Annotated in this window: 66 protein-coding genes and 3 riboswitches (1 of these 69 only partly in view); of the genes, 48 read left to right on the forward strand and 18 right to left on the reverse strand. The window is 40.1% G+C overall.

Annotated features, from left to right (window positions below; translation table 11 throughout):
- Positions 1-587 precede the first annotated feature (587 nt).
- Both B7E06_RS07910 and B7E06_RS07915 read right to left on the reverse strand, forming a co-directional pair.
- On the reverse strand, positions 588-902 hold the full coding sequence (locus tag B7E06_RS07910) for a DMT family transporter (RefSeq protein WP_082233462.1): 315 nt from the start codon (positions 900-902) through the stop codon (positions 588-590).
- Positions 899-1,243, reverse strand: coding sequence for a DMT family transporter (locus B7E06_RS07915; protein WP_082233463.1), 345 nt, complete (start codon positions 1,241-1,243; stop codon positions 899-901). Before B7E06_RS07915 ends, B7E06_RS07910 begins: the two co-directional genes overlap by 4 nt.
- A 49-nt stretch (positions 1,244-1,292) precedes the next feature.
- Positions 1,293-1,394: riboswitch (guanidine-I (ykkC/yxkD leader) on the reverse strand.
- A 77-nt stretch (positions 1,395-1,471) separates the two neighbouring features.
- Here B7E06_RS07915 and B7E06_RS07920 point away from each other — a divergent pair.
- The 7 genes from B7E06_RS07920 to B7E06_RS07950 all read left to right on the forward strand — a co-directional run bounded on the left by B7E06_RS07920 (position 1,472) and on the right by B7E06_RS07950 (position 5,336).
- The gene (locus tag B7E06_RS07920; protein WP_082233464.1) at positions 1,472-1,666 is read left to right on the forward strand and encodes a YfhD family protein; all 195 of its coding nucleotides are present in this window, start codon (positions 1,472-1,474) and stop codon (positions 1,664-1,666) included.
- Positions 1,667-1,882: 216 nt separating this feature from the next.
- Positions 1,883-2,689: a VLRF1 family aeRF1-type release factor gene (locus B7E06_RS07925; RefSeq protein WP_082233465.1), complete on the forward strand. Its 807-nt coding sequence runs from the start codon at positions 1,883-1,885 to the stop codon at positions 2,687-2,689.
- Between the two features lie 189 nt (positions 2,690-2,878).
- Positions 2,879-3,184: an antibiotic biosynthesis monooxygenase family protein gene (locus B7E06_RS07930; RefSeq protein WP_082233466.1), complete on the forward strand. Its 306-nt coding sequence runs from the start codon at positions 2,879-2,881 to the stop codon at positions 3,182-3,184.
- Positions 3,181-3,546: a hypothetical protein gene (locus tag B7E06_RS07935; RefSeq protein ID WP_082233467.1), complete on the forward strand. Its 366-nt coding sequence runs from the start codon at positions 3,181-3,183 to the stop codon at positions 3,544-3,546. Before B7E06_RS07930 ends, B7E06_RS07935 begins: the two co-directional genes overlap by 4 nt.
- 3 nt (positions 3,547-3,549) lie before the next feature.
- Positions 3,550-4,218: a cobalamin B12-binding domain-containing protein gene (locus B7E06_RS07940; protein ID WP_245807702.1), complete on the forward strand. Its 669-nt coding sequence runs from the start codon at positions 3,550-3,552 to the stop codon at positions 4,216-4,218.
- A complete protein-coding gene (locus tag B7E06_RS07945) occupies positions 4,205-4,969 on the forward strand; it encodes an STAS domain-containing protein (RefSeq protein ID WP_082233468.1) in 765 nt (254 codons plus the stop codon). Before B7E06_RS07940 ends, B7E06_RS07945 begins: the two co-directional genes overlap by 14 nt.
- Before the next feature lie 160 nt (positions 4,970-5,129).
- Positions 5,130-5,336 carry a heavy-metal-associated domain-containing protein gene (locus B7E06_RS07950; RefSeq protein WP_082233469.1) on the forward strand — a complete coding sequence of 69 codons (207 nt, stop codon included), beginning with the start codon at positions 5,130-5,132 and terminating at the stop codon, positions 5,334-5,336.
- Between the two features lie 39 nt (positions 5,337-5,375).
- Here B7E06_RS07950 and B7E06_RS07955 read toward each other — a convergent pair whose 3' ends face one another.
- Positions 5,376-5,714, reverse strand: a complete 339-nt coding sequence (locus tag B7E06_RS07955) for a spore coat protein (protein ID WP_082233470.1) — start codon at positions 5,712-5,714, stop codon at positions 5,376-5,378.
- A 13-nt stretch (positions 5,715-5,727) separates the two neighbouring features.
- Complete coding sequence (locus B7E06_RS07960; RefSeq protein WP_082233471.1) at positions 5,728-5,964, reverse strand: hypothetical protein; 237 nt, start codon at positions 5,962-5,964, stop codon at positions 5,728-5,730.
- 224 nt (positions 5,965-6,188) lie between these two features.
- Between B7E06_RS07960 and B7E06_RS07965 the strand changes: the two genes are divergently transcribed.
- From B7E06_RS07965 to B7E06_RS08000, 8 genes are all read left to right on the forward strand, one after another.
- Positions 6,189-7,106, forward strand: coding sequence for a proline dehydrogenase family protein (locus B7E06_RS07965; RefSeq protein WP_082233472.1), 918 nt, complete (start codon positions 6,189-6,191; stop codon positions 7,104-7,106).
- 229 nt (positions 7,107-7,335) lie between these two features.
- A complete protein-coding gene (locus B7E06_RS07970; RefSeq protein ID WP_082233473.1) occupies positions 7,336-9,735 on the forward strand; it encodes a 3-hydroxyacyl-CoA dehydrogenase/enoyl-CoA hydratase family protein in 2,400 nt (799 codons plus the stop codon).
- Positions 9,736-9,759: 24 nt separating this feature from the next.
- The gene (locus B7E06_RS07975; RefSeq protein WP_082233474.1) at positions 9,760-10,935 is read left to right on the forward strand and encodes an acetyl-CoA C-acetyltransferase; all 1,176 of its coding nucleotides are present in this window, start codon (positions 9,760-9,762) and stop codon (positions 10,933-10,935) included.
- A 15-nt stretch (positions 10,936-10,950) separates the two neighbouring features.
- Positions 10,951-12,732 (forward strand): acyl-CoA dehydrogenase family protein, encoded by a 1,782-nt coding sequence (locus B7E06_RS07980; RefSeq protein WP_082233475.1) that lies wholly within the window; start codon positions 10,951-10,953, stop codon positions 12,730-12,732.
- Positions 12,733-13,740: 1,008 nt separating this feature from the next.
- Positions 13,741-14,100: an arsenate reductase family protein gene (locus B7E06_RS07985; RefSeq protein WP_082233476.1), complete on the forward strand. Its 360-nt coding sequence runs from the start codon at positions 13,741-13,743 to the stop codon at positions 14,098-14,100.
- A gap of 84 nt (positions 14,101-14,184) precedes the next feature.
- Positions 14,185-14,568 (forward strand): glycine cleavage system protein GcvH, encoded by a 384-nt coding sequence (gcvH, locus tag B7E06_RS07990; RefSeq protein WP_082233477.1) that lies wholly within the window; start codon positions 14,185-14,187, stop codon positions 14,566-14,568.
- A 126-nt stretch (positions 14,569-14,694) separates the two neighbouring features.
- Complete coding sequence (locus B7E06_RS07995; RefSeq protein ID WP_082233478.1) at positions 14,695-15,042, forward strand: toprim domain-containing protein; 348 nt, start codon at positions 14,695-14,697, stop codon at positions 15,040-15,042.
- Positions 15,043-15,058: 16 nt separating this feature from the next.
- Positions 15,059-15,367, forward strand: a complete 309-nt coding sequence (locus B7E06_RS08000) for a thioredoxin family protein (protein WP_082233479.1) — start codon at positions 15,059-15,061, stop codon at positions 15,365-15,367.
- Between the two features lie 150 nt (positions 15,368-15,517).
- Here the strand turns inward: B7E06_RS08000 and B7E06_RS08005 are convergent, their stop codons facing one another.
- Positions 15,518-15,934: a TlpA family protein disulfide reductase gene (locus B7E06_RS08005; RefSeq protein WP_082233480.1), complete on the reverse strand. Its 417-nt coding sequence runs from the start codon at positions 15,932-15,934 to the stop codon at positions 15,518-15,520.
- Positions 15,935-16,123: 189 nt separating this feature from the next.
- A riboswitch (SAM riboswitch) is annotated at positions 16,124-16,243 on the forward strand.
- A gap of 71 nt (positions 16,244-16,314) precedes the next feature.
- On the opposite strand from B7E06_RS08005, the gene B7E06_RS08010 reads away from it, so the two are divergent.
- The 16 genes from B7E06_RS08010 to B7E06_RS08080 all read left to right on the forward strand — a co-directional run bounded on the left by B7E06_RS08010 (position 16,315) and on the right by B7E06_RS08080 (position 32,156).
- Positions 16,315-17,340 (forward strand): methionine ABC transporter ATP-binding protein, encoded by a 1,026-nt coding sequence (locus tag B7E06_RS08010; RefSeq protein WP_082235953.1) that lies wholly within the window; start codon positions 16,315-16,317, stop codon positions 17,338-17,340.
- Positions 17,333-18,001: a methionine ABC transporter permease gene (locus B7E06_RS08015; RefSeq protein WP_082233481.1), complete on the forward strand. Its 669-nt coding sequence runs from the start codon at positions 17,333-17,335 to the stop codon at positions 17,999-18,001. Before B7E06_RS08010 ends, B7E06_RS08015 begins: the two co-directional genes overlap by 8 nt.
- Before the next feature lie 27 nt (positions 18,002-18,028).
- Complete coding sequence (locus tag B7E06_RS08020; protein WP_082233482.1) at positions 18,029-18,859, forward strand: MetQ/NlpA family ABC transporter substrate-binding protein; 831 nt, start codon at positions 18,029-18,031, stop codon at positions 18,857-18,859.
- A 72-nt stretch (positions 18,860-18,931) separates the two neighbouring features.
- On the forward strand, positions 18,932-19,291 hold the full coding sequence (locus B7E06_RS08025) for a carboxymuconolactone decarboxylase family protein (RefSeq protein ID WP_082233483.1): 360 nt from the start codon (positions 18,932-18,934) through the stop codon (positions 19,289-19,291).
- Between the two features lie 225 nt (positions 19,292-19,516).
- Positions 19,517-19,657: a YuzK family famiily protein gene (locus tag B7E06_RS21835; protein ID WP_179133903.1), complete on the forward strand. Its 141-nt coding sequence runs from the start codon at positions 19,517-19,519 to the stop codon at positions 19,655-19,657.
- Positions 19,658-19,908: 251 nt separating this feature from the next.
- Entirely contained in the window at positions 19,909-20,694 is a 786-nt protein-coding gene (gene sufC, locus B7E06_RS08030; RefSeq protein ID WP_082233484.1) for a Fe-S cluster assembly ATPase SufC, read from the forward strand.
- Between the two features lie 18 nt (positions 20,695-20,712).
- Positions 20,713-22,020 (forward strand): Fe-S cluster assembly protein SufD, encoded by a 1,308-nt coding sequence (gene sufD, locus B7E06_RS08035; RefSeq protein WP_082233485.1) that lies wholly within the window; start codon positions 20,713-20,715, stop codon positions 22,018-22,020.
- The gene (locus B7E06_RS08040; protein ID WP_082233486.1) at positions 22,020-23,240 is read left to right on the forward strand and encodes a cysteine desulfurase; all 1,221 of its coding nucleotides are present in this window, start codon (positions 22,020-22,022) and stop codon (positions 23,238-23,240) included. Before sufD ends, B7E06_RS08040 begins: the two co-directional genes overlap by 1 nt.
- Positions 23,230-23,673: a Fe-S cluster assembly sulfur transfer protein SufU gene (sufU, locus tag B7E06_RS08045; RefSeq protein WP_082233487.1), complete on the forward strand. Its 444-nt coding sequence runs from the start codon at positions 23,230-23,232 to the stop codon at positions 23,671-23,673. The genes B7E06_RS08040 and sufU overlap by 11 nt, the downstream gene beginning before the upstream one ends.
- A gap of 36 nt (positions 23,674-23,709) precedes the next feature.
- Positions 23,710-25,107 carry a Fe-S cluster assembly protein SufB gene (gene sufB, locus B7E06_RS08050; protein WP_082233488.1) on the forward strand — a complete coding sequence of 466 codons (1,398 nt, stop codon included), beginning with the start codon at positions 23,710-23,712 and terminating at the stop codon, positions 25,105-25,107.
- Between the two features lie 120 nt (positions 25,108-25,227).
- Complete coding sequence (locus tag B7E06_RS08055; RefSeq protein WP_143414470.1) at positions 25,228-26,043, forward strand: sulfite exporter TauE/SafE family protein; 816 nt, start codon at positions 25,228-25,230, stop codon at positions 26,041-26,043.
- A gap of 15 nt (positions 26,044-26,058) precedes the next feature.
- Positions 26,059-27,456: a bifunctional metallophosphatase/5'-nucleotidase gene (locus tag B7E06_RS08060; RefSeq protein ID WP_082233489.1), complete on the forward strand. Its 1,398-nt coding sequence runs from the start codon at positions 26,059-26,061 to the stop codon at positions 27,454-27,456.
- Between the two features lie 114 nt (positions 27,457-27,570).
- Complete coding sequence (yunB, locus tag B7E06_RS08065) at positions 27,571-28,338, forward strand: sporulation protein YunB (RefSeq protein ID WP_082233490.1); 768 nt, start codon at positions 27,571-27,573, stop codon at positions 28,336-28,338.
- Positions 28,339-28,392: 54 nt separating this feature from the next.
- Positions 28,393-28,571, forward strand: a riboswitch (Lysine riboswitch).
- Between the two features lie 175 nt (positions 28,572-28,746).
- Positions 28,747-30,306 carry a Na+/H+ antiporter NhaC family protein gene (locus tag B7E06_RS08070; RefSeq protein WP_082233491.1) on the forward strand — a complete coding sequence of 520 codons (1,560 nt, stop codon included), beginning with the start codon at positions 28,747-28,749 and terminating at the stop codon, positions 30,304-30,306.
- A gap of 217 nt (positions 30,307-30,523) precedes the next feature.
- On the forward strand, positions 30,524-32,050 hold the full coding sequence (locus B7E06_RS08075; protein WP_082233492.1) for a sodium-dependent transporter: 1,527 nt from the start codon (positions 30,524-30,526) through the stop codon (positions 32,048-32,050).
- 1 nt (position 32,051) lies between these two features.
- Positions 32,052-32,156 (forward strand): methionine/alanine import family NSS transporter small subunit, encoded by a 105-nt coding sequence (locus B7E06_RS08080; RefSeq protein WP_082233493.1) that lies wholly within the window; start codon positions 32,052-32,054, stop codon positions 32,154-32,156.
- Between the two features lie 32 nt (positions 32,157-32,188).
- Here B7E06_RS08080 and B7E06_RS08085 read toward each other — a convergent pair whose 3' ends face one another.
- Positions 32,189-33,145, reverse strand: coding sequence for a M23 family metallopeptidase (locus tag B7E06_RS08085; protein ID WP_082233494.1), 957 nt, complete (start codon positions 33,143-33,145; stop codon positions 32,189-32,191).
- Positions 33,142-33,729: a YhcN/YlaJ family sporulation lipoprotein gene (locus B7E06_RS08090; protein WP_082233495.1), complete on the reverse strand. Its 588-nt coding sequence runs from the start codon at positions 33,727-33,729 to the stop codon at positions 33,142-33,144. The genes B7E06_RS08085 and B7E06_RS08090 overlap by 4 nt, the downstream gene beginning before the upstream one ends.
- Positions 33,730-33,861: 132 nt before the next feature.
- Here B7E06_RS08090 and B7E06_RS08095 point away from each other — a divergent pair, with 132 nt between their 5' ends.
- The 3 genes from B7E06_RS08095 to B7E06_RS08105 all read left to right on the forward strand — a co-directional run bounded on the left by B7E06_RS08095 (position 33,862) and on the right by B7E06_RS08105 (position 35,469).
- Complete coding sequence (locus B7E06_RS08095; protein ID WP_082233496.1) at positions 33,862-34,137, forward strand: YutD family protein; 276 nt, start codon at positions 33,862-33,864, stop codon at positions 34,135-34,137.
- A gap of 110 nt (positions 34,138-34,247) precedes the next feature.
- On the forward strand, positions 34,248-34,694 hold the full coding sequence (locus B7E06_RS08100; RefSeq protein WP_082233497.1) for a DUF86 domain-containing protein: 447 nt from the start codon (positions 34,248-34,250) through the stop codon (positions 34,692-34,694).
- Positions 34,695-34,704: 10 nt separating this feature from the next.
- A complete protein-coding gene (locus tag B7E06_RS08105) occupies positions 34,705-35,469 on the forward strand; it encodes a TIGR01457 family HAD-type hydrolase (protein ID WP_143414471.1) in 765 nt (254 codons plus the stop codon).
- 47 nt (positions 35,470-35,516) lie between these two features.
- Here B7E06_RS08105 and B7E06_RS08110 read toward each other — a convergent pair whose 3' ends face one another.
- Together B7E06_RS08110 and B7E06_RS08115 are read right to left on the reverse strand one after the other, a co-directional pair.
- A complete protein-coding gene (locus tag B7E06_RS08110; RefSeq protein WP_082233499.1) occupies positions 35,517-37,064 on the reverse strand; it encodes a hypothetical protein in 1,548 nt (515 codons plus the stop codon).
- 99 nt (positions 37,065-37,163) lie between these two features.
- The gene (locus B7E06_RS08115; protein WP_082233500.1) at positions 37,164-37,670 is read right to left on the reverse strand and encodes a phosphatidylglycerophosphatase A family protein; all 507 of its coding nucleotides are present in this window, start codon (positions 37,668-37,670) and stop codon (positions 37,164-37,166) included.
- A gap of 141 nt (positions 37,671-37,811) precedes the next feature.
- On the opposite strand from B7E06_RS08115, the gene B7E06_RS08120 reads away from it, so the two are divergent.
- Positions 37,812-38,777, forward strand: coding sequence for a 2-hydroxyacid dehydrogenase (locus tag B7E06_RS08120; RefSeq protein ID WP_082233501.1), 966 nt, complete (start codon positions 37,812-37,814; stop codon positions 38,775-38,777).
- 49 nt (positions 38,778-38,826) lie between these two features.
- Here the strand turns inward: B7E06_RS08120 and B7E06_RS08125 are convergent, their stop codons facing one another.
- On the reverse strand, positions 38,827-39,048 hold the full coding sequence (locus B7E06_RS08125; RefSeq protein WP_082233502.1) for a NifU family protein: 222 nt from the start codon (positions 39,046-39,048) through the stop codon (positions 38,827-38,829).
- Positions 39,049-39,210: 162 nt separating this feature from the next.
- On the opposite strand from B7E06_RS08125, the gene B7E06_RS08130 reads away from it, so the two are divergent.
- The 3 genes from B7E06_RS08130 (at position 39,211) to B7E06_RS08140 (ending at position 40,361) form a co-directional block, all read left to right on the forward strand.
- Positions 39,211-39,549: a YuzD family protein gene (locus tag B7E06_RS08130; protein ID WP_082233503.1), complete on the forward strand. Its 339-nt coding sequence runs from the start codon at positions 39,211-39,213 to the stop codon at positions 39,547-39,549.
- Between the two features lie 75 nt (positions 39,550-39,624).
- The gene (locus B7E06_RS08135) at positions 39,625-39,861 is read left to right on the forward strand and encodes a YuzB family protein (RefSeq protein WP_082233504.1); all 237 of its coding nucleotides are present in this window, start codon (positions 39,625-39,627) and stop codon (positions 39,859-39,861) included.
- Between the two features lie 137 nt (positions 39,862-39,998).
- The gene (locus tag B7E06_RS08140; protein ID WP_082233505.1) at positions 39,999-40,361 is read left to right on the forward strand and encodes a HesB/IscA family protein; all 363 of its coding nucleotides are present in this window, start codon (positions 39,999-40,001) and stop codon (positions 40,359-40,361) included.
- A gap of 96 nt (positions 40,362-40,457) precedes the next feature.
- Here B7E06_RS08140 and B7E06_RS08145 read toward each other — a convergent pair whose 3' ends face one another.
- Positions 40,458-41,444 carry an NAD(P)/FAD-dependent oxidoreductase gene (locus B7E06_RS08145; protein WP_082233506.1) on the reverse strand — a complete coding sequence of 329 codons (987 nt, stop codon included), beginning with the start codon at positions 41,442-41,444 and terminating at the stop codon, positions 40,458-40,460.
- A gap of 301 nt (positions 41,445-41,745) precedes the next feature.
- Here B7E06_RS08145 and B7E06_RS08150 point away from each other — a divergent pair, with 301 nt between their 5' ends.
- The 3 genes from B7E06_RS08150 to B7E06_RS08160 all read left to right on the forward strand — a co-directional run bounded on the left by B7E06_RS08150 (position 41,746) and on the right by B7E06_RS08160 (position 43,637).
- A complete protein-coding gene (locus B7E06_RS08150; RefSeq protein ID WP_082235955.1) occupies positions 41,746-42,966 on the forward strand; it encodes an NAD(P)/FAD-dependent oxidoreductase in 1,221 nt (406 codons plus the stop codon).
- Between the two features lie 65 nt (positions 42,967-43,031).
- A complete protein-coding gene (locus B7E06_RS08155) occupies positions 43,032-43,349 on the forward strand; it encodes a YuiB family protein (protein WP_245807703.1) in 318 nt (105 codons plus the stop codon).
- A 99-nt stretch (positions 43,350-43,448) separates the two neighbouring features.
- Positions 43,449-43,637, forward strand: a complete 189-nt coding sequence (locus B7E06_RS08160; RefSeq protein WP_082233507.1) for a hypothetical protein — start codon at positions 43,449-43,451, stop codon at positions 43,635-43,637.
- A gap of 254 nt (positions 43,638-43,891) precedes the next feature.
- On the opposite strand, the gene B7E06_RS08165 is transcribed toward B7E06_RS08160, so the two are convergent.
- Entirely contained in the window at positions 43,892-44,368 is a 477-nt protein-coding gene (locus tag B7E06_RS08165) for a divergent PAP2 family protein (protein ID WP_082233508.1), read from the reverse strand.
- Positions 44,369-44,527: 159 nt separating this feature from the next.
- Here B7E06_RS08165 and B7E06_RS08170 point away from each other — a divergent pair, with 159 nt between their 5' ends.
- On the forward strand, positions 44,528-46,003 hold the full coding sequence (locus B7E06_RS08170) for a leucyl aminopeptidase (protein ID WP_082233509.1): 1,476 nt from the start codon (positions 44,528-44,530) through the stop codon (positions 46,001-46,003).
- 40 nt (positions 46,004-46,043) lie between these two features.
- Here the strand turns inward: B7E06_RS08170 and deoD are convergent, their stop codons facing one another.
- Both deoD and kapB read right to left on the reverse strand, forming a co-directional pair.
- The gene (gene deoD / locus B7E06_RS08175; RefSeq protein ID WP_082233510.1) at positions 46,044-46,754 is read right to left on the reverse strand and encodes a purine-nucleoside phosphorylase; all 711 of its coding nucleotides are present in this window, start codon (positions 46,752-46,754) and stop codon (positions 46,044-46,046) included.
- A 62-nt stretch (positions 46,755-46,816) separates the two neighbouring features.
- Complete coding sequence (gene kapB, locus B7E06_RS08180; RefSeq protein WP_082233511.1) at positions 46,817-47,200, reverse strand: kinase-associated lipoprotein KapB; 384 nt, start codon at positions 47,198-47,200, stop codon at positions 46,817-46,819.
- Positions 47,201-47,325: 125 nt separating this feature from the next.
- Here kapB and B7E06_RS08185 point away from each other — a divergent pair, with 125 nt between their 5' ends.
- Together B7E06_RS08185 and B7E06_RS08190 are read left to right on the forward strand one after the other, a co-directional pair.
- Positions 47,326-47,511, forward strand: coding sequence for a hypothetical protein (locus B7E06_RS08185; protein WP_082233512.1), 186 nt, complete (start codon positions 47,326-47,328; stop codon positions 47,509-47,511).
- Positions 47,512-47,681: 170 nt separating this feature from the next.
- Positions 47,682-48,248, forward strand: coding sequence for a superoxide dismutase family protein (locus tag B7E06_RS08190; protein ID WP_082233513.1), 567 nt, complete (start codon positions 47,682-47,684; stop codon positions 48,246-48,248).
- 124 nt (positions 48,249-48,372) lie between these two features.
- Here B7E06_RS08190 and B7E06_RS08195 read toward each other — a convergent pair whose 3' ends face one another.
- Entirely contained in the window at positions 48,373-49,551 is a 1,179-nt protein-coding gene (locus tag B7E06_RS08195) for a MalY/PatB family protein (RefSeq protein ID WP_082233514.1), read from the reverse strand.
- Between the two features lie 186 nt (positions 49,552-49,737).
- Complete coding sequence (locus B7E06_RS08200; RefSeq protein ID WP_082233515.1) at positions 49,738-50,088, reverse strand: helix-turn-helix domain-containing protein; 351 nt, start codon at positions 50,086-50,088, stop codon at positions 49,738-49,740.
- Positions 50,089-50,248: 160 nt separating this feature from the next.
- On the opposite strand from B7E06_RS08200, the gene yugI reads away from it, so the two are divergent.
- Positions 50,249-50,638 carry a S1 domain-containing post-transcriptional regulator GSP13 gene (gene yugI / locus B7E06_RS08205; RefSeq protein WP_082233516.1) on the forward strand — a complete coding sequence of 130 codons (390 nt, stop codon included), beginning with the start codon at positions 50,249-50,251 and terminating at the stop codon, positions 50,636-50,638.
- A gap of 59 nt (positions 50,639-50,697) precedes the next feature.
- Here yugI and B7E06_RS08210 read toward each other — a convergent pair whose 3' ends face one another.
- On the reverse strand, positions 50,698-50,940 hold the full coding sequence (locus tag B7E06_RS08210) for a DUF378 domain-containing protein (protein ID WP_082233517.1): 243 nt from the start codon (positions 50,938-50,940) through the stop codon (positions 50,698-50,700).
- A gap of 139 nt (positions 50,941-51,079) precedes the next feature.
- Here B7E06_RS08210 and B7E06_RS08215 point away from each other — a divergent pair, with 139 nt between their 5' ends.
- The 3 genes from B7E06_RS08215 to B7E06_RS08225 all read left to right on the forward strand — a co-directional run bounded on the left by B7E06_RS08215 (position 51,080) and on the right by B7E06_RS08225 (position 54,304).
- Positions 51,080-52,246 carry an iron-containing alcohol dehydrogenase gene (locus B7E06_RS08215; RefSeq protein ID WP_082233518.1) on the forward strand — a complete coding sequence of 389 codons (1,167 nt, stop codon included), beginning with the start codon at positions 51,080-51,082 and terminating at the stop codon, positions 52,244-52,246.
- Positions 52,247-52,445: 199 nt separating this feature from the next.
- Positions 52,446-53,792, forward strand: a complete 1,347-nt coding sequence (locus tag B7E06_RS08220; RefSeq protein ID WP_082233519.1) for a glucose-6-phosphate isomerase — start codon at positions 52,446-52,448, stop codon at positions 53,790-53,792.
- A 92-nt stretch (positions 53,793-53,884) separates the two neighbouring features.
- Positions 53,885-54,304 carry a YugN-like family protein gene (locus tag B7E06_RS08225; RefSeq protein ID WP_082233520.1) on the forward strand — a complete coding sequence of 140 codons (420 nt, stop codon included), beginning with the start codon at positions 53,885-53,887 and terminating at the stop codon, positions 54,302-54,304.
- Here B7E06_RS08225 and B7E06_RS08230 read toward each other — a convergent pair.
- Positions 54,284-54,650 carry the 3' end of a potassium channel family protein gene (locus B7E06_RS08230; RefSeq protein ID WP_082233521.1) on the reverse strand. Its footprint extends 632 nt past the window's final position, so the window shows 367 of its 999 coding nt (coding positions 633-999); the start codon falls outside the window, past its right edge; it ends in the stop codon at positions 54,284-54,286. The genes B7E06_RS08225 and B7E06_RS08230 overlap by 21 nt on opposite strands.

A 54,650-nucleotide genomic window follows, 5' to 3' on the forward strand; every position in this document is an offset into this window, starting at 1 on the left:
TTCACTTGTTCCGTTTACATTGATAAAGAGAGGCGGGCCGGGGGAAACAACTCGCTTTCCATGGGCGAACGGTGAGCTTCCTCGGGCTTTTAGCCCCCCGGGATCTCCCCTGTTCTATCTTCCCATAGGAGTTTCACCATTTCCCCCGGCCCTTTATGTTCTTTAGGAGTAACGGAACAGTGGAATAGTGAGGACAGATACGATAGAAAGTTGAAGGGATTTCACTTTCCGTTTACATTGATAAAGAGAGGCGGGCCAGGGGAAACAACTCGCTTTCCATGGGCGAACGGTGAGCTTCCTCGGGCTTCTAGCCCTCCGGGATCTCCCCCTGTTCTATCCTCCCATAGGAGTCTCGCCGTTTCCCCCGGCCCTTTACGTTCTTTTGAGTAACGGAACATCTCTTTCTCTTTCACCATTGAGAAAAAATGAAGCAATGACCAGGCTCCTGAAGGGAGATAGAGCCAAGGGGAGATCCGCGAGTGTAACGAGCTAGCTCACCGGCTCTCCGCTTAAAAGCGAGCTATTACCCAGCCACTTTTCCTTACGCATGAAGCCCTTTTTTTCCCAATTTAGAAAAGAAAACTTCTTTAATCAATTAACTTTAACCCGACAGCAGCGGAGATAATCATCAAAATACATACGACCCGCCGCCATTCCTTCGGTTCTTCAAAAAAGACCATTCCCAGAAGTGCTCCCCCTGCTGCTCCAATACCTGTCCATATAGCATATGCCGTTCCCATTGCGATACTTTCCATTGCCAGTGATAAAAATACAAAGCTTAAACCGAAAGATGCGGCTAACCCGGCAGCCGTGTAAACTGATCTTCTTTTATGAAAAATATTAATCATCATGACACCAGACATTTCAAATAAACCAGCGGCGATTAAATAGATCCAGCTCATGCAGATCTTCCTTCCTTTTTAGACTCTGAGGGTGTTAACATTTTTAAACCGATTACTCCGGCCAGCAGAATTAAAATAAGTCCAACCTTGGAAAATAAAAGAGGTTCATTAAACATAAATATTTCTGCCATCACCGTTCCGGCAGTTCCAAGACCTGTGAAAACAGCGTATGCCGTACCGACAGGAAGTTTTTTTCCGGACTGTATAAGCAAATAAAAGCTAACAATAATGGCAAAAACCGTTCCGGCCCAATGCATAGGGTTTTCGGCGTGTTTTAATCCGACTACCCACCCAACTTCAAAGGCGGTAGCCACTACCAGCTTAATCCATTCTTTAATCACAATATTTCCCCCTCCATAAAAAAAGAGGTATCTGTAGATGTCATCAGATACCTCCCGGGCTTTTATCCCTCCGTGTTATAGCAGAAGTGCTATATGTTTTCTCTCGGTCCAGTCCCGTGTCCTTTACGGCGGAACCCTAGAAAACGATTATGAAATTACAGGTAGTATAGAATAAGAAATTTTAAATGGCAAACTATAAACTATCTGAAGCAAAAGGAGGTTTTTATTTTGGGTAGAGATGAACACAAGCATAATAACCCCAGGAAGAAAAACAAATTGTCCCAAACTCCTCAACTTGAGATAAGTGATGGGATCGATGTAGAATTTTCCCAGGATATGGCTGATCACGATGATATTGAAGCAATGAAAAGAGCTGAAGCAGCAGATCGCCGTGCTAATCACGAGAACAAGAGAAAGCGATAATTTGAAAAGCAGCCGATTACGGCTGCTTTTTTGTATGTACAGGACTTAGCTTCAAATGCAGTCTTTGATTTTCCGCTTTTTGATTTCATCCCGTAATATAGGATAAATTTAAATAATGTGCTATACGGTTTATGGCTTTCTAAATTGAAGTTTAACGACTTTCTTTTCCGGAAACATAATAATTAAGAAGAATTAGTAAAGGAGTAGATATAGCTTATGGATTTAAATAAAGAACTAAAGAAACTAGATAACATCCACTTAGAAAAACCTCAAAAGGTATTTACAATGTATTTGAATACAGATCCATCAGACCCAGATCAGCAAGGTGGAGAATGGAAAATTCAATTAAAGAACGGTTTAAATAATTTTGAAAACTATTTAAAAGAAGACGGAGATTCCGATGAAAAAAGAAATTTTTGGAATGTCCGTGAAAAAGTTGAGAGCTTCATTGAAGGAAATGAGCAAAATTTCGGAAAATGTGCTGTTGTTTTTGCAACTGGAGATGATACAGTCTGGTTCGCTGAGAGATTCCAAATGCCTGTAAAAACGGAATTTTACTGGGAAGAATCACCAGTGCTTGATCAATTGAAAGAAATGCAGGAAAAATTCCCGAAAACAGGAATTATTTTAACCCAGAAAAATCAAATCAAAGCAATTGATGCGAACCTTGGCACCATTAATGACTCCCATTTATTTGAGCTTGATTTGAACACAGAAGATTGGAGAGTCTTTAAAGGACCTCAACGCGGGCAGAATAGAGGACAGTCAGGCGGACAAAATACTCAATTTGAGCAGTATAAAGATCGCTTTGACGCAAATCGCTATCGCTGGTACAAAAGTGTCGCTCCTAAATTAGATAAGCTGGCTAAGGACCATGGCTGGCAGCGAATCTATATGGTGGGCGATAAAGAAGAATTAAAAGATTTAGATGATAATATGAACAAAGAAGTTAACAAATACGTGAATAAAAATTTACTGGATCATGAGGAAACTTCTGTCATCGCAGAAGTTGTAACTATATAGAGTTAAATTTTATAAAAAAAGAGATGCCTGGCTCCTGGGTCGGCATCTCTTTTTCTATTTGTTTTTCTTTTTTCACTGTAATAGCCATATTTTACACATTTAATAACGGGCCTCATTGCTTAACAATAAATTGTCCCATATGGTAAAATATTATTTAGTGAAAATATTAGCAGATAGGAGCGAAGCTAAATGTATGTGGTCGATTCTACAGTAATAGTCCCTGAACATAAAGCAGACGATTTAATAGCAATTTATCAAAATCGCTCCAGACTTGTTGATGAAGCAGAGGGTTTTTTAACGTTTCAGTTGTTGCAAAATGATAAGAAACCTGGTGAACTTACCGTTCATATGGAATGGGAAGATAAGAAATCCTATCTTAAATGGGTAAGAAGTGAACAGTTTAAAAAAATTCATGAACTCGAAAAGAGATACCCTGATGAAGAACTACAGGGAATTGTGCCAGTAGTTAAGAAGTTCGAGGTTGTAGCCACATGAATAAAAAAGAAAAAGCCTTACTTGTTGACCATATAGTTGAAGAGATTTATGACGCTTATCCGGATTTGTGGACCCGCTTTGGTCAAAACGGCCGGGAGCGTACAGAAGAGGATAACTATCATCATCTGGATCATTTATATTCAGCTTATGAAATGAACAGCGCATCTTTCTTTCTAGAGTATACAGATTGGCTTTACAATGTCTTGACTTCAAGAAACGTAGGGATTGAACTGATCATCGATAACTATACCCGTTTAATTCGTCATTTGCGCGAAGGGAAATGGGAAGACCCAAACGAGGCAGCAGCGTTTATTAATTATTTGGAGTTAGGCTTAGAAAGACTGGAGAAGCTTTCTCAATAAGAGGTGATTCGTTTGACTCAACATCATATAAAACTGGCTCATTACTTACTTGAAGGTGACGAGGAAGGAGCCATGCAATATATTGAAGAACAGTTCCAGAAATACCCGCGTCTTTATGTATATGAAGACGTTATTACCCCTGCTATGTATTATGTAGGGGAGCTCTGGGAAAAGAATGAGATATCTGTGGCAGATGAACATTTAGCGACAGCAATTTGTGATTTTGTCGTATCCAAATTGGAAGCTAAATTGCCGAGTATAAAAGGGAACCGGCAGAAGGAATTTAAAGTGCTCTTATTCGGTGTGGAAGAAGAACAGCATTATATTGGATTAAAAATGGTCGCAGAGACATTTAAAGAAGAAGGATGGAGAGTCAGATATCTAGGCCCTAACTTAAATGTGGAACATTCACTTAATCAAGTGAGACGTTTTAAGCCGCATGTTATAGGCTTATCGGCGGCTTTATCATACCGTCTTCCCACGCTTAAGAAGCTTGTGAAAGAGTTCCGTACACTAGAGTGGAAGCCATTAATAATGATTGGCGGCAGGATGGCCAGAAAATTTGAACTTGAAGAACTTGAGACGGATCAGGTTATGGTAGTCAAGGATTTAAATAACCTTCATCAATGGTTTAAAGAAGGAAGGGCAGGAATTATCAATGAAACAAGTTGATCGATCTTTTCCTTTGCCTTATTACGTGATAAATAAGAATTTTTTTATTCAATCTTATTCGAGACAGGTCAGTGATTTATGGGGAGATAATCATGAAAATCTTTTGGATATTATGGACGAGGAAAGCATAGACAAAGTTAAAAAATGGGTGGCTCCAGAGCTGCATCAAGCTTCCCTCGAAATATATCTTAAGCCTTTTAATGATGAACTTGATCCTGTGCCCGCAGATATGTACGTAACTTGGAATAATGATTTATATGCAGAAATTATCTTTTTCCTTAAAGATGAAAAGCTGACAAAAGTTACGAAAACTTTGAATAATCTCCGTTCACGGTTAAACGATACGAATTTCGAGCTCCTTGAGGAAAAAGAAAAGCTCGAAGAAGTTATTGATCAGAACAACCGCTTGTCAGCGCCATTTATAGAGCTCACTAGTGACACCGCATTAATTCCATTGTTTGGTAATATTTCAAATGAGAAAATGCTGTCGGTGGAGACCAATTTGTTAATGTCTTCTCAAAAAGAAGAAATGGATCGGTTGTTGTTTGATTTTACTGCAGTCGGTGAGATGGACAGAGAGGGAGTTCATGTGCTCACAAACATGATGACCTCTCTCTTTTATATGGGACTCGATATTATTATTATTGGAATTTCCCCAATGCAGGCAAAACAGCTGCACGAGATGGAAATCCCTTCACAAGTAAGCTTCTTGAATTCTTTGCAGCAGGCAATTGAAAAATACTGTAAGTGAAATAAATAAATTTTAAAAAGCGAACCGTCTGGAAAAACAGGTGGTTCGCTTTTTTGATTAATGCATTTTGTGTTTATTATAGAAAAGTTAAGTTATTTGTACCACTTGTTGTGGAATAGAGGGAATAGAAGGAATTATATAATGGAAAGGAAGATAGATTATGCAATTAACTTTGCAAGTAAACGGAATGACGGGCAATGAATGTGAAAAAAAAGTAAAAGAAGCTTTAACTTTATTAGAAGGCGTATATGGAACACAAATTGATGTAGACAGTGGAAGGGTTGAAGTAACTTATGATGAATCATTTGCTACAAAAGATATGATGAAAGAAGCAGTAAAAGCTCAGGGATATGAGCCGGTCGGTTAAAAGAAGCCCCTTTAGGCTATAGCTTAAAGGGGCTTCTTCTTATTGAATAACATATGGAAGCTGGTTTTTATAACCGGAGAACTGCTGGTAAGAATTTTGCAGCTTCGTCTCATCGGCGGTTTCAAGAGCATACCAGCCATTTTTAAACATGAGATTGTATAGATTTCTCTGACAGTCCTGAGTTTCTTTAAAAATAGTGGCAAGGTCCTGATAGAACTGCTGGTTGCTTGCTTCGTTTAAAGCAACGCTGTAAGCATTCGTCATGTATTTCTCTGTAGAAAGACAATCATTTACGAAATCGCGTTCATTCATTTGAGGTGTCTTTGGAACCGCTGTTTCGGGATTCTGTAGCTTTTGAGATTGGTTCTGCTGCTGCATGCTTCTATTCCTCCTAATTCATAGTTTGGCTGTTATTGTTTAAATAGCTTAATATCTTGTCATAGTGACGTTGATGCATCTGTCCCATCTGATCTAAAGCCTGCTGGACTTCAGGAGTTTGACACTGCTCTGCAAAAAAGTGGGCTTTTTTACACGCGTTTAAGTTCCATGAAAGCATATCAGTGATATACATTTGATCTTTTGAGCTGACCACAGCTGGCGGCTGTTCCATAGGTTGAGATTGCTGCATAGTAATTCCTCCTTCAGTAATTAATCTTTTCCTAGTATGGCCTCATCATTTTTGATTATGAGTGATTTTTTACAAAAAAATTAAAGAGGATATGAATTAATACCCAATTTTATAAAATGATGATAAAATAATAATGATATCGCTTTCAAACATTTATGGATCAAAATATAAAATTAAAACCTTTTTCCTTTTTAACGGCTTTGGGTTCAGGGGGTTCTCTTGCTATGGAACAAATACTTAGGAATTTCTTTTTATTTTTATCAAAAAATAAATTCTTTACTAAATTAGCCAAAAGGTACGGGCTTCGGTTTGGTGCGGGACGCTTTGTAGCCGGCGAAACAATTCAACACGCAGTGGAAACGATAAAAGAACTCAATCACCAGGGGATGAGTGTAACTATTGACCATCTTGGTGAATTTATAGAAAGTGAATCTGAAGCAAAGGCAGCGGCTGAAGAATGTATGGAAGCCATTAGAGCTATATCTTCCCATAATCTTGATTCACAGCTTTCTTTAAAGCTTACTTCCATGGGGCTCGATATTTCCTATGACCTTGCACTAGAGAATATGAGGAATATTTTAAAGGAAGCAGAAGAGAAAAATGTGTTTGTCACTATAGATATGGAGGATTTTGAAAGGTGTCAGACTACGATCAAATTATTTAAGGAGCTTCGTGAAGAGTATGAACACATAGGCACCGTCATTCAGTCTTATCTTTATCGTGCAGCCGAGGATATTGAGGATTTAAACGTATACAATCCGAATCTTCGTTTAGTTAAAGGCGCTTATAAAGAATCGCCAAAAGTTGCGTTTCCTGATAAAAAGGATGTCGATGAAAATTATAAAAAAATTATAAAGATACATTTGCTTAATGGTAATTACACCGCTGTAGCAACACATGATGATACAATGATCGAGTTTACAAAAATCCTTGTGAAAGAACATAATATTCCACTGAATCAATTTGAATTTCAAATGCTTTATGGAATCCGTGTTGAAAGGCAGCAGGAGCTTGTAGAAGAAGGGTATAAGATGCGGGTTTATGTTCCTTACGGAGATGACTGGTATGGGTATTTCATGCGCCGGCTTGCAGAAAGGCCGGCCAACGTGGCGTTTGTATTAAAGGGAATAACGGGAAAATAGTGTTGTAAAGCCTTCAGAACTTTTTTCTGGAGGTTTTTTAATTATATAAGAGACTCAGCCAGGTTTTTAATTGTTGTAAAATACTTTTACAAAATTTTATTTCTGAAAACGATTGCGAAATATCAGAATATATTTTATTATTAAGGCAGATACCATTTTGATGTGAAGTCATTTTTTTTAGGCTTAAAATGAATGAGTATTCATTCAAGTTTTGATAGGGGGAAAAACTATGAACCAAAAAATCAAGCGTGCCGCCGTATTAGGCTCAGGAGTAATGGGAGCGGGAATAGCCGCTCACTTGGCTAATGTCGGTATTCCTACATTGATGCTTGATATGGTCCCACGTGATTTAACCGATAAGGAAAAAAGCAAAGGTCTAAGCATTAATGATAGGTCTGTTAGAAATCGTATTGCTAATGAAAACAAAGAAAAGCTTAAAAAGCAAAAGCCTTCGCCTATAACGAGCAAAGCAAATCTTGATCTCATCGCAACAGGGAATTTTACAGATGATATGGAAAAACTTAAAGATGTAGATTGGGTGATTGAGGTCGTTGTAGAGAATCTGGACATTAAGAAAAAAGTTTTTGCCCAGGTTGACCAGCATCGTAAGAAAGGAAGCATTGTAAGCTCAAATACATCAGGTATATCGGTCGAAGCGATGTGTGAAGATTGCAGTGATGATTTTAAAAAGCATTTCTTAGGCACTCATTTTTTTAATCCACCAAGATATTTAAAATTGCTTGAAGTCATACCAACAAAACAGACGGATCCACAGGTCCTTAAGTTTATAAAACAGTTTGGTGAGGATGTATTAGGCAAGGGAGTGGTGGAAGCAAAGGATACACCGAACTTTATTGCTAATAGAATTGGAACGTATGGACTGCTGGTGACAGTGAGGGAAATGCTGAAAGGCGGTTACAGTGTCGGTGAAGTGGATTCCGTAACCGGACCGATGATTGGACGTCCAAAAAGTGCGACATTCAGGACATTAGATGTTGTAGGGCTGGATACTTTCATTCATGTAGCCAATAACGTATATAACCAGGTCGACGGGGAAGAGAAGAAAGTTTTTGAAATTCCGGACTTTATGAAACAAATGCACGAAAACGGATGGCTCGGTGCCAAGACCGGACAGGGATTTTTCCTTAAGAAGAGAGGGGAAAAGGGCAGTGAAATCCTCCAGCTTAACCCTCAGTCTCTTGAATATGAACAACGGCAGCAGCTAAAAACAAAAGCTGTAGAATTAGCTAAGCAGGAAAAGGGAGCAAAACGTAAATTGAAAGCGCTTATTTCTGCTAAGGGAGATCGTGCCGGAGATTTTGTCTGGTCGATCGTAAAGCCTGTTCTTTTATATTCCGCAGAACTTCTTGGTGAAATAGCTGAAGACATCCCATCAATAGATGAAGCTATGCGCTGGGGCTTTGGCTGGGAAATGGGTCCATTTGAAATTTGGGATGCCCTTGGAGTTAAAACGGCAGCTGAGCGTATGGAAGCAGAAGGAGAAGTGCTGCCTGACTGGGTAAAACAGATGATAAATGAAGGCCATCAGCAATTTTATAAGAAAGATGTTGGGGCTGTACATTATTTCCATAAGGGAGATTATGTCACTTACACATTTAACCCTAAATCCATAAATTTAAAAAGGTTAAAAGAAACAAAGGAAGTCATTAAGAAAAATGCCGGTGCCAGTCTCATTGACTTAGGTGATGGTGTGGCCGGCCTGGAGTTTCATTCACAGAGTAACGCGATCGGGATGGATATCATTCAGATGGTAAACTTTGCACTTGAAGAAGTGGACCGGAACTATGAAGGACTTGTAATTGGAAATCAGGGCAAGAACTTCTGTGTTGGAGCAAACTTAGGAATGATTTTAATGGAAGCCCAAGACTTTAATTTTTTTGAAATTGAAATGGTCGTTAAAAGTTTCCAGGATGCCATGATGAATATAAAGTATGCGGATAAACCTGTAGTGTCTGCGCCATTTGCTATGACACTTGGCGGAGGAGCAGAAGTCTGCCTTCCATCAGCCGCTATTCAAGCTTCCCAGGAAACGTACATGGGCCTTGTAGAAGCAGGAGTTGGATTGATTCCAGGCGGAGGCGGAAACAAAGAACTTTACATCAAGCATTTAAGAAATATTCCGCAGGGGATAGACGTCGACTTGCAGAAGATTACGAACACCGTATTTGAAAAAATAGCCATGGCCAAGGTTTCTACCTCAGCAGATGAAGCCAAGGAAAACGGCTTTCTGGATGAAGGAGATGGAATAAGTGTAAACGGGGATCATTTAATTTTTGATGCCAAACAAAAAGTACTCGGACTTGCACGTTCGGGTTATAAAGCACCAAAACGAACAAAAATTCCCGTGGTAGGAGAACAGGGATATGCAACGATGCTGCTTGGAGCTAAATCACTAGGACTTAGTGGTTATGCAAGTGAACATGACCTTAAAATTGCAGAAAAATTGGCTTTCGTATTAGCCGGCGGTCGAGTAAAAGAAGGAACATTCGTAGATGAACAATATCTATTAGACCTCGAGAGAGAAGCTTTTTTAAGTCTTGTCGGGGAAGGGAAATCCCAGCAGCGCATGCAGCACATGCTGTTAAAAGGTAAGCCTCTGCGCAACTAATATTCATTAAAAGGGGGAAGCAACGTGAAGGAAGCAGTGATAGTATCGGGAGCAAGAACTCCGGTCGGCCGGGCGAAAAAAGGAACGCTTGCCCAGACAAGACCGGACGATTTAGCGGCCGTAACAATTAAAGAAACATTAAAACGAGCCGGCGGTTATGAGGGAAATATTGATGATGTCATTATTGGTTGTGCCATGCCAGAGGCTGAACAAGGAATGAATATGGCAAGAAATATTTGCGGTTTAGCCGGTCTGCATCATAAAGTACCAGCGGTAACGATCAACCGTTATTGTTCTTCCGGTCTTCAAAGTATCGCATACGGAGCGGAAAAAATTATGCTTGGTCATATAGATACCGCTATAACCGGGGGCGCCGAATCTATGAGTTTGATACCTATGGGCGGTCATGTGATTAAGCCGAATATTCAGCTGGTTGAAAATGCACCAGAGTATTATATGTCGATGGGGCATACAGCCGAAGAGGTGGCAAACCGTTTTGAGATTTCCAGAGAAGACCAGGATGCTTTTGCAGCTCAAAGTCATCAGCGAGCTGCCCAGGCTTTAAAGGAAGGGAAATTTAAAGATGAGATTGTCCCTGTAAATGTTGTTCATCGGACAGTCGGCAGTGATAATAAACTAAATGAGAGAGAAGTCACTTTTGAAATGGATGAAGGAGTACGTCATGGCACGACCGTCGATGTATTAGCTAAACTTAAGCCGGCATTTTCCGTAAAAGGATCTGTTACAGCGGGCAATTCCTCGCAGATGAGTGACGGAGCTGCATCTGTACTGCTTATGGACCGTGAAAAGGCTCAAGCTGAAGGTCTGGCCCCATTAGCGAAGTTCCGTTCATTTGCTGTAGCTGGAGTGGAACCTGAGATCATGGGAGTAGGACCCATTGAAGCTGTACCGAAGGCTTTGAAGATGGCGGGCTTGGAGCTGGCAGATATCGGGTTGTTTGAATTAAACGAAGCTTTTGCTTCTCAGTCCCTGAGGGTTATCAGACAGCTTGGACTTGATATGGATAAAGTTAACGTGAACGGAGGCGCAATCGCGCTGGGTCATCCACTCGGTTGTACGGGGACGAAACTAACACTCAGCTTAATTCATGAAATGAAGCGGAGAAATGAACAGTTTGGTGTAGTTACTATGTGTATCGGCGGCGGTATGGGAGCTGCTGGAGTATTTGAACTTTTATAAAAGGAGAGGGAATGAATGAGTGAATTAAAAGAGATGATTAAAGGTGGAGGCTTTCTAGTAGAGGACCTTACGGCAAATGATGTTATTACTCCAGAGGATTTCACAGAAGAGCACCATATGATTGCCAAAACAACCGAGGATTTCGTGCTGGGAGAAGTCGTTCCTAAAATTGATAACCTGGAAAACCATGAATTTGAACATTCTGTAGCTCTGTTGAAAAAAGCTGGAGAACTTGGACTGCTCGGAGCAGATGTCCCTGAACAATACGGGGGACTACAGCTGGATAAAATCAGTTCTTCTCTTATAACCGAAAAATTTTCACGAGCTGGCGGCTTTTCAGTGACTCATGGAGCCCATGTAGGAATTGGTTCACTTCCAATTGTCTTTTTCGGTAATGAGGAACAGAAGCAAAAATATTTACCAAAGCTTGCTACAGGCGAGTTAATCGCAGCATATGCGCTGACAGAGCCAGGCTCAGGATCTGATGCTCTCGGAGCAAAAACCACAGCTAAATTAAATGAAGCAGGCACTCATTATGTATTAAACGGTGAAAAACAGTGGATTACAAACTCAGCTTTTGCCGATGTTTTTGTTGTTTATGCAAAAATCGATGGTGACAAGTTTACTGCCTTTATCGTAGAAAGAAATTTCAACGGAGTCTCTACAGGACCGGAAGAGAAGAAGATGGGGATTAAGAGTTCCTCAACGAGAACATTAGTATTAGAAGATGCTGAGGTTCCCGCGGAAAATGTACTTGGTGAAATTGGCAGAGGCCATGTAATCGCTTTTAATATTTTAAATGTTGGACGTTATAAGCTGGCAATCGGGGGAGTCGGCGGATCTAAACGGGCGATTGAGCTTGCTGCAAAATACGCCAACCAGCGTAAACAGTTTAAAACTCCTATTTCTAGCTTTCCATTAATTCAGGAAAAACTTGCCTCTGTTGCAGTAAACACCTATGCTAATGAAAGTTCTGTGTATCGAACAGTAGGACTGTTTGAACAAAGTATGGGCAAATTAACCGCAGAAGAATTAGAGGATGGCAAGGCTGTCGCAAAAGTTATAGCAGAGTACGCTATTGAGTGTTCCCTAAATAAAGTTTTTGGTACAGAATTACTTGATTTTGCTGTTGACGAAGCGGTTCAAATTCATGGCGGCTATGGTTTTATGCAGGAATATGAAGTGGAAAGAATCTATCGTGATTCCCGTATCAACCGTATCTTCGAAGGCACAAATGAAATTAACCGACTGATTGTTCCAGGAACCCTTCTTAAGAAAGCAATGAAAGGCGAGCTTCCATTGCTGCAGAAGGCACAGGCCCTGCAGGAAGAAATCTTAACAATGATGCCTGAAGAGCCAGGAACTGACGCTCTTGAACAGGAAAAATACCTTCTTAAAAACGCGAAGAAAATCGCTCTTTTAACGGCGGGTCTTGCTGCACAAAAATATGGTGAAAAACTCGAAGGCGAACAGGAGATCTTAGTAAACATTGCTGATATTACTGGCGAGATTTACAATATGGAATCCGCCATTCTGCGTACAGAAAAAGCTATCGGAAAGACAAGCGAAGAAAAAGCCGCCCAAAAGTTACTTTACACAGAGGTATATGTTCAGGAAGCATTTAATCGCATTGAAGCACACGCAAAGGAAACGCTGATTGCTTCCGAATCAGGAGACTCACTAAGAATGATGCTTGGTGCTTTGAGAAAATTAACGAGACACACACCAACAAACGTTATTAAGAAAAAACGTGAAATTGCTAAAACAATCATCGAAAACGAAAGATATACAGTTTAATAAAAAGATAGTAAACCAAAAGGCTTTCCTTAAAGGAAGGCCTTTTTTTACCGTCCATGTCTTTTACCATGTGAAATACCTGTTACAGATATTATGCTCGGAAATTTCCTTCTCTTATTTAGCAAAGAGAAAAGTCTGTGCCGCTTAATGGTGTAAGAGAAACGTGGCGGATAATCGCTCGTTTTCCCACTGTGAGCAGGTGAGTCAGCTCTTTACATTAGTGTGATCTCCCCATGGCTCTATCCCCCCTGCAGGAATCTCGTCATTTCCACTAGCTTCTTCATTTTTGAGAAGTGTAAAGACGGTTCCGTTTACTTTATAAAGAGGATCGAGGATGGGAAATCGCTCGCTTTCCGCGGGTAGCCGGTGAGCTAGCCTGTTCCACTCGCGGATCTCACCACGGCTCTATCTCCCTGCAGGAGTCTCGCCATTTCCCAACCTCTTTACCATTGGTGGTAACGCTGTAGTTACCGTAATCGCTATTAAGGAAATGATCTTTTCTTACTCAATGTTCCGTTACTCTTAATAAACGCGAAGGGCCGGGGGAAACGGCGAGACTCCTATGGGAGAAGAGAACAGGGGGAGATCCCGGAAGGCTTTAGCCTGAGGAAGCTCAGCGTTCGCCCATGGAAAGCGAGTTGTTATTCAGGAAAACGGAACAGGATGCTCCTTTTTGACACAGAACAAGGGTGAGATCCCGGAAGGCTTTAGCCTGAGGAAGCTCAGCGTTCGACTATGAAAAGCGAGTTGTTTCCCCAGGCCCGCTTCTCTAAATTTAGGAAGACGGAACAGGATGCTCCTTTTTGACACAGAACGATGGTGAGATCCCGGAAGGCTTTAGGCAGAAGAAGCTAGCGTACGCCCATGAAAACCGAGTCGTTTCCCTTAGCCTTGTTCTCCTTATTTACAAGGGTTCTCCTTTTTTTGTTGAATTCCTATTATAAATGCTAATATATCGGATAGTATGATAAAATAGGAATCAAATAAATAAGAGGGGGGAATATAAGAATGCCATTAACCTTTTATTGGTATCCAAACTGCGGAACATGTAAGAAAGCCAAAAAGTGGCTTAATGATCATGAAGTGTCTTATGAAGCTGTACATATCGTTGAGGATACACCGGGTAAGGATAAACTCGCTGAATTGATTGGGAAAAGTGACCAGCCTGCACGGAAGTTTTTCAATACAAGCGGGAAAAAATACAGAGAATTAAACTTAAAAGAAAAACTGCCATCTGCTTCTGAAGATGAGATGATTCAGTGGCTTTCCGAAGACGGCATGCTTATAAAACGTCCCATTGTAACAGACGGAGAAAACGTGACCGTAGGTTTTAAAGAGGAACAATTCGAGAAAATATGGAATAAGTGAGCAGAACATTGGAAATAAAAGCGAAAAGCTTTTATGTTTATAAATGGGTTTATTTTAGACTAATTTTAATCTGGAGGGGTACTCATGAGTTTACCAAAAGACTTACTGTATTCAGAAGAACATGAATGGGTAAAAAAAGAAGGCGAAAAAGTACGTATAGGTATTACAGATTTCGCACAGTCTGAGCTTGGAGATATCGTTTTTGTAGAGCTTCCTGAAGAAGGGGACACTGTAGAAGCAGATGAACCTTTTGGAAGTGTAGAATCCGTAAAAACTGTTTCAGAACTTTATGCTCCTGTAAGTGGTAAAGTAGTTGAAGTAAATGAGGAATTGGAAGACAGCCCTGAGTTCGTTAATGAGTCGCCATATGAAAAAGCATGGATGATTGTGGTGGAACCTAGTGACTCTTCTGAAATGGACGAGCTTATGTCATCTGAAGATTATGAGGAAATGATTAACGAAGACTAAGCCGCGACAGGTTTCGTTTATGTACATATACATAAATAAATTGCCTGTGTTAAATCTTGATACTCATTAATGACAGGCCGTGCTGCTTATACAGCATGGTCTGTTTCTCTATAGTAGGTGACTCTAATGATGGATGATCGTATTCTAATAGTTGAAGGTATTACAGACAAGAAACAAATTAACAAAATTCTTAAAGATCCTGTTGAAATTTTATGTACACATGGAACTTTAGGAATTGAAAGAATGGAAGAGCTGATCTTAGATAATAATCTTGATCATAGACCTGTTTTCATTTTAGTTGATGAAGATTATTCGGGGAATAAACTGCGTAAGCAGCTTTCTGCTGAACTGCCTCATGCCGAACAAATCTATATTGATAAAACGTTCAGAGAGGTGGCAGCCACTCCAGAGCCGGAATTAGCCAGAGTTCTATTAAAACACCGATTCAATATTAAACCCATTTATTTAATATAAAATAGGAGGATATGTTTTGCGTGACTTTCAACATAGGAATGTAACGGAACAGCTTCAAAACGAAGGAGTCGCTTTCACATATATTTTTACTCCTTTTTGCGGAACATGTCATTTAGCACGCCGAATTCTTGAAACTGTCGAAAAAACGATGAAAGATGAAGTGTTTTTTCAGATGAACGCTTCTCTTCACCCTGAATTTATGCAGGAGTATAAAGTGAAAAGCGTGCCATGTCTTCTAATTACTGACAAAGCAGAACAAATTGAAACAGTTTATGCCTTCCACTCTGTTCCTCACATGTATGAGAAGGTACAGCAATATTGGTAGGAATTTTTCTGGAAAAGCATCACTTTCCTCCTTATAAATTTTAATAAATAAGCTGTGTCAAACGGCCTCCCCCATAGATTCTCAGGGGAGTGCCTCAGACACAGCTTATTTATTTTAATATATAGAGAGAAGTAATGCGCAGTGAAAGAATTAAATAAGAGATCCTAAAGCTCTTACTATCTCAAAAAACTCTGCCTGATCACTAAATTGAAAAGCCAGTTCTCCTTTTTGATTAACGATTATAGTGGAGGGAACACCCTCCGCTTTATACATATCATAGACGTTTGTTTCTCTGTCTGTTAAAGTCGGCTGTGTTAAAAATTTTTCGTAGTATTTCTTTGCATCTTCTATGTTTCTTTCCCTGCCTGTGACATTAATCGTAATCATTTTTACTTTAGAGTGGTCCATTGTCTGATATAATTGTTCTTTTTTTGGAAGATCAACTCCGCAGTCCGGACACCATGAAGCCCAGAAGGTTAACATAATAATTTTATCTTTATACTTAGAAAGGGTAAAGGTCTCCTCAGAATCTATATAGGGGAGTGTGAAATCAGGAGCTTGCTTCATTTTTGTTCACCTCAGCTTTATAGTTGACGCCTTATTGTAACCATGCTAACATAAATTCTGCTTTCATAAAGAAGGTTTACTTTCGATCAATTCATTCCATTTACATTTTTGTTGACAGTTTATAAATGATAGTGCTACACTCCTTTATGGTACTTAAGTCCGTTAAAGAGATAATTAAATAAAGGAATACTCTTATCCAGAGAGGCGGAGGGACTGGCCCGACGATGCCCGGCAACCATCAGACTTATTTTTTATAATAAGCTGAAGTGGTGCCAATTCCTGCAAAGTGAAAACTTTGACAGATGAGAGAACAGATGAAATTGATTACGCTTTTCTGTTCTTATGCAGAAAAGCGTTTTTTTAATAGGGAGAGTGACACCATGATTTCGATAAAAGGTTTATCTAAAGTTTTTAAAACAAAAGACCGTGATGTAAAAGCGGTCGACCACATGGATTTATCGGTTGATAAAGGCGAAATTTTTGGAGTGATTGGATACAGCGGGGCTGGAAAAAGCACGTTTATACGATTGTTAAACCGGCTGGAGGAACCGACAGAAGGTACTATACAAATTAATGATCAAAATATCATTGATCTAAGTAAGAACGATCTGCGTGTAGCCCGCCAGAATATTGGAATGATCTTTCAGCACTTTAACCTTTTATGGTCGCGCACCGTTTTTGATAATATTGCTTTTCCATTAGAAATTGCTGGAGTTCCTAAAGAAGAACGGCTAAAAAGAGTGAACGAATTAATTGATCTCGTCGGATTAAGCGGCAGAGGAAAGTCATATCCGTCTCAATTAAGCGGAGGTCAGAAGCAGAGAGTGGGGATTGCCCGGGCTTTGGCTAATAACCCGCAGGTATTGCTTTGTGATGAGGCAACCTCTGCACTGGACCCTGAGACAACCGATTCGATTCTCGATTTATTAGTAGATATTAATGAAAAACTTGGTCTTACCATTATTCTTATTACACATGAAATGCACGTCATTCGAAAGATCTGCCACCGTGTAGCCGTCATGGAGAGCGGGAAGGTCGTTGAATCTGGGGATGTGCTGGATGTCTTTCTTCATCCGAAAGAGAAGGTAACGAAAAAATTCGTGGATCAAGTGATGGGAGATCCAGATAGAGAAGATTCCCTGAATCTTATTCAGGAAACATACAGAAGCGGGGAAATCCTTCAGCTTCACTTTGTAGGTGAAAATACGAATCAGGCACTCATAAGTGACATATCAAGAAAGTTCCCTGTGGATGTTAATATCCTGCACGGGAAAATTACGCAGACACAAAAAGGAGCCTACGGAACCATGCTTGTTCAACTCGTAGGTGAAGAAGCAGAGGTCAGCCGTGCGATTGATTATATACGTACGACATCCGTAGAAGTGGAGGTGAGCCCAAATGTTTAATGAGCTGTTTCCTAACGTAAAGGTAGAAGATATCATTGAAGCCACTTATGAAACGTTGTATATGACAATAATCTCTGTAGCAGGAACCTTTATCATCGGGCTGCTGTTAGGACTTCTCCTTTATCTGTCAGCACCTGGCGGAATCTGGCAAAACAAAACATTGAATTGGATCACATCATCGTTAGTTAATATTTTTAGAGCAATTCCATTTATCATTCTAATTTTGCTTTTGTTCCCTTTTACTGACTTCTTAATTGGGACCATCCGAGGCCCGGAAGCTGCATTGCCGGCACTGATTATCGGAGGCGCTCCATTTTATGCCCGGCTTGTAGAAATAGCATTAAAAGAAGTGGATAAAGGAGTTATTGAAGCGGCAAAAGCTATGGGGGCTAAATATAGAACTATTATTTTCAAAGTTCTGCTCCCTGAATCTATGCCTGCACTGATTTCAGGAATTACAGTAACAGCCATAGCCTTGATAGGATATACCGCCGTTGCCGGTGTTATCGGTGCCGGAGGCTTAGGAGACTTTGCGTACTTCTTTGGATTCCAGAGAAGAAGTTTTGATGTGGTTGCCATATGTACCATTTTAATAGTGATTATCGTATTTATTTTCCAGTTCATTGGAGATGTGACCTCCAGGAAGCTGGATAAAAGATAAAGTAATAAAATTTAGGAGGAAGAACAAATGAAAAAGCTATTAACAGGATCTATTTTCGCTTTACTGCTGGTTTTCTTAGCAGCTTGCGGGTCTTCAGATGAATCATCAGAGGAAGGACCAGGAGATGAAATTACAGTAGGGGCTTCAAGTACACCTCATGCTGAAATATTAGAAGAAGCAAAACCGCTGCTTGAAGAAGAAGGCATAACGTTGAATATTGAACAGTATCAGGACTATATTCTGCCTAACCAGGACTTGAGTGATGGAAATATTGATGCGAACTACTTTCAGCATATTCCTTATTTAGAAGATCAAATGGCTCAAAATGAAGAGTATGACTTCGTTAATCTTGGCGGGATTCACATAGAACCGATGGGGATTTATTCAAAAGATTTTAAAAGTATCGAGGAAGTGAAGGACGGGACTACAGTACTGATGAGTAATTCAGTCGCAGATCACGGTCGTATTCTTTCCTTACTGGAAAGAGAAGGATTAATTAAGCTGGATGAAGAGGTAGAGAAGGTAGAAGCTACTGTGGAAGATATCGTAGAAAACCCGAAAAACTTAGAATTTGAAACAGGTATTGACGCGGCACTGCTTCCAGAAAATTATCAGCGCGAAGATAACGTCCTTGTAGCCATTAATACGAATTACGCGATTGATGCCGGACTTAATCCAAGTGAGGATGCTTTAATTCTTGAGGATTCTGAGTCTCCTTATGTCAATGTAATTGCAGCAAAAAGCGAACATGAAGACAATGAGTCTTTAAACAAGCTAGTTGAAGTACTGCGCTCCGAAGAAATCCAGACATTTATTGAAGAAGAATATAATGGTGCTGTTGTACCTGTAAGTGAATAAGTTTTTGAATGAAATGCGTAATGCGGTTGATACTAAACCCATTACGCATTTTTTATAAAGGAGAAAAGTGACATGGACAATGAACAGCATAATTTAGCGGAAGCTTATTTAGAGCAGTACAAACATGGAGTAGGAACTTTTACGAGAAAAATGCCTGAAGTAGCTCATGCATTTAATGAGTTTTCTGAGGTTTGTTTTAAAGAAGGAGAGCTTTCTCAAAAGCAAAAACAATTAATGGCGTTAAGTATTAGTATCGTTGCTCAAGACGAATACTGTATCGTTTATCATACAAAAGGTTGTATTGACCAAGGGGCAACTGAACGGGAGATTATGGAAGCATGTGGAATAGCTGCTGCTTTTGGAGGAGGAGCGGCATTAAGTCAGGCCGTTACTTTAGTACAAGAATCTTTTGAAGATTTAACGCATCATTGAGTGAATTATTAGAAAATTTAAGCAAAACAAGCAAATTGAAAGCAAATTAAATATACAAACGCTTACATGGAGTGTAATTGCAAAAGAGCTTTAGTTTTAAGTTTATATCGGTTTTGGCCGGGGAATCTAATTATGGTAATCTAAAAATTGTAAATTAATTGAAAGGGTTGATCTGCTATTAATGACCATTTAGGTTTAAATTACACTCCGGAGATGGAAAAAGCTATGCACCAAAAACACAACATGAGTTATGCAGAGTATGCGAGCAGTTTAGATCAAATGATGAAAGTAGAGCAAAAAAGGCAGGAAGATTTTGAACAAAGCAAAAGGTTTACTGACGTGGTAAGCCGCCAATTATATAAATAAAAGAAAATCAGGCGCTGCTGCGGCCTGATTTTTTTTTGTGAAGATGTCTGTTAATATAATAAGGAAAGAACACGTTTACTTTTTTGACATGAAAGTAGCTCAGAAAGGACATAGCTAACATGTCGAATCAGGTAAAATCAGTTGATATCACATTCTAAATGATATAAGATTGTAATGAGAATAAATTGAGAATGGTTTTTGATCCATATCAACTAAAGCACAACTATAATAGATACTGGAGGTATTATTTTATGGCAGGATCAACTCTTGAAATTAAAGATCTTCACGTTGAAATCGAAGGTCAGGAAATCTTAAAAGGTGTTAACCTTACGATAAATGGTGGAGAATTCCACGCAGTTATGGGTCCAAACGGAACAGGTAAATCTACTTTAGCTTCAGCTATCATGGGTCATCCAAAGTTTGAGGTTACAAAAGGACAGGTGCTACTTGATGGTGAAGATGTTCTTGAAATGGAAGTAGACGAACGTGCACAAGCCGGCCTGTTTCTTGCTATGCAATATCCTAGTGAAATCAGCGGTGTAACGAACTCGGACTTTCTCCGCTCAGCAATCAATGCTCACAGAGAAGAGGGCGATGAAATTTCTCTAATGAAGTTCATTAAAGAAATGGATGGAGCTATGGATATGTTGGAAATGGATAAAAACATGGCCCAGCGTTACCTAAATGAAGGATTTTCCGGCGGTGAGAAAAAGCGTAATGAAATTTTGCAGCTTATGATGATTCAGCCGGCCATTGCCATTTTAGATGAAATTGATTCAGGGCTTGATATTGATGCACTTAAAGTAGTAGCACAAGGAATTAACAAAATGCGCGGTGAAAACTTTGGCTGCTTAACTATCACTCACTATCAGCGCCTGTTAAATTATATTACTCCAGATTATGTTCACGTTATGATGCAGGGACGTGTTGTTAAATCCGGCGGTCCAGAGCTTGCACAGCGCCTGGAAGAAGAAGGCTATGACTGGATTAAAAAAGAGCTGGGCATCGAAGATGAAACAATCGGCCAAAAAGCGTAACTAGACAGGAGGGATATTATGACAGTAAAAGTGTCGCTGCCATATGATAAACAATATGTAGCTGATTTTTCCGCAGCCTTGAACGAACCAGACTGGATGAAGGAGCTTCGTCTAAGTGCCCTGGATAAATCAGAGTCATTAGATATGCCAAAACCGGACAAAACAAATGTAACTAATTGGAACTTCACTGATTTCAAACACCGAGCAGAAGGTGAAGAAATCAGCTCCTTAAACGATATTCCTGTGGATTTGCAGGGTTTATTAGATACAGAAAAAGAAAACCAAAATCTAATTATTCAGCGTAATCACTCAGTAGCTTATGCTAATCTTGACGAAAAACTTGCTGATCAGGGAGTTATCCTCACTGATATCAATACAGCGATCAGAGAACATGGTGATCTTGTAAAGAAATATTATATGACAGAGGCTGTGCAAGTAGACGAACACCGTCTGACAGCTCTTCATGCAGCACTTATGAACGGTGGAATCTTCATTTATGTACCGAAAAATGTACAAGTTGAAGAACCTCTTCAGGCTATTTTCTGGCAGGAAGATCCGGAAGCATCTCTTATCAATCACGTACTAGTAGTAGCTGAAGAAAATAGCTCTGTTACGTATGTAGAGAACTATACTTCTAATAATAAGGAAGAGCGTACGTCTGCAAATATCGTTACAGAAGTAATTGCGAAAGCTGGAGCCAATGTTTCTTTTGGAGCGGTGGATAACTTTGAAGCAGGTACTACTGTATATAATAACCGCCGTGGTATTGCTGAAAGAGATGCTAAGATCGAGTGGGCACTTGGGCAAATGAACGAAAGTGATACCATTTCTGAAAACATTACTCATTTACTTGGTGATAACTCACATTCAAACGCGAAAACCGTTGCGATCGGAAGAGGGTCTCAAAAGCTGAATTTCACAGCTAACATTACTCATTTTGGTAAAGGATCTGACGGTTATATTCTGCAGCACGGAGTTATGAAAGGAAATGCTTCTGCTATTTTCAATGGTATTGGAAAGATTGAGCACGGAGCTACTAAATCTAATGCTGAACAGGAATCTCGTGTCCTGATGCTGAGCAAGGATGCGCGCGGAGACGCAAACCCAATCCTGTTAATTGACGAAGATGATGTAACAGCAGGTCACGCAGCTTCTGTCGGCCGAGTAGATCCTATGCAATTGTATTACCTGATGAGCCGAGGTATTTCCCGCTTTGAAGCGGAGCGTTTAATCATTCATGGATTTTTGGCCCCAGTAGTTAACCAACTGCCAATTGATGCGGTGAAGCAGCAGCTTCGTCAATTGATTGAAAGGAAAGTTTATTAATGGATGTAAAATCAGTTCGTGATGCATTTCCAATTCTGCATCAAGAAGTGAATGGACACCCGCTCGTCTATTTGGATTCATCAGCAACATCTCAGAAACCTGTACAAGTGATTGAAAAACTCGATGAATACTACCGCAGTTATAATTCAAACGTTCACCGCGGGGTGCACACTTTAGGAACGATAGCGACCGATGAATATGAAGGGGCACGTGAAAAAGTCCGTCAGTTCATTAATGCGAAGAGTACTCAGGAAGTGATTTTCACGAGAGGTACGACGACGGCTATTAATACGATCGCTTCCAGTTATGGACGGGCTAATCTGAAATCTGGTGATGAGATTGTTATTACACCAATGGAACATCACAGTAATATTATCCCGTGGCAGCAGATTGCCAAAGCAACTGGAGCTTCTTTAAAATATATGCCTTTACAGCCCGATGGCACCATTTCTTTACAGGATGCCGAAGATACGATTACAGATCAGACGAAGATTGTATCTATTGTCCATGTATCCAACGTGCTTGGTACAATCAATCCTGTTAAAGAATTAGCAGCAATTGCGCATAAGCATGAGGCTGTTATGGTGGTTGATGGCGCGCAAAGCGCTCCTCACATGAAAATTGATGTTCAGGATTTAGATTGTGATTTTTACGCTTTCTCCGGACACAAAATGTGTGGTCCTACGGGAATCGGTGTTCTTTATGGAAAGCGACAGCTGTTAAATGACATGGAGCCTGCCGAGTTTGGCGGAGAAATGATCGATTTCGTTAACCTGTACGATTCCACATGGAAAGAGCTTCCTTGGAAGTTTGAAGGAGGCACTCCAATCATTGGCGGAGCCATTGCACTTGGGGCGGCTATTGATTTCCTTAATGAAATTGGATTAGATGAAATTGAAAAGCATGAGCATGAGCTGATTGATTATGCTTATGATAGAATGAACCAAATTGACGGACTGACGATCTATGGTCCTGAGCAAAGAGCTGGACTTATTACGTTTAATATAAATGATGTCCACCCGCATGACGTAGCTACCGTTTTAGACGCAGAAGGAATTGCGGTAAGAGCCGGGCACCATTGTGCACAGCCGCTAATGAGATGGCTTGATGTGACAGCAACAGCACGAGCCAGCTTTTATCTATACAACACAAAAGAAGATATTGATCGTCTTGTCGAGGGATTACAAACTACAAAGGAGTATTTTGGTGATGTCTTTTAATAATTTAGATACGCTTTACCGTCAGGTTATTATGGATCATTACAAAAACCCTCGAAATAAGGGCACAGTAGATGGTGATCATCTTACGGTAGATATGAATAATCCTACTTGTGGAGATCGGATTCAACTGCAGCTTCAAGTGAATGACGGGGTTGTCGAAGATGCTAAATTTGACGGTGAAGGCTGTTCAATCAGTATGTCCTCCGCTTCTATGATGACCCAGGCCATTAAAGGGAAATCTGTAGACATTGCTTTAAAAATGTCAGAGATATTCTCAGATATGATGTTGGGTAATGATGTAGAAGATGATACCCTTGATTTAGGGGATATAGAAGCACTTCAAGGAGTCGCAAAATTCCCGGCACGAATTAAATGTGCCACCTTAGCGTGGAAGGCAATGGAAAAAGGCGTAGATGAAGAACAGAATGCATGATTTGCTGCTTGATATACCAAAAGGAGGTATTTAACAATGGCTAAAAAAGCGCCAGAAGTCGGAGAGTACCAATATGGATTCCACGAAAAAGATGTTTCTATTTTCCGTACTCAAAAAGGCTTGACTGCAGAAGTGGTTAAGCAGATTTCCGATTATAAAGAAGAACCGAAGTGGATGCTTGATTTCCGTTTGAAGTCATTAGAACAATTTTATAAAATGCCAATGCCTCAGTGGGGCGGAGACCTTTCTGAGCTTAACTTTGATGATATCACTTACTATGTAAAACCTTCTGAAAAATCAGAGCGTTCCTGGGATGAAGTTCCTGAAGAAATCAAAAACACATTTGATCGTTTAGGAATTCCGGAAGCAGAACAGAAGTATTTAGCAGGGGTTTCTGCACAATACGAATCTGAAGTGGTCTATCACAATATGGAAAAAGATCTGGAAGATCTTGGTGTAGTCTTTAAAGACACAGATACAGCTCTTAAAGAAAATGAAGACCTGTTTAAGCAATACTTTGCAAAAGTCATACCGGCAGCAGACAATAAGTTCTCTGCCTTAAACTCAGCCGTTTGGTCCGGTGGTTCCTTCATATATGTTCCAAAAGATACGAAAGTCGAAACACCGCTTCAGGCTTACTTCCGTATTAACTCTGAAAATATGGGACAGTTTGAACGAACATTGATTATCGTTGATGAAGGGGCATCTGTCCACTACGTAGAGGGCTGTACAGCACCAACGTACTCTTCAAGTTCTCTTCACAGTGCCGTTGTTGAAATTTTTGTTAAGAAAAATGCTTACTGCCGTTATACGACGATTCAGAACTGGGCAAACAATGTGTACAACCTTGTGACGAAGCGTGCAGTGGCTGATGAAAATGCAACAATGGAATGGGTGGATGGAAACCTTGGTTCCAAGCTGACGATGAAATATCCAGCGGTTATCCTTAAAGGGGAAGGCGCTCGCGGAATGACACTTTCCATCGCGCTTGCCGGAAAAGGACAGCACCAGGATGCAGGAGCGAAGATGCACCACCTTGCGCCTAATACTTCATCCACAATTGTTTCGAAATCTATTTCAAAACACGGTGGTAAAGTATCGTATCGTGGGATTGTCCACTTTGGCCGTAAAGCTGATGGAGCCCGCTCTAACATTGAGTGTGACACGCTGATTATGGATAATGAATCCACTTCAGACACGATTCCTTACAACGAAATTTTAAATGAAAACATTTCCCTAGAGCACGAAGCAAAAGTTTCCAAAGTTTCTGAAGAGCAGCTGTTCTACCTTATGAGCCGCGGTCTATCAGAAGAAGAAGCTACTGAAATGATCGTAATGGGCTTTATTGAGCCGTTCACAAAAGAGCTTCCAATGGAATATGCAGTAGAAATGAACCGCCTGATCAAGTTCGAAATGGAAGGTTCTATCGGTTAATATGTAAATTCACAAAAAACCGTACAGGTTATTGACCTGTACGGTTTTTCTGTGCTGGATGTTTTCCTCATAAAAAACATGATAGTATAATATTATCTTAAATATAAAGAAGGCTTAGTTATGATTATAGTTTTATCTTTGGTTATAGGGTTTATTACTGCATTTATAGGCAGTATTGCAGGATTAGGCGGAGGAATCATACTCGTTCCTATTTTGTTGTTTCTGGGAGATACTTCGTCCGATTATTCATGGGTAACTCCTCAGACCATTGTAGGAATTTCACTGGTGGTTATGATCTTCACAGGACTATCATCGACTCTTTCCTATTTAAAACACAAAAGGATTGATTTAAAACTCGGCTCCATACTTTTAATGGGAAGTATACCTGGCGGGATCATGGGATCCTGGCTCAATCAGTTTTTTGAGACAGATGGATTCGCATTAGTATTTGGTATCCTTATGATCGTCATTTCGCTTGCTTTTTTTATCCCCAGGGACAGTTCTTACAGATTTATCAATCTCACTGGAGTAAAAAGAGAAAAAGTGGTGGCAGGGGAGACTTTCAACTATGAGTTTCCCATCGCTTTAAGTATTATCTTTGCTATTGGTGTAGGCTTGCTGTCAGGGCTGCTGGGAATAGGAGGCGGTTCACTGATCGTACCGGCGATGATTCTTTTATTTAGTATTCCGCCTCACATAGCAACGGCAACGTCTATGTTTATGATTTTCTTTGCAAGTATTTCAAGTTCGATTACACATATTAGTTTAGGACATGTAGACTGGGGGAATACACTTTACTTCATTCCTGGTGCCTATATTGGAGGAATGGTCGGAGCCGCTGTTAATCGCCGATTAAATAGCAAGACTGTCGAGTGGTTTTTAAGAGTGCTGCTCATTTTAATCGGGATTCGACTGATTTGGCAAGGGATTGGATAATAAGGAGTAATGAAAATGAAAGAAAAAATATTTCTCTATTATACAAGCGACCTGCACAGCCATTTTGAAAATTGGCCGCAAATTGTAGGTTATTTCAAAAATAAAAGAGCAAAGCATCAAAAAAATAATGAATCTTTTTGGATGGTTGATAATGGGGACCATGCAGACCGTTTTCACCCCATTACTGAGGGATTAATGGGCAAGGGCAATGTTGAACTTCTTAACAATGCCGGTTACCATTTTGCCAATCTCGGAAATAACGAAGGAATCACCCTGCCTCATGAGGACTTATTTAATCTTTATAATGAAGCAGACTTTGAAGTGGTCTGTGCAAATCTAAAGAGTATAGATGGGCCTCAGCCTAAATGGCTTAAGCCTTATCGAATCAAAGAGACCAATCATGGGACAAGAGTAGCAATGATCGGTATGACAGCTCCATTTGAAACTTTTTATAGACTGCTCGGATGGGAAATTCTCTCTCCGTATGAAACGCTTGATCGATACTATGAAGAATTGAAGCAGCAGGCTGATATTATTGTACTGCTTTCACATTTAGGGATCCATGATGATGAAGAAATTGCAAAATCCTATCCGGCTGTAGATGTCATTATAGGAGGTCACACCCATCATTTGTTTCAGAAGGGTGAATACTATGGGAACGCCGTTCTTACGGCTGCAGGTAAACATGGTACGCATTTAGGGGAAGTCCACTTGGAATGGGATCATACAAGGAAGTCGCTCACTAAAAAAGAGGCTTACGCTGTGGCGACTGAGAATATGAAAAAAGATGAAGAAGTCATGGATAGTTTGAAAAACTTGTCCGTAAGGGCCAGCAGCTTTTTAAAAGAACAAGTCACGAGCTTAAAAGACCCAATGAATGTCGCCTGGTTTAAAGAAACATTACTAATGAAAGCACTGACTGAAGAGATGCAAAGCTGGACAAACTCTGATGTAGGAATGCTAAATGCGGGAGTTCTTCTTGATCATCTGGATAGCGGTCCCATTACTTTTGAAGATATCCACCGAATCTGTCCCCACCCGATGAATCCCTGCAGGGTGGAGATCAAAGGGGATGAACTGCTGGAAATCATTAGAGTAGGACATACGAAAAAATTAACAGAGATTCAGCTGAAGGGACTGGGCTTCCGTGGGGAAGTGATCGGGAAAATCGTATTTACCGGCGTGGATATAAAGACTGAGCAAGGTTCAGACGGTGAGGAAAGGGTGAGGGAGGTTACCTTTAAAGGGAAGCCTCTGGACATGGACGCCGTATATACACTCGGAACAGCAGATACTTTCACATTCGGAAGGCTGTTTCCAGAAATTGCCTATGCTAAAAAGAAAACCTATTATATGCCTGAAATGCTTCGTGACCTTTTAGTCCATGCTATAAGGAAATTAGAAACTAGTTAGCTTAAAAGCTGCCTCCAATGAGGCGGCTTATTTTTTAGGACAAATGTTTTTCTGTTCAATGCTAAATAGCCTTACCTTTTCATATAAATAAGAAGAGGTAAGGAGGGTTGTTTAATGAGCAGGTTCCGGGGGCGGTCCCCTACGGTGGGTAAAAGAATTTTACTAACCATGGTATTTTTAATGATTTTTACAGCTTTATGTTTATGGCTGATCGATAGAGGGATTACCCCTGCTATTCAAGGTATAGCGGAAACAAGAGCTCAGCAGCTAGCCAGGGATGCCATTAATGAAGCAGTGAGTAAACAGATTGCAGAAGACCTTCACTTTGAAGATCTTGTAAGAATTGAGAAAGATAATGAAGGAAAAATTGTATATATGGGCTGGAATTCTGCCTTAGTTAACAGAACACTTAGAGATACGACATTCAGGGTTCAGCACTTTTTAAAAAGGATGGAGCAGAATGAGCTGCCTTTGGAGGATACGAATATAGAACCGGACCTTGTTTCAGATGATTCGAATAGAGATCTTGGCAAGGAACCGGCTACATTAGTGGAGATCCCTCTAGGTATGGCAACAAACAACACGGTTTTGTCTAATTTAGGGCCTAACATACCTGTACAGCTTAGAATCATCGGCGATGTACAGACTCAATTTAAAAATGATATTACAGAATACGGTATTAACTCGGCTCATTTTCAATTATGGATTAACTTTAAAGTCAGCTTACGAGTAGTGATCCCTTTTTCAACTGAAACAATTACCGTAACCAACGATATTCCTGTTGATTCTGCCGTGATCCCTGGAGAGGTACCAAACTTTTATAATGGAGCGGGCAGTGAAAATAACCCAAGCTTCTCCTACCCGATGGATCCCTTGCAATAACAGGGGCAACCTGTTAGAATGTTAGGGAATTAAATATGCGTGACCTTATCAGATCGGTGAGGTAGAGGCGCAGGCTTCATTAGTATTTCGTGGGAGCGGACAGCTTGGAACACGTAAGAAAGGGAAGTACTGCCGAAGTTTATAAGAGCTGTCACTCCTTATATTCTGGTATATTTCTGAATAAGAATTATACTGTCATGCATGCTTGAGGTGCATGGAGCGCTACTGATCGAAATGGAGGATAATCAATTGCTAGGTAAGCAATGGTAGATTATTTTCTATCATTGCTTTTTTGTATGCTTAGAAAGAAAATCTTTCTTAACATATACCTCTACTGAATCCCTCATTGACCCCTGTAGCCTTTCATACCGCCTGTTTCAACAAAAGATTTATGGAAGGGGAAACACAATGGAAGGAACAATTTACTCTTTAATTCCTGCCGTTTTAATGCTGATTCTAGTTATAGCTACGAGGAAAGTTATTCTTTCACTTGGAATCGGTATTTTAATTGGAGCTTTTATGCTTACTCAGTTTAATGTTATAGAAGGCATTCAGCTGATCTGGACTAATTTTTATTCCATATTCGTTAGTGAAGGAGCCTTAAATACAGGAAACTTGTATTTATTATCCTTTTTAGTTTTGCTAGGTATTACTACAGCATTCCTGACTGCGTCCGGGGGAAGCCAGGCTTTCGGACAATGGGCTGTCCGGCGAATTAAAACACGCAGAGGGGCAAAGCTCGTTCCCGCGTTACTAGGGATTGTTATTTTTATTGACGATTATTTTAATGCTTTAGCTGTCGGCCAGGTGGCAAGGCCTGTTACCGACCGGCACCGGATTTCCCGGGCAAATCTTGCGTACTATATCGATTCCACCTCTGCGCCGATTACGGTTATCTCTCCGATTTCCAGCTGGGGTGCCTATATCATCGGTACAATTGGCAGCATACTGGCCGCTAACGAAGTTGTTCAGTATCAGCCGCTGGAAGCTTTTGTCCGTATGATTCCTGCTAACTTTTACGTATTTGCAGCCTTACTCGTCGTTTTTTTAACGATTTTCTTAAAGCTTGACATCTTTTCAATGAAAAAACATGAACAGAAAGCAATTAAGACAGGTGTACTTAAGAATGAAGATAAAGGAGATATTCCAGGGGACCTAAATGAAGAATTTAAGGTTCATAACAAGGGGAAAATATCCTATCTAATCTGGCCGATTGTAGCTTTAATTGCCGGAACTGTCGGTATGATGATCTATACAGGTATTCAAAATACAGAAGGTGCTGCTTCAGCTCTCAGTATTTTCGAGAATACTGATGTAAACATTTCCTTGTTTACAGGAGGAATCATTGCTGTATTGCTGGCCGCAATCCTGTATATGACTCAGTCCGGTGAAAAATCCAGTATGGGCCATGTCTTCATTGAAGGTATTAAAGCCATGCTTCCAGCAATTTATATCCTTATTTTTGCCTGGATGATCGGTGATGTAATCGGACAGCTGCAAACAGGGGAATATTTAGCAGGCTTAGTTAATGATTCTAATATCAGTACTGGATTTTTGCCCCTGTTATTGTTTATTGTTTCTGGTTTTATGGCTCTTGCCACGGGGACTTCTTGGGGAACATTTGGAATTATGCTTCCTATCGCTGGAGAAATTGCAGCCGTTTCTGATGTTTCCATGATCCTTCCGGCATTATCCGCCGTGCTCGCAGGCTCCGTTTTTGGAGATCATTGCTCTCCAATTTCAGATACGACGATTCTTTCATCTACAGGAGCAGGCTCTGATCATATTGACCATGTAATTACACAGCTGCCTTATGCGTTTATCGCAGCTGTTGGGGCGGCTGTTGGTTATATTACGCTCGCTCTTACAGGCGGGATAGTCTTACCGCTAATTGTCACATTAGCTGTAGTAGTGGTTATAGGTATATTGATTCATGTTAAGAATCGTTCGGAGTATATTCCTGAATAATTAGAAGGGCGAAGAAGTACGACAAAAGTACTTCTTCGCCCTTTTTTTAACTATTTTTGGAAAATTACTAATTTTATAATATTATTTTGACATCGAACAAGTGTATCGGTATAATAATCATGAATAATCAGAAAAAAATAAAAATTAGGAAACATTCTCTTCCGTACATGCTCATAAAATTAAAGGAAGAGAATTGTATCTAAGGGAGGTCTTACACATGGAAAATCGAGCACAATGGGGGACGAGAGCCGGTTTTATCTTGGCGGCGGTTGGTTCTGCAATTGGTCTTGGAAACATCTGGCGTTTTCCGTCCGTAGCTTATGAAAATGGTGGAGGAGCATTCTTTATTCCGTATTTATTCGCTCTGCTGACTGCCGGAATTCCGCTGTTGGTTATGGAATTCACCATAGGTCATAAGTACCGCGGATCGGCACCGCTTTCATTTTTCCGTATGAACAAGAAAACAGAATGGCTTGGATGGTGGGCCGTACTCGTCTCATTTGTTATTTCAACATACTATGCCGTCATTATTGCCTGGGCAATTTCTTATAGTATTTTTGCCTTTAATCTATCGTGGGGGCAAGACACGGAAAGCTTTTTGTTTGGTGAATATTTGAAATTATCCGTAGATCCTGGCCAAACAGGAAGTCTTGTACCTGGTGTCCTGATTCCACTTATTATTGTATGGGTGGTTACTCTAGGTATATTATTTAAAGGTGTTAAGAAGGGAATTGAGGCAGCAAACAAAATATTTATCCCGGCATTGGTCGTTTTGTTCCTGATTATAGTTATCCGTGCTGTTACACTGCCGGGTGCTGCAGAAGGTCTGCAAACCTTCTTTGCACCGAACTTTGAAACCATCACCTCAGGCAGTGTCTGGGTTGCAGCTTATGGGCAGATTTTCTTCAGTCTTTCCATCGCCTTTGCAATCATGATCACATATTCCAGTTACTTGCCGAAAAAGTCGGACATTACAAATAATGCGTTTATTACTGGTTTTAGTAACTCAAGCTTTGAATTATTAGCTGGTATCGGAGTATTTGCAGCGTTAGGGTTCATGGCTTCGCAAATTGATGTCCCGGTGCAAGAAGTGGTTAGCGGCGGTGTAGGTCTTGCCTTTGTCGTTTTCCCTCAAATAATTAATGAGTTTCCAGCCTTTAATGGACTATTTGGTTTCTTATTCTTTGCTTCCTTAGTCTTAGCAGGGTTATCTTCCTTGATCTCTATCTCCGAAACATACGTTGCGGGGATCAGTGAGAAGTTTGGTCTGTCAAGAAAAGCTGCCGTTGGATTTGGCGGCGGACTTGCCGCAGTTATTTCGCTTTTATTTGCAACACAGGGCGGCCTCTTTTTCCTAGACGCTGCTGATTACTTTATTAACCAATTCGGCGTAGCTTTCGTAGGGCTAGTAGAAGTTATCGTTATTGCATGGTTTCTTCGTAACCTTAATGATTTCCAGTCTCACGCAAATGGTATTTCTGATTTGCGTCTTGGCGGATGGTGGAAAATCTGCTTAGGAGTTGTTACACCAATCGTGCTTGGATATATGATGTTCGATCTTTTCAAAACAAACCTGCTTGGTCAGTTTGATACAGAAACCGGCAACTATGAGGGATACGGAGATACCTTCATCCTATTTGGCGGTTGGGCTGTCGCTGCCTTTGCACTGGTCGTTGGATTCCTAATCACGCTGAAGCGCTGGGATTCCAAAGCTTTGAATGAGTCAAACAAGGAGGTAGGATGATATGACAGCAAGTGCAATTGTTATGATGGTGATTGGAATTGTCGTAATTTGGGGAGGACTTGCTGCAAGTATCATTAATGCAGTCAAGAAGTCAAAACAATCCTAATCTAGAAAAAGCGTCGCACAAAGTGCGGCGCTTTATTTATTGTGTGCCATACGTTCCCATCTCTTTAAATACGGATAAGGATCAAATGACCATTCATTTGTTCCATTATCTTGATACATTCCATAGTGTAAATGGGGCGGAAACTTTCCTGAAGTTCCCGGAGGACCATATCCTGTAGAACCGACACTTCCAATCACATCCCCTGGTTTGACAACTTCACCAACCTGTAACCCTTTTTCAAATCCATTAAGATGTGCATAGTAATGATAAATATTGTAAATGTCGCGAATACCGACACGCCAGCCGCCAAATTTATTCCAGCCCATCATTTCGATAACCCCATAGGTTGTTGATTTAACAGGAACTCCATAATCTGCAAAGATGTCAGTGCCTTCATGAATGCGGCGCCCCCCAAAACCTCGGGCATCACCCCAAGTGTTTTTGTAGCTGTAATTTGCAGTAATAGGAACAGGAAAGTCGCGGTCTTTCAATGAAACTGTCTGATACTTTTCAAACACACTTGCTGTATTCATGATCGTCTGCACAGTAAGATCACGTTTATAATAATTCCATAAAGCGATACGGATGTCTTCCTCCGTAGTTCCGTAGGATTGAATGTATTTTCCTAATGTCCACATGATATCTTCGTCATTAGTCATGTCGATTTTCTTATCTCCATTCCCGTTATCTTTCCAGCCTTCCGGGAAAAAAGATGGTTCTGTATCTACCCCGTTCCAGAAAAGAGGATCCGGCCGGAAAGCAGTGACACGGCCTTTAGGAGCATCTTTGTGAATTTGTCTTTCATATTGATCAACAGCCGCTATATAAGTCCAGGGAATGCCCGTAACGGCTGATGTTTTCTTATATACAGACATTCGGTCAAGGTCTTCCTTATTTGCTTCATCCGCAAAGATAAAGGAGGAAGGCCATAAGATTCCAAGAAATATAATTATAAGAAAGCCCAATGTTTTAGGGTTTAAAATATTCATGTGGTTTCATCAACTGTTTCGCTAGTCGTAGTTCCCTGAGGAGATTTTTTCATTCTCTCTACTATCTGATTAACGACATTTGTGTATTGCTTATCGTATACTGTAGAATTTCCGAGACTTTCAATGTCTCCAAATGAGGCTGGATCATCGGATACGTATACGTGATAGAAGCTTGGAACAAGAGAATAAGCTGTTTTCTTAACCATATCCGCTGCGACTTCAGGTTCACGGTCATCAGGCTTTTTATATGCGACAAGTATCTTATCATCAGTAACCACAGTGGCAACGTCCTCGAATCCTGGATAACGAAGGATCATCCGAGTGATCATGTCAGCCATTTGCTCGCGGTTTACTTTAATGGTATGGTTTCTCTCTTTTTCCTGATCGAGCTGATCTTTTTGAAAACGTACATACCCCACCTGTCCATCAGCAGTATTTTCATTGTAATTATCCATGGCATCACCTTCAATCGCATGATCTTCATCATCTGCATTGAACTCATCCTGCTGCGGATTTTGGCAGCCATTCAAAATAAGGAGTGATAAGGGCACAGCTATCCAGATTTTAAATTTTTTTATAGTCATATTTCATCTTCCTTTGTGTCTGATTTACCCTTAGCTTTGACGAAAATTGAAGAATGATACAAATTTTTGCTGGCGGTTTTCTCGTCGGTGAGAAAATATGGTACACTAAGGAAAGGTAAGAGGTGATTGGATATGATTGAGCTATACGGTAAAACATATGAGATTATAGAGGAACATAAGGATGCCTTTCAAACAGAAGATGTGGAGGGTCGGTTTACCGATGTTCTAAGTAAATATGATTTTATTGTCGGGGATTGGGGCTATGGACAGCTTCGTCTAAAAGGCTTTTACGATGATCAGAATACGAAAGCGACGTTTGATACAAAAATCAGTACGTTAGAGGATTACTTGTATGAATACTGTAATTTCGGTTGTGCCTATTTTGTATTGAAAAAAGTTAATCCTTAAACCGACGAGCTTTGATAAGCGCGTCGGTTGTTTTTTCTTAAAAAGGCTGCCTCTTTTAAGAGCATTAAGGAGAGGTTTCATTATGTTGAGTCAAAAAAGGGGGATAAAATATGTATTTCGTGGACAGGCATAAAATTGAAGAAATTTTAAATTATATGGAGCGGTTAATGGAAGAGCAAAAACTCCATTCTTATTCATCTTCTTTGGCGGATAAACTGCTGCTTGAGAGGATTACCCATCTTGTCATTGAGTCTATTATTGATGTAGGCAATCAAATGATTGATGGATTTATTATGAGGGATCCAGGCAGCTATGAAGATATTATCGATATTTTAACAGATGAAACCGTTCTGCCAGAAGAAGAAATCGATCAGTACAAAACATTTATTCAGCTGAGAAAGGTGATTGTACAGACTTATCTTACTGTAGATCGTCAGCAGTTAGAAAATGTCTGGCAAAAAAGCCAACATGCCGTGGAGAGCTTTCCTAAGCGTATACGGCGTTACTTGGATGAAGAAATCGGACCGGTTTCTGCATTTACAAACAGAAACGAATAGGGGAATAGCAGTGAACTCATATAAAGCATACTTAATTGATTTAGATGGCACGATGTATAAGGGACTGGAGCCGATAGATGGGGCAGCTGAATTCGTACAGCGGCTGTGTGCGAAATCAATTCCCTATTTGTTTGTAACTAATAATTCATCTATTTCACCAGAAAAGCTGGCAGATAAATTAAACCAAATGGGGATTCAGGCAGGAAAAGAGAATATCTTTACATCGAGTATGGCGACGGCGGAATATATTGATTCATTAAAATCTAAGTCAAGTGTATTTATGATTGGGGAAGAAGGCCTGCGGGAAGCTTTAGTACATAAAGGATTAAGTCTCGTTACCAAAAACGCGGACTTTGTAACGATTGGAATTGATCGAAAAATCACCTACGAAAAATTAGCGGATGCCTGCCTTGAAATTCGAAATGGAGCGAAGTTAATCAGTACAAATAAAGATGCGGCAATTCCAACAGAGCGAGGCATGGTTCCGGGAAATGGGGCGATGACCTCTGTTCTTGCTGTAAGTACAGGTGTATCGCCTGTTTTTGTAGGGAAACCAGAACCAATATTAATGGAACAGGCTGTGGAAAAACTTGGTTTTCCTAAAAGTGATACACTAATGATCGGCGATAATTATGATACAGATATTATGGCTGGTATTAAAGCAGGCATCGATACATTAATGGTGGAAACGGGAATTTCTACGCGAGAAAGTATTAGAAGCCACAACAAACAGCCAACATACCATGCAAAAAATTTAACCGAATGGGAAGTGTAAAAACCCGGTCTGCTATTGAAGCAGACCGGTTTTTTTTATAAAGACCGCTACAGCAAGTAAGGCCCAAAGTAAGTCATGACAAACAGCAGATGGATAGATATAAGATAGAATAATTGAACAGAAACAGACCAATTTCTTTTCTTACTTATTTGCAAGGTGCCATGAACCAACACTGCAAATAAGATAATAAATATAAAGGGGCTTGCGGTAAAGGTTAAAAATTCAGGAGCACGGTTCATTACCTTCTCGGAAAATACCCGGTCTTGAAAGATAAAAGCAAACAGCAGATAAATAGCTGCTCCTATATAATAAACCCAAGCTTTATTTCTATCCACAGAAGAACCTTTGACAAACATAATAATAGCTAAAAATAGAAGCGGCCAAACGAACCACAGACCGCCGACAATCAATGTAAAAAAGCTGATAGCGATCATTCCCATAGTTTTACCTAAGGAGTCTAAAAAGTATCCGCTGGGAAAGCTCTCCGCTTTGGCTAAGGCTTTCTCATTACTAGAAGAAAGGAGGATTTGGTAATTCTCCCCTTTATGGTCCATCCAGACAATCGATTTATTATTCAGCGATTGAGGTGCTGTGGAAGGACGTGAGGTATTACTTAAACGTTCAGTCTTAGAGGCTCCATCACTGGTCAGGACGGTTTCGTAAATATTAAATTGATTATCTGTTTTATAAAGAGTATTCGTTGAACCTGAAGCTGCAGCTAGAATTTTAAAAACACCATTTTCAGAGGAGAGGCTGAGCTCTGAAAGAGACGATAGTTCTCCTTTTCCGGCCGGATCCATAAGGGTTAAAGGGTTTAGTTTCGGATCTTCATTATAGCTTGAAATAGAGTAGAAATTTTCTGTCTTAGAAGAGCCGCCTGCTTTTTCTGTTGCTGTTACCACAAGCGCATATTCGTTCGCGTTTAGTCCAAACTGAAGAGAATTGATTACTTTCTGATCTGCCAGGTCGAAACTGGACTCCACAATTTGATCGATACCTTCTTCATTTATTTCAAAAATTTTAAGATTTGTTGTGGTTTTTTCTGTCACATACAAAAGTAAAAAGTTCTTATCACCAGAATGGACGGCCTCTGTCTGAACTTGATCATTCTCTAAGGAGAGCAGCTTTGTTTCTTCTTCTGTATGGGGATCCAACTGGTAGACGGCATCATCTTTTTTATAAAGAACAAAATCTTTTAAAGGAAAGAACTGATTAATGTCAGAAATTTTATTACCGGACTCATTGTACATGCTGTAATAATCAGAATAAATAAGGGCTTTTTCATCTATGTAAAATTTCGTCCATTTGTCTGCAGGTATAGAATACGAAGCTGCTGTATCGATATTAAATTCGGGCGAGATGCTTGCTGTTGTAATTCCTTCACTTGTTAAAAATGAAATCATTTCATTATTTTCCTTGTTCCATAGAACAGGGGGAGTGGAGAAAGGAGTACTTCCTACATTCACTTCACGGCTCCAGCTGTCATTAGGAGGTTCGGTTACTTTTTGGTAGTTCTCATAAAATAATAAACAGATTCCTGCCAGGATTACCATGGCGGGAATGAGCCATACTGCATTCTTTCGAAAAAGTTCCATATGACACACACCTTCTTTTTTTATTTTCATTATTATTATATACGAAACCATATGGTAAAAGTTTCAAAAAAAAACGCCGTGGTAAGCACGGCGTTTCATCTAATATTCTTCTCCCACTTCACTGTGTGCTAATCGACTGGAAGCTGCAGCAGCAATGGCACCTACAATGTCATCAAGGAAAGTGTGGCATTCCCCAGTGGACTTATCATTTAATTTTTTCAAGATTCCGGGCTTTTGTTTATCGATGTAACCATAGTTCGTAAACCCTATAGAACCATAGACATTGACGATAGATAGTGCGATTACTTCATCTACACCATAAAGACCTTCATCAATCTCAATGGTAGTTTGAAGCGGTTCTTCGAGCATCTTTTTTTCTGCTAATTTGTCGATTTGAATGCCGGTTATAATGGCATTTTGTACTTCTCTTTTTTTCAACACCTGATGAACATTATACTCACATATATCCATTGTTAAATCTGGATGGTATTTTGATTGAAGATAATATACGAGTTCCGCCATATCTTGAATAGTAATTCCTCGTTCAATTAGTAAATCTCTAGCGGTCTTCTCTAAGTTACTAATTTTTCTGTTTTCTTCTGTCATGTCGTTGACCTCCCCCGAGCAGATTAAAATCTTATTTTTAATATATGAATGAAATAACAAAGAAACAATAACTGTATTATATCAGATGTCATTTTACTTATTTATTGATATCTATTTATAATAAGTAAAAGGGGTGATTTGGTGAATAAACCGTATGTGTATATTACAAGGAAGCTCCCGGAAGATCAAATTAAACCATTCAAAGATGACTGGGAGATTGGTATGTGGGAGAGCGAGACAGAACCTGTTGATAAGGAAACGTTAAAGAAAGAAGCTCGACGTGCAGATGGCCTGCTGACAATGCTCACAGAGAAAATTGATGAAGAGCTGCTTAATGATGTCCCTAACTTAAAAGTAATCGCAAATATGGCGGTAGGATACGATAATGTGAATGTAGAAGCAGCCGAAAACAAAGGAATTATTGTAACGAATACACCAGACGTTCTTACAGATACTACAGCTGATTTAGCTTTTGGAATTTTAATGGCTGCAGCCCGAAGAATTGTGGAAGCGGCGGACTACATAAGGGATAACAAATGGGATAACTGGTCTCCACTGCTGCTCGCAGGTTCAGATATCCACCATAAGAAACTCGGCATTGTAGGTATGGGCCGTATCGGGCAAGCTGTAGCCAGAAGGGCAAAAGGATTTGATATGGAGGTAGCTTATTATAACCGTTCGAGAAAGTACGAGGTGGAAGAAGAAGGGCTTGCTGTTTATGAGAGCTTTGAGAACCTAATCTCAACATCAGACTTCGTAATGTCGCTCGTGCCGCTAACAAATGAAACCGAGCATTTATTTAATGGAGATGTTTTTAGGAAGATGAAAAAGGAAGCCATTTTTATTAACGCCTCTAGAGGAAAGACGATGGATGAGAAGGCTCTTTATGAAGCCGTAAAAGGAGGAGAAATTAAAGGGGCGGGTCTTGATGTATTTGAAGAGGAGCCTATTTCCTCTGATCATCCGTTATTAACACTGAAAGAAATTGTATGTGTACCTCACATTGGCTCAGCAAGTAAAGAAACAAGGGAGAAGATGATGAACTTATCCCTTCAAAATATCCAGAGTGTGTTAAAAGATGAAGAACCGAAGACACCAGTCCATTAAGATAAAAGAACCGTACACGATTTTTTCGTGTACGGTTATAAATACCTATTTAGAAAACTTGCTCTACTTCATAAATTCCAGGAACTTCTTGTGCTAATGCACGTTCAATTCCCGCTTTTAGTGTGATGGTCGAACTTGGACAATTTCCGCAAGCCCCCATTAAACGCAAGCGAACAATTCCATCCTCAACTTCAACTAATTCTACGTCTCCTCCGTCACGGAGTAAGAATGGGCGAAGTTTATTTAATACTTCCTGAACTTGTGCTTCCATGTTCAATCTTCCCCTTTCGATACCTATATTATAATGGGTCTTCATTAAAAAATCTATGGATTCTGCAGTGAATCATTATATTGAGAACTATTTTCATTTTATCTTTTTTTTAATGTTTTGTAAAATAGTAATAACTACAAATTAGTAAAGTGGTGGGAAAGTATGAAAAAGGAAAAGGTAATCTTAACTGTATATGGTGCTGAGGAGCGCTGTGCCAGCTGTGTCAATGCTCCAGGTTCTAAAGAAACGTATGAATGGCTGCAGGCTGCAATAACAAGAAAGTATCCTGACCAGCCCCTGGAATACCGCTATGTTGATATACACCAAAGCCAGGAAGAGGACAGTAAAGATAAGGAATATATTGCTCAAATTCTGGATGATGAACTTTTTTATCCATTAGTTACGATTAACGAGGAAGTGGTGGATGAAGGAAACCCCCGTCTTAAGAACGTATATCAGGTTTTAGAAAACTTAGGGTATCAGCCTCATACAGAATCTTAGCTCTTATAAAAACAGAGGCAGCTATGGTATGATGGATAAAGTGGGACTTCATCCAGGATAGAAGAGGTGAAGCGGATGAATCCGTTAATTGAATTCTGTGTAAACAATTTAATAAGTGGTTCTGATGAAGCGATGGAAGTGCTTGAAAAAGATCCTGATTTAGACGTGACAGAATATGGCTGTCTCAGCCATTGCGGCATTTGTTCTCAAGGCCTGTTTGCTCTAGTTAATGGTGAACGGGTAATGGCTGACACTGCGGAAGAACTTGTTGAAAAAATTTATCAATACCTGGAAGAGAATCCCCTTTTTTAAAGTGAAAAGCAGTGGACGTCTTATAAATATTTAACCCTTTGTCTCAAAAGAACAAAGGGTTTTTACATGCTCGATTTGTTGAAAAACGGGGTTCAACTTAGTATACTGGGAGTACGAGAAGAAAGGAGAGTCTGGAAATGATTCTTAATATTACAGATGCGGCAAGACACCAGATTCAGGAAATGTTGAAGGAAGAAGAGACTGAAAATCCTACCCTTCGCTTCGGAATAAAAGGTGGCGGCTGCAGCGGTTTATCCTATGCCATGGGCTTTGAAGATGAAATTAATGATGAACTTGATACGATAGAGGATTATGAAGGGCTGCCTGTAGTAATCCGCACACAAGATATTCCAATCATTGAAGGAACGAAAATTGATTATAAGCAGAACATGATGGGCGGAGGTTTTACGATCGATAACCCGAATGCGATTGTATCATGCGGCTGTGGTTCTTCCTTTAAAACGGCTACAAATGCCGGTACGCCTGACCCGAACTGTTAAAGTATTAGAAACATCCTCAGGGAGTGAGGATGTTTTTTTGTGGAAACATTAAAAAATCCCTTGGATAAATAACTTCCAAGGGATTTTTTATGATGATTAAGAAAACATGCTGGTGGAGTGCTTAGGCTGGACTCTGGCGTCTGGATCCATATAAGCTTTAGCATTGTTTACAGCCGTCGGGCCTTCTCCAAAGCCTGATGCAATCAGCTTAACTTTACCGGGATATGTGCAGATATCACCAGCCGCGTAAATGCCTTTAATGTTTGTTTCCATTTTAGAGTTCACGACAATACTGTTCTTCTCGATTTCCAGTTCCCAATTTTTAATAGGGCCCAGTGAAGAAATAAAACCATAGTTTACAATCAATTCGTCAACATCCACCGTTTCTACACGATCGCCTTTTACTTCATGAAGCTCAATCTGTTCAATACGATCATCTCCCAGCAGTCTTTCGGGAGTAAATGGTGTCATTAATTTAACGTTAGAATTCGTCAGCTGTTCTACACTGTGTTCGTGCGCGCGGAATTTATCACGACGGTGTACAAGACTGACTTGCTTAGCGATGGGCTCAAGCATTAAGGCCCAGTCTACTGCAGAATCGCCGCCGCCGCAGATCATTACATTTTTATCGGCAAACTTATTCATATCATCTACATAGTAATGAAGGTTTGTCTTCTCAAATTTTTCAGAGTCATCAATTTTAAGACGGCGGGGCTGAAACGCACCGTTTCCTGCCGTGATAATGATCGTCTTCGTATAATGTACTTCTTTATTTGTTGTCAGCTTGAACGTATCATCTTCAAGTCGTTCTATCGTTTCTACAGACTGCTCAAGTGAAACGGTTGGATCAAAAGCAAAAGCCTGCTCTTTTAAGTTGTCGACAAGTTCTTGTGCACCTACCCTTGGAAAACCGGCGACATCAAAAATATATTTCTCAGGATAAAGAGCAGACAGCTGACCGCCCAGGTGCGGCAGACTTTCTATAATGTTAACGCTCGCCTGGCGCATTCCTCCGTAAAAAGCGGTAAATAAGCCGACAGGCCCACCACCGATAACAGTTATATCATGAACTTTATCACTCATTATTTGTCCCCCTTACACTAGATACAAATTACACTTTTTCTATTCTATCATAAAACCTTTAGACGGCGCACGGGAGGGGGGATTTTATCTAATAATTAATTGAATATTAATAAATTTCCGATAAAAATATTAAGGGTTGAAAATCAATAGGAAAAGGTCTAATATTGAGACTAGAAAACATTTAACGATTTTGTGACAGAACAATACAGGATGCGACAGGCTTTTTTTTATGTAGGATTGTGTGAAACAAGTCACAATGGAATATGCCCAAAAGGCAAATATAATAAACGGAAGTGATACTATGAATAAACCGAACATCGTTATATTAGGTGCTGGTTACGGCGGAATGATGACAGCCGTTAATTTGCAGAAGAGTATTGGTGCAGACGATGCTAACGTAACTTTAGTGAATAAGCACAGCTATCACTATCAAACAACTTGGCTTCATGAAAACGCTGCAGGAACCCTTCACCATGATAAAACGCGTATCGCTATTAAAGATGTCCTTGATACTACTAAAATTAACTTCGTTCAGGATACAGTAACTAATATTCTTCCTGAAGAGAAAAAAGTTCAGCTTGAAAATGGTGAACTTTCTTATGACTATTTAGTAATCGGTTTAGGATTCGAGGCGGCCACCTTTGGTATTCCAGGACTTCTCGAACATGCTTATACAATTAACAGCATCAACAGCTCCCGCCTGATTCGTCAGCACATTGAATATAATTTCGCTAAGTACAATAATGAAGCGCATCCAAAAGAAGAGCGTCTTAACCTTGTTGTAGGTGGAGCCGGCTTTACAGGTATCGAGTTCGCTGGTGAACTGGCAAACCGTGTACCTGAGTTATGCAAAGAGTATGACATTCCTCGCGAGAAAGTACGTATTATTGTAGTGGAAGCTGCACCTACTGCACTTCCAGGCTTTGATCCTGAACTTGTAGAATACGCGATGAATTCTCTTGAAGCAAAAGGCGTTGAATTTAAAATAGGCGCTATGATTAAAGAAGTTACTGAAAATAACCTTGTTTTTGAAAAAGACGAGCAGCGTGAAGAAATTGCTACAAATACTGTTGTATGGGCAGCGGGTGTGCGCGGTAACTCCTTAGTAGAAGAGGCTGGTTTTGAAGCAAACCGTGGTCGTATTGAAGTAACACCTGACTTAAGAAGCAAACAGTACTCTGATGTATTTATCATTGGCGACTGTGCTCTTCTCTTTAATGAAGAAACGGGCCGTCCTTATCCTCCGACAGCTCAAATTGCCATTCAGCAGGCTGAACAGACAGCGGCTAACCTTAAGAAGGCTGTACAAGGTGAAAAAGATTTTGAAGCCTTTACTCCTGATTTAAAAGGTACAGTTGCTTCTCTTGGTCATGATGATGCCATTGGAGTCGTCTTCGATGATAAGAAATTGTTCGGCTGGTCTGCATCTGCCATGAAGAAAGTTATCGATAATCGATATCTTCTTAAATTAGGCGGCATAAGTCTTCTATTGAAAAAAGGGAAACTAAACTTCTTTAAATAAAGCTCTTAAATAAAGCAAAGGCAGATTCCTGTCTTTGCTTTTTTCAAGGTAGGGGGAACAGCAGTTTGAACATCGTACAATTCGCAGTATCTATACTCCTGTTTTTTGTGCTTTTTTTCGGGATCGGTTTTTTATTAAATATGATCCTGCGTTCTTCATGGATCATGGCTTTCGTATATCCAATTGTTGTATTGTTAATAGTCGATAATTTTAAAATCAGCCGTTATTTTACAGACACTGTCGCTGCTTTCTCCGAGGTCTTCGGGCATGTCATTCGTTTGCAGCTGGTAGATATCGTGATTTTATCCAGTGGATTTGCAGGTACTATCGTCGCTGGATTAATTATCAAATGGCTGAGAAAAAATGGATATCAAATGTTTTAAAGAACCCTTAACATTTTGTGGTGTGAACTGCAGAGTGTTAAGGTTTTTTTGAATAATCTGTTCCTATATGGGACAGGATGCAGGTAAGAGGTGCATGCAATGAGTTGGATCTTTAGAAATCTCGTATTTTGTTTTCTATTTATCGGTGCGTTATACGCCACATGGTACCAGCTGTCCAATATGACAATATCAGATGTTATCGAGTGGATGGATGCCAAGGAACAACAAGAATTATCACTGAAAGAACCCATCCTGGCAGCCAGTTTTTGTATTTTTAACGAATGGTAGAAAAAAAGAGGTTAAGAAATATTCGGGAAGTCCAATGGGAAATAAACAGAATCACACTGGTTCTGTTTATTACGTTTGGTGAAAAGCGGTTGGGAAACCACTAGCTTCTAACAGCTTTAGATTGAAACGCAAAAGATAAAAAAAGAAGCCTCCAGAGTAGGAGGCTAAAGCAATAGTATGAAATAAGTTCAACTACAGAAAAAGTTTGTTTGTTAAAAAAGACGAACTATTTATTTAGTGCTCTTTACAAAAGCCTATAGAAAAGCGGGAGCAATTAATATAGTTAAAAGAATTCCAGTTAGTCCGCCAAAAAATACTTCAATAGGCTTATGTCCGAGCAGTTCTTTGAGCTCTTCTCTTTTTTGGAAATTCTCTTTGCTCGCCCACTCTTTAGCTTCTCCCACAAAACGGTGGAAATCGTTAATTAAAATATTTAACATGATGGCTTGTTCGCCTGTTTGACGGCGTACCCCAGTGGAGTCAAACATGACGATAATGGTAAATACTGCGGCTACGGCAAAGATTGATGAATCTAAGCCATGTTCTATACCGACGGCTGTGGACAAGGCAGTCACAGCAGCCGAGTGACTGCTCGGCATTCCGCCCGTGCTAAATGCAAGACCGGGGTTTAGTGACCGTGATGCAATAAATTGAATGGGTATTTTCACTAGCTGAGCGAAAAAAATAGAAAAAAGTGCAGCCCATAATGGAAAGTTGTTCAACAAATCCATACTTTAAAATACGTCCTTTCCCAAAGAATTTATTGTACAAAAACAATTTTAGAGTATGTTGATTGTATCATACAAGCAGAGACGCTGTCTGTTAAAAGAACCGCTTATACAAGAAGCCTAAAAGAAATTTTAGTATACTGTAAGTGGAGGTGGTATGGAATGTTTAGTTTTCGTAAAGAGATTTTTCAGGAGCAGGACACATTAGTCGTGGGATTATTTGATGATGATGAACATACAAAAGTTGCCAAAGAAGTAGATGAGCGTCTGAATGGTTTTGTAACAGAGGGCATCAGCGATGGTGACATTCACACAGAGTACGGAACGGTATCAAAGATTCTGCCAATGGCTCTCTGTGAAACAAAGCGTCTTTATTTTATTGGTTTAGGAAAGAGAGATAAACTGGATGAGACGCTTTTTAGAAAAGCCTTTGGCAGATTATTTAAGAGGCTGCAAAGAGATCACATAAAAAAGGTGTCCATAGCCTTTGACAGTGTGGTACCAGCAAATGTAAGTGAAGAAAAGTGTGCATCACTTATTGCGGAAAGTATGGGAATGGCGACTTACCAGCTGGCTCATTTTAAAAAGAATACACGAGCTTTGCCCTACATAGATGCACTTTGCATAGTGACAAAAAGGGAAGATGACCTTTTACCGTTACTGGCACATGGTTATGCGCTTAGCAAAGGAGTAAATATAGCAAGACATCTTGTTCATTCTCCTTCTAATGTCTTAACAGCAGAAGCTATGGCTGAGTTCGCCAGGGAGCTTGCTTTAATGCATGAATTTTCCATTGATGTACTGGAAAAAGAACAGATGGAAGAGCTGGGAATGGGTGCTCTTCTTGCAGTAAACCAAGGATCTGAAGAACCCCCTGCAATGATTGTAATCAAATATCAGGGTCTCAAGGAATGGAAAGATATTACGGCGTTTGTAGGCAAGGGAGTTACCTATGATACCGGCGGCTATTCCATTAAGCCGAAGACTGGTATGCCAGGAATGAAAGGGGACATGGGCGGTGCTGCTGCTGTATTGGGAGCAATGGAAACAATCGGCCGTGTGAAGCCGAAAGCCAATATCCTTGCTGTTATTCCATGCACGGACAATATGATCTCCGGTGCAGCCTTTAAGCCGGATGATGTTATTACTTCCTTGAGCGGCCGGACAATTGAAGTTTTAAATACGGATGCTGAAGGCCGTCTTGCTCTTGCGGATGCAGTGACTTATGCTAAACAACTGGGAGCCAGCCGAATTATTGACGTAGCCACGTTAACTGGCGGAATAGTTACAGCCCTGGGATCATGGATGACAGGCGCGATGACTAATGACAAGGAACTTTATCAGAAAATAGAAAAACTCGGTGCTCAAATGGGAGAACCGATTTGGCAGATGCCTTATAATTATGACTATCGTGCTCAGGTTAAAAAGAGCGACATTGCAGATTTAAATAATTCACCAACGAGAAAAGCTCACCCGATTATGGGAGGCGCATTTATAGGGGAATTTGCTGAGGATACGCCATGGGTCCATTTAGATATAGCGGGAACCTCTATGGCGGAAACTGCCCATGATCTTGGTCCAAAAGGGCCTACGGGAGTTATGGCAAGAACGCTTGCTGGTTTTGCTATACAAGATTGAAAAAAAGCAAGGATGAAAAAATTTCATCCTTGCTTTTTTATTACTTTTGAATGGCAGCTTCTAAAGCCACTTCAATCATTTCATTGAAAGTTGACTGTCTTTCTTCTGATGAAGTTTCTTCTCCTGTCAGTATATGATCGCTTACAGTAAGGACAGATAAGGCTTCACGACCATATTTAGCAGCTAGCGTATAAAGGGCTGTTGTTTCCATTTCTACAGCTAACACATTGTAGCTGGCCAGCAGGTTAAACAGATCCATAGCGTTATCACGATAGAAGCTGTCACTTGTAAATACGTTGCCTACGCGCAGCTTAAGGCCTTTCTCCACTCCTGCGTCATAAGCAGCTTTTAACAGGTTAAAAGCTGCTGTAGGGGCGAAGTCGATACCGTTAAAGACCATTCGGTTCATTTGAGAGTCCGTTGTAGCGGTAGATGCTAAAATAACGTCACGCACTTTTACATCTTTCTGAAGGGCGCCACATGTACCCACACGAATCAGTTTTTGAACTCCGTAGCTCTCCATTAATTCATTAATATAAATAGAGATCGATGGCACACCCATTCCAGTTCCCTGAACAGAAATGCGTTCTCCTTTGTATGTGCCTGTGAAACCATACATTCCTCTAACCTCGTTATAGCAGCTTACATCTTCAAGAAAGTTCTCGGCAATATATTTGGCCCGAAGCGGATCTCCAGGCAGAAGAATTTTTTCAGCAATATCTCTAGGTTTTGCACCAATATGTACACTCATTCGGTAAACCTCCTCTTAAATTCACACGTTTATAAATTACCACAACCCTGAAAAGAAAACAATCAACCCTGTTGAAAGTACTGTTTTTCCAAGTCTTCCAGGCGATCTAGCGCCTTTTGATTAAAGTCTGTCTCCCGCCTGGTGACTTTTTCCTTCAGCTTCGCAATCGACTTTTTTAGAGATTCCTTATAATCGGGAATGTCTCCTTCATATTCTTCGATAGCTTCTTTATGAATATTCGCTTTTTCTCCAAAGCTTAAAGCTTTTCTTTGGTGAAAAAAAACGTTCTCAGTCTTCCCTGGATTGTGCAAATCCCCCTGCATCGGATGTTTGTCGACGGCCAGCACTTTTACGAGATAGGCATGGTTCCTTTCTTCCACCAGTTCTCCAATATAAATGCCTGTTTTATAGTGAGCTTTTACAGTATTTCCAACTTTAAGAGTCATACGTCATCCTCCTTTCTCTATAGTGTATCAAACTATTTTATTATGTGAAAAACTGGTGAACTCGTTCTAGTGGTTAAAATATTTGTTATAATAGGAGAAGTGAATACGAAAGGGAGTGATGCCTCATGATGGAATTTCTTTATTTCCCTGAAGATAAGAGTGAATATATACCCGCCGTTATTACGCTGAGTATATTTATTATTGGAGCCGTTATTACGATGTATTTTATTATAAAGCATTCGCGTAAAGAAGAGCAGAAAGAAGAAAATCGAGCAGCATTGAAGGAAAAAGAAACAAGTCAAAGAGGCTAGCTCTTCGGCTTGTTTTTTTATTTTCCTGAAAGGGACGGCTGTTCCCGGCAGTTAGAGGAGGGTGCGGTGGTTCGCAAAGGAAGAATACTAATAAATCTGCTGAAACTTATAAAAGCATTCTTAATAGGAAAAGCTATCCGTAGGACTCGTAAGGAAAGGACGTAAGCGAGATGAAACGATGGATAGGTTTTGCAGTATGTGCAGGAATACTCGTAGGTTGCAGCGGTGGTGAAAGATCTCCGCTTGAATCTCCAATCTATAATGGGGATGGAGATCGCATAGGGACCGTCACATTGACAGAAGAAGCACAGGGGGTTGGTGTTAAGGTTAAAGCTGAAGGGTTAGAGCCTGGGCCTCATGGCGTACATTTTCATGAACGGCCGGATTGCGAAGGACCTGATTTTCAAAGTGCCGGTAACCATTTTAATCCAAAAAACACGGAGCATGGGCTGATGAACGAAAAGGGAGCTCATACTGGAGATTTACCCAATATTGAAGCTGATGGCAGCGGGGCAGTCGATGTAGAGCTTTCTTTGTCAGAAGCTACGCTAAAAGACGGTCAAACATCGCTTCTTAGAGATAAAGGAACTTCCTTTATTATTAACAGTAAAGAAGATGATGGAATGACACAGCCCGCTGGTGATTCCGGGGAGCGTGTTGCCTGTGCGAAGATCACTTTGAATGCTGATGAAGATCAGTCAACCGATCCAACAGAAGCAGACAAAAATAAAGAGTAAAAATAAAAAAGGTCTAATGAATAAACACTGTCATTCAAATAGTAAAAAACAAGCGACTCCCCTGTACCATAAAAGGGGACTCGCTTGTTTTAGAGTAAAAACCTTATCTTTTCCAGCTGGCTAATCAGCCACGGTGATTTTTAACTGCCTGTATAATACGATCTACGCCCTCCTGGACGGTTTTAAGTGGAGCGGCAATGTTAATCCTCATAAAACCCTGTCCCTCTTCTCCAAAGGTCCCTCCATCGTTTAAACCTATTTTAGCTTCTTTCTGCATAAATGATTTAAGTTCACTATGTGTAAGGTTTAACTTACGGCAATCCAGCCAGATCAGATATGTGCCTTCCGCGTGAATGACACGAATTTCCTCTGTTTCACTGTTAATCCGCTCTGTCACGTAATCCCGGTTCCTCTCTAATGTTTCCATTAGTTCATCCAGCCATTCTCCGCCGTGATTATAAGCAGCTTCCATAGCGGTCAGTCCCAGTGTATTTAACATAAACATTCCCTGCTTATCAAAATGAGCCTTCACTTTCTTTCTTTTCTCTTCATCGGACGTTACAATGTAAGAGGCTTGAAGCCCTGCCAAGTTAAAGGTTTTTGTAGGGGAAAAGCAAGTGATCGTAGAATGGTTTATCTCATCACTTAGCGATGCAATTGGTATATGTGTATAAGGTTTAAAAATTAGGTCGGCATGAATTTCATCCGATACGATTAACACATTATGACGGAGGCAGATCTCGCTTAGTTTCCTCAGCTCCTCTTTTGTCCACACTCTCCCTACAGGATTATGGGGGTTACAGAGAATAAACATTTTTACGTTATTTTCTCTGATCTTATTTTCAAAGTCCGTAAAATTAATGCTGTATTCTTCATTCTCATAAATTAAAGTGTTTGTAACAAGTTTGCGTTCGTGATCTTTAATAACAGAATAAAACGGTGGATAAACAGGAGTTTGGATAATAATAGAATCTGAAGGTTCGGTCAGTGACTGAATAATCATATGCAGACTTGGGATAACCCCTGGACTGTATGTAATCCAGTCTTTTTCTATAGCCCATTGGTGGCGATTGCTCAGCCAGGAAACAATGCTTTCTTTTATTAAATCATCAGGCATCGTATAGCCGAATATTCCGTGTTTAACTCTTTTCTCCAAAGCTTCGACAACTGCCTCTGGTGCTTGAAAGTCCATATCAGCGACCCACATCGGCAGCACCTCATCACTTTTATAAAGTTCTTCGGCATAATCCCATTTAACGGAACGAGTTCCTTTTCTTGAAGTTATTTCGGTAAATCGGCTCATGGTCCATCACTCCCTAAAAACTATTTTGCTATCTTTATCATAACTAAAATATATCTGCTATGATACTGTATTGCTTTTTGGGCAAAAAAAAAGCAAAGCTATTCAGCTTTGCTTACACAGGGGGAATACGAGAAAGTCTTACGTTAATAAATATATCCAATAATCTAGTAACTTAAACCTCTTATTCTAATTTTTTTCTTTATTTAATTCATAAAGTAGATTAATTGCTTTTAAAATGTCTTCTTCCGAGAAGTCCAGTGTTTTTCTCAGAAGAAATTTCGCTCTTTTCGTTCCTGCCTTTTGAATGAGCTGCAACAGTTCTTCATCAGGTTTTTCATTTTCCTCTGATTCCATCAGTTCGGATGCAGGAATGTCTAATACGGTAGAAATCTTTAAGATAGTATCCAGTTCAGGAACACGTTCATTGTTTTCATAACTTTCAAGAACTTGTACACCAATACGTGATCTCAATGAAAGCTCTTCTTTCGTGAATCCTTTCGTATCTCTATACTTTTTAATGTTTTCACCAATGGACATAATAACCACTCCTCCCTTACCTTTATTATACCACTTTCCTGGAAGAATAAGGGATGTATCTACCTAAAAGTACAATGGGTTTTGCTTAAATAGAAAAGGTGTGATAAAATCAATAATTGCGTGAAAAGAAACGAATAATTTATATCAGGAGTTGTATAGCATGTCAGATAAGTTTCAAGAAGGTCAAGTTTTAGAAGGTAAAGTTACTGGTATCCAGCCATATGGTGCTTTCGTTGCACTCGATGAAAAAGTTCAAGGTCTTGTTCATATTTCTGAAGTAACACACGGATATGTTAAGGATATTAACGAACACCTTACAGAAGGTGATGAAGTACAAGTTAAAATTCTAAACATTGATGAGCAAAGCAACAAATATTCCCTTTCCATTCGTGCAACACAGGAAGCACCTAAACAGGAGCAGCGCCGTCCGCGCAAACAAGCTCCTAAACAACAGCAGCAGGAAGAAGCAGCTGCTGGGTTTAATACTCTTAAGGATAAACTGGAAGACTGGATTAAACAATCCGACGACCGTGAGAAGTTCCGTAAATAAGCAAGAGAAAACCCGCCTCAGACATGAGTCGGGTTTTTTTTATGTCAAAAGCCGGGTGACTATCGATTTTGAGGTACTTCGCGTGTAGCATTTGTCGTTTCTGCTGCACGTGAAAAATAAATGGATATGGTGATAAGTCCACTAATTCCAACGAGCGTATAAATGACACGAGCAAAAGCTCCACTTTGTTCACCACCGCCAAACAGGCCGGCCACAAGGTCATATTGAAACAGTCCAATAAGTCCCCAGTTAATAGCTCCAATGATTACCAGCAAAAGTGCTACTCTTTGAATCCAACTCATGTGTTATTTCCTCCTTTCTTTCATAATGGTTTTAGGTTGACCTTATGTGACAATTTTATGCATTGTGCATTTCTTTTGAGAAACGAAGTCAAGTGGGGGATAATATGAATTGAATCAAATAGAGAGGAGAATTTATAATATGGATTCATTTATCTTTCATAATCCAACAAAATTAATATTTGGTAAGGATCAGGTAGAACAATTATCTGAACAGCTGCCTAATAATACAAAAAAAGTGCTCGTTGTATACGGGGGAGGAAGCATTAAAAAGAACGGCGTTTATGAACAAGTAATGGAGCAGCTAAATAATGCCGGAGCCACTGTTCATGAACTTCCAGGCGTTGAACCTAATCCTCGTTTAACTACAGTAAGAAAGGGAGTAGACATCTGCAAAAAGGAAGGCATCAACTTTCTACTCGCAGTGGGCGGAGGTTCTGTCATCGACTGTACGAAAACCATTGCGGCTGGTGCTAAATATGATGGAGATGCCTGGGACCTTGTTACAAGACAGGAAACGCCAAATGGGGCGCTTCCGTTTGGTACTGTTCTAACATTAGCTGCCACTGGTTCTGAAATGAACGGAGGAGCTGTTATAACTAATTGGGAAACGAATGAAAAATACGGTTGGGGTTATGCACCATATACTTATCCTCAATTTTCTATTCTAGATCCACAAAATACAAAAACCGTACCGCGTGACCAGACGATTTATGGAATTGTAGATATGATGAGCCACTTATTTGAACAGTATTTCCATAATGATACGTTATCTCCAGTACAGGACGAAATGATTGAAGGTGTCTTGCGTACGGTTATTGAAACAGCACCAAAACTGCTTGATAATCTAGACTCTTATGAACACCGTGAAACCATTCTTTATTCAGGAACCTTAGCATTAAACGGTATGCTGCAAATGGGTTATCGTGGTGATTGGGCGACCCACAATATCGAGCATGCTGTTTCTGCGGTTTACGATATTCCTCATGCTGGAGGATTAGCGATCCTCTTCCCGAATTGGATGAAGCACAATTTAGATGTTAATGTTGAGCGCTTTGCTAAAATGGCTGTTAAAGTATTCGGTGTCAATAATTCTAATCTTTCTGAACGCGAAACAGCAATAGAAGGAATTGAGGCCCTCAGACAATTCTGGACTTCTCTTGGTGCGCCAGAAACGCTGAAGGACTATGATATTGATGAAGAGAAGTTTGATGTCATCGTCAATCGTGCAATGAAGCGAGGAAAATTCGGTAATTTTACAAAACTAGATGAGCAGGATGTACGTCAGATACTTGAAATGTCTAAATAATAAAATTAAAAAAACGCGGAGAATTCTCCGCGTTTTTTTATTTGGAAAAAGAGGATATCCTATTCGAAAACCACAAAAAGTACAAACCTTTTTAAAGTGTATCCGCTTACAGCGATAACCTTACTTGATTTGATCCTGACGTTTCGATAAAGTGAAATTGGATTATATAAAATAATACTTAATACGTGGAGGGAATTAAATGACACATGTTCGTTTTGACTACGACAAGGCTCTGCCATTTTTTGAAGAACATGAATTAGATTATTTGCAGGATGCAGTTAAGCTTGCACATGAAGCGTTACATCAAAAAACAGGGCCGGGAAACGACTTTTTAGGATGGCTGGATCTACCGGAAGATTATGACCGTGAGGAATTTGCCCGTATACAAAAGTCAGCGGAAAAAATCAAGGAAGATTCAGACGTGCTTCTAGTTGTTGGTATCGGAGGCTCTTACCTTGGCGCACGAGCTGCCATTGATATGCTAAACCACAGTTTTTATAATGTCCTCTCCAAAGAACAGCGGAAAACACCTCAGGTTTTCTTTATAGGAAACAGCATCAGCGCTCCATACTTAAATGACTTATTTGATGTTCTTGAAGGAAAAGATGTTTCTGTAAATGTTATTTCTAAAAGCGGCACAACGACTGAACCAGCGATTGCTTTTCGTGCCTTCCGTAAGTTTCTGGAAGAGAAATACGGTGTTGAAGAAGCTAAAAAACGTATTTACGCAACGACAGATCAATCTAAAGGTGCACTTAAGACGCTTGCTGATGAACAGGGATACGAATCATTTGTCGTTCCAGATGATGTTGGCGGCAGATATTCCGTGTTAACAGCCGTTGGACTTCTTCCTATAGCTGCAAGCGGAGTAGATATTGAAGAAATGATGCAGGGGGCACAGGCTGCTCGTAAAGAACTGAGCTCAGAACAGCTTTCTGAAAACCCGGCCTATCAGTATGCGGCTGTCCGCAATGTGCTTTACAACAAAGGCAAAACAATTGAAATGCTCATTAACTATGAGCCTTCCCTGCAGTACTTTTCGGAATGGTGGAAGCAGTTGTTTGGAGAAAGTGAAGGGAAAGACCAGAAGGGGATTTACCCGTCTTCTGCCAATTTCTCGACAGATCTTCACTCTCTTGGTCAATATGTACAAGATGGACGCCGGGACTTGTTTGAAACAATCCTCCATGTTGAAGAGCCAAAATCTGATTTTACTATTGAAGAAGAAGAACAAAATCTTGACGGGTTAAATTATTTAGCCGGTCAAACTGTTGATTACGTTAATGAAAAAGCATATCAGGGAACAATGCTTGCACATACAGATGGACAAGTTCCTAACCTTGTCGTTCATGTTCCAAAATTAGATGCTTATACATTTGGCTACATTGCTTATTTCTTTGAAAAGGCATGTGCGATCAGTGGATACCTGCTCGGAGTAAACCCATTTGATCAGCCTGGTGTAGAAGCATACAAGAAAAATATGTTTGCACTGCTTGGTAAACCAGGATTTGAAAAAGAAAAAGAAGAACTTGAAAAGCGACTTTAAAATGTAGGACACCTTGCATCCATTAATTGGATGAGCAAGGTGTTTTTTTTGGGGCAAAATAAGAGTACAGATTTAAAGAGAGGCGGGATCACATGTATGCATTAGATTCAAATCTTACAGGCGCAACCTATGCCTTCAGTACGCTGGAGCAGCAGCTCATTCTACTTGGGTTCAATTTAGCAGATAACTGGGATTATGATCACGGATATTTTGATTATCAAATAGCTAATGAAGAGGGCTACCACTTTCTAAGAATTCCTTTCACTGCTGTCAGTGGTAACTTGGATGCTCCTACTTCTTCACCAATCGTACGAGTGGGAGAGCCCTTTGTCCTGACACACTTGTATCAGGACGGTATAGATGATCATGTACGTGAAGGCAACTTCCGTGCCATGATTGATCAATTCCAGGAGCCTAAAGATAAAGATGCTGAAGTTCCTGAAAAGTTTATAGCTCAAGGACGCGAAGTCTTAAAAGAAGCTGAAAGCCAGTTAGATTCTCAACGGAGTTAATATAATAAATGATTCAACTTCCTCTACCGGTGTTGCACTGTTAATCTCAAAGGTGGGTTCCTGATTTTTCCGATAGCCAATTAGGAACTCTCCTTTGCTGAAATAAAACCGGACAGCTTCTCCCATTTTTTCTGACTTTAAAGAAGCAGGCACAGGCTCTTCATGAAACTGTCTTTCTGTTAACAAGTCCAAAAGAAGCTGAAAAGGTTCAACAGGGTCCGTATGGAAAAGCTCATGATAGAGCAGACTGCTCATAAAATCATTGGAGCGGATGATTGTATTAGCACCAGCTCGCTCAGCATTAACTCGTTGTTTGCTTGTAAGCATTTCTGCAATAATAAATAAC

This window comes from Halobacillus massiliensis (genome assembly GCF_900166625.1).
GTDB lineage: Bacteria > Bacillota > Bacilli > Bacillales > Halobacillaceae > Halobacillus_A > Halobacillus_A massiliensis.

Excerpts from the sequence above, each read along its gene's own strand:
- B7E06_RS07965 (WP_082233472.1), top strand. The coding sequence starts at position 6,189 with ATGGAACAAATACTTAGGAATTTCTTTTTATTTTTATCAAAAAATAAA.
- sufB (WP_082233488.1), top strand. The coding sequence starts at position 23,710 with ATGGCTAAAAAAGCGCCAGAAGTCGGAGAGTACCAATATGGATTCCAC.
- kapB (WP_082233511.1), bottom strand. The coding sequence starts at position 47,200 with ATGACTCTTAAAGTTGGAAATACTGTAAAAGCTCACTATAAAACAGGC.
- B7E06_RS08040 (WP_082233486.1), top strand. The coding sequence starts at position 22,020 with ATGGATGTAAAATCAGTTCGTGATGCATTTCCAATTCTGCATCAAGAA.
- B7E06_RS08145 (WP_082233506.1), bottom strand. The coding sequence starts at position 41,444 with ATGAGTGATAAAGTTCATGATATAACTGTTATCGGTGGTGGGCCTGTC.
- sufD (WP_082233485.1), top strand. The coding sequence starts at position 20,713 with ATGACAGTAAAAGTGTCGCTGCCATATGATAAACAATATGTAGCTGAT.
- gcvH (WP_082233477.1), top strand. The coding sequence starts at position 14,185 with ATGAGTTTACCAAAAGACTTACTGTATTCAGAAGAACATGAATGGGTA.
- B7E06_RS08135 (WP_082233504.1), top strand. The coding sequence starts at position 39,625 with ATGAATCCGTTAATTGAATTCTGTGTAAACAATTTAATAAGTGGTTCT.
- B7E06_RS08070 (WP_082233491.1), top strand. The coding sequence starts at position 28,747 with ATGGAAGGAACAATTTACTCTTTAATTCCTGCCGTTTTAATGCTGATT.
- B7E06_RS07945 (WP_082233468.1), top strand. The coding sequence starts at position 4,205 with ATGAAACAAGTTGATCGATCTTTTCCTTTGCCTTATTACGTGATAAAT.
- yunB (WP_082233490.1), top strand. The coding sequence starts at position 27,571 with ATGAGCAGGTTCCGGGGGCGGTCCCCTACGGTGGGTAAAAGAATTTTA.
- B7E06_RS08010 (WP_082235953.1), top strand. The coding sequence starts at position 16,315 with ATGATTTCGATAAAAGGTTTATCTAAAGTTTTTAAAACAAAAGACCGT.
- B7E06_RS08015 (WP_082233481.1), top strand. The coding sequence starts at position 17,333 with ATGTTTAATGAGCTGTTTCCTAACGTAAAGGTAGAAGATATCATTGAA.
- B7E06_RS08165 (WP_082233508.1), bottom strand. The coding sequence starts at position 44,368 with ATGGATTTGTTGAACAACTTTCCATTATGGGCTGCACTTTTTTCTATT.
- B7E06_RS08115 (WP_082233500.1), bottom strand. The coding sequence starts at position 37,670 with ATGACAGAAGAAAACAGAAAAATTAGTAACTTAGAGAAGACCGCTAGA.
- B7E06_RS08075 (WP_082233492.1), top strand. The coding sequence starts at position 30,524 with ATGGAAAATCGAGCACAATGGGGGACGAGAGCCGGTTTTATCTTGGCG.
- B7E06_RS08005 (WP_082233480.1), bottom strand. The coding sequence starts at position 15,934 with ATGAAGCAAGCTCCTGATTTCACACTCCCCTATATAGATTCTGAGGAG.
- B7E06_RS08225 (WP_082233520.1), top strand. The coding sequence starts at position 53,885 with ATGTATGCATTAGATTCAAATCTTACAGGCGCAACCTATGCCTTCAGT.
- B7E06_RS07980 (WP_082233475.1), top strand. The coding sequence starts at position 10,951 with ATGAGTGAATTAAAAGAGATGATTAAAGGTGGAGGCTTTCTAGTAGAG.
- B7E06_RS07935 (WP_082233467.1), top strand. The coding sequence starts at position 3,181 with ATGAATAAAAAAGAAAAAGCCTTACTTGTTGACCATATAGTTGAAGAG.
- B7E06_RS08160 (WP_082233507.1), top strand. The coding sequence starts at position 43,449 with ATGAGTTGGATCTTTAGAAATCTCGTATTTTGTTTTCTATTTATCGGT.
- B7E06_RS07955 (WP_082233470.1), bottom strand. The coding sequence starts at position 5,714 with ATGCAGCAGCAGAACCAATCTCAAAAGCTACAGAATCCCGAAACAGCG.
- B7E06_RS08130 (WP_082233503.1), top strand. The coding sequence starts at position 39,211 with ATGAAAAAGGAAAAGGTAATCTTAACTGTATATGGTGCTGAGGAGCGC.
- B7E06_RS08020 (WP_082233482.1), top strand. The coding sequence starts at position 18,029 with ATGAAAAAGCTATTAACAGGATCTATTTTCGCTTTACTGCTGGTTTTC.
- B7E06_RS07970 (WP_082233473.1), top strand. The coding sequence starts at position 7,336 with ATGAACCAAAAAATCAAGCGTGCCGCCGTATTAGGCTCAGGAGTAATG.
- deoD (WP_082233510.1), bottom strand. The coding sequence starts at position 46,754 with ATGAGTGTACATATTGGTGCAAAACCTAGAGATATTGCTGAAAAAATT.
- B7E06_RS08025 (WP_082233483.1), top strand. The coding sequence starts at position 18,932 with ATGGACAATGAACAGCATAATTTAGCGGAAGCTTATTTAGAGCAGTAC.
- B7E06_RS08140 (WP_082233505.1), top strand. The coding sequence starts at position 39,999 with ATGATTCTTAATATTACAGATGCGGCAAGACACCAGATTCAGGAAATG.
- B7E06_RS08100 (WP_082233497.1), top strand. The coding sequence starts at position 34,248 with ATGTATTTCGTGGACAGGCATAAAATTGAAGAAATTTTAAATTATATG.
- B7E06_RS08195 (WP_082233514.1), bottom strand. The coding sequence starts at position 49,551 with ATGAGCCGATTTACCGAAATAACTTCAAGAAAAGGAACTCGTTCCGTT.
- B7E06_RS08085 (WP_082233494.1), bottom strand. The coding sequence starts at position 33,145 with ATGAATATTTTAAACCCTAAAACATTGGGCTTTCTTATAATTATATTT.
- B7E06_RS08190 (WP_082233513.1), top strand. The coding sequence starts at position 47,682 with ATGAAACGATGGATAGGTTTTGCAGTATGTGCAGGAATACTCGTAGGT.
- B7E06_RS07995 (WP_082233478.1), top strand. The coding sequence starts at position 14,695 with ATGATGGATGATCGTATTCTAATAGTTGAAGGTATTACAGACAAGAAA.
- B7E06_RS07910 (WP_082233462.1), bottom strand. The coding sequence starts at position 902 with ATGAGCTGGATCTATTTAATCGCCGCTGGTTTATTTGAAATGTCTGGT.
- sufC (WP_082233484.1), top strand. The coding sequence starts at position 19,909 with ATGGCAGGATCAACTCTTGAAATTAAAGATCTTCACGTTGAAATCGAA.
- B7E06_RS08080 (WP_082233493.1), top strand. The coding sequence starts at position 32,052 with ATGACAGCAAGTGCAATTGTTATGATGGTGATTGGAATTGTCGTAATT.
- B7E06_RS08170 (WP_082233509.1), top strand. The coding sequence starts at position 44,528 with ATGTTTAGTTTTCGTAAAGAGATTTTTCAGGAGCAGGACACATTAGTC.
- B7E06_RS08210 (WP_082233517.1), bottom strand. The coding sequence starts at position 50,940 with ATGAGTTGGATTCAAAGAGTAGCACTTTTGCTGGTAATCATTGGAGCT.
- B7E06_RS07930 (WP_082233466.1), top strand. The coding sequence starts at position 2,879 with ATGTATGTGGTCGATTCTACAGTAATAGTCCCTGAACATAAAGCAGAC.
- B7E06_RS21835 (WP_179133903.1), top strand. The coding sequence starts at position 19,517 with ATGCACCAAAAACACAACATGAGTTATGCAGAGTATGCGAGCAGTTTA.
- B7E06_RS08110 (WP_082233499.1), bottom strand. The coding sequence starts at position 37,064 with ATGGAACTTTTTCGAAAGAATGCAGTATGGCTCATTCCCGCCATGGTA.
- B7E06_RS08060 (WP_082233489.1), top strand. The coding sequence starts at position 26,059 with ATGAAAGAAAAAATATTTCTCTATTATACAAGCGACCTGCACAGCCAT.
- yugI (WP_082233516.1), top strand. The coding sequence starts at position 50,249 with ATGTCAGATAAGTTTCAAGAAGGTCAAGTTTTAGAAGGTAAAGTTACT.
- sufU (WP_082233487.1), top strand. The coding sequence starts at position 23,230 with ATGTCTTTTAATAATTTAGATACGCTTTACCGTCAGGTTATTATGGAT.
- B7E06_RS08215 (WP_082233518.1), top strand. The coding sequence starts at position 51,080 with ATGGATTCATTTATCTTTCATAATCCAACAAAATTAATATTTGGTAAG.
- B7E06_RS07925 (WP_082233465.1), top strand. The coding sequence starts at position 1,883 with ATGGATTTAAATAAAGAACTAAAGAAACTAGATAACATCCACTTAGAA.
- B7E06_RS08095 (WP_082233496.1), top strand. The coding sequence starts at position 33,862 with ATGATTGAGCTATACGGTAAAACATATGAGATTATAGAGGAACATAAG.
- B7E06_RS08200 (WP_082233515.1), bottom strand. The coding sequence starts at position 50,088 with ATGTCCATTGGTGAAAACATTAAAAAGTATAGAGATACGAAAGGATTC.
- B7E06_RS08220 (WP_082233519.1), top strand. The coding sequence starts at position 52,446 with ATGACACATGTTCGTTTTGACTACGACAAGGCTCTGCCATTTTTTGAA.
- B7E06_RS08150 (WP_082235955.1), top strand. The coding sequence starts at position 41,746 with ATGAATAAACCGAACATCGTTATATTAGGTGCTGGTTACGGCGGAATG.
- B7E06_RS08185 (WP_082233512.1), top strand. The coding sequence starts at position 47,326 with ATGATGGAATTTCTTTATTTCCCTGAAGATAAGAGTGAATATATACCC.
- B7E06_RS07985 (WP_082233476.1), top strand. The coding sequence starts at position 13,741 with ATGCCATTAACCTTTTATTGGTATCCAAACTGCGGAACATGTAAGAAA.
- B7E06_RS07950 (WP_082233469.1), top strand. The coding sequence starts at position 5,130 with ATGCAATTAACTTTGCAAGTAAACGGAATGACGGGCAATGAATGTGAA.
- B7E06_RS08125 (WP_082233502.1), bottom strand. The coding sequence starts at position 39,048 with ATGGAAGCACAAGTTCAGGAAGTATTAAATAAACTTCGCCCATTCTTA.
- B7E06_RS08055 (WP_143414470.1), top strand. The coding sequence starts at position 25,228 with ATGATTATAGTTTTATCTTTGGTTATAGGGTTTATTACTGCATTTATA.
- B7E06_RS08090 (WP_082233495.1), bottom strand. The coding sequence starts at position 33,729 with ATGACTATAAAAAAATTTAAAATCTGGATAGCTGTGCCCTTATCACTC.
- B7E06_RS07960 (WP_082233471.1), bottom strand. The coding sequence starts at position 5,964 with ATGCAGCAATCTCAACCTATGGAACAGCCGCCAGCTGTGGTCAGCTCA.